Origin of the sequence: Streptococcus timonensis (genome assembly GCF_047460355.1) — a bacterium.
GTDB lineage: Bacteria > Bacillota > Bacilli > Lactobacillales > Streptococcaceae > Streptococcus > Streptococcus timonensis_A.
In genome coordinates this window covers 230,687-288,357 of record NZ_JASHGL010000002.1, presented here as the reverse complement: position 1 = coordinate 288,357, position 57,671 = coordinate 230,687, and the positions used below count along the sequence as shown (strand labels likewise).

Sequence of the window (57,671 nt, the reverse complement as noted above, 5' to 3'; positions counted from 1 at the left end):
AGTTGGATGAGATTCGTGCTGTATCTGACCGTGTTACAGTTATCCGTCGTGGTAAATCTATTGAAACAGTAGAGATTGCTGGTGCAACTAATGCTGACTTAGCTGAGATGATGGTAGGACGTTCTGTTTCCTTTAAAACTGAGAAACAGGAAGCTCAACCTAAAGAAGTTATTCTGTCTATTAAAGACCTAGTAGTAAACGAAAACCGTGGTGTTCCTGCAGTTAAAAATCTCTCACTCGATGTTCGAGCTGGTGAGATTGTCGGAATTGCCGGTATTGATGGAAATGGTCAATCTGAATTAATCCAAGCTATCACTGGTCTTCGTAAGATTGAGTCTGGTAGCGTGGAGTTAAAAGGCCAGTCTATCGTAGGTTTACACCCTCGTCAAATTACAGAAATGAGTGTAGGACACGTTCCAGAAGACCGTCACCGTGATGGTTTGGTTTTGGAAATGATGATCTCTGAAAACATTGCTCTTCAAACCTACTATAAGGAACCTCATAGCAAGAAGGGTATCTTAAATTACAGCAATATCATCGGATATGCTAAGCAATTAATGCAAGAATTCGATGTTCGTGCTGCTAGTGAGATTGTTCCAGCTTCAGCTCTTTCTGGAGGAAATCAACAAAAAGCTATTATCGCTCGAGAAGTTGATCGAAATCCTGATCTCCTTATCGTCAGCCAACCTACTCGTGGTTTGGACGTCGGTGCCATTGAGTACATTCACAAACGCTTGATTCAAGAACGTGATAATGGGAAAGCTGTCCTTGTAGTCAGCTTTGAACTAGATGAGATTCTAAATGTCTCTGATAGAATTGCCGTTATCCACGATGGTAAGATTCAAGGAATTGTAACACCAGAAACAACTAACAAGCAAGAGCTTGGTGTCCTGATGGCTGGTGGTGAATTGGAAAAGGAGAAGAGTGATGTCTAAAAAATTACAACAAATTTCGGTTCCGTTGATTTCTGTTATTCTAGGAATTCTACTCGGAGCCATCGTCATGTGGATTTTTGGCTACGATGCTATCTGGGGCTATGAAGAATTATTCTACACAGCATTTGGTAGTGTTCGTGGAATCGGTGAAATCTTCCGTGCTATGGGACCTTTAATTCTGATTGCCCTTGGATTTGCAGTTGCAAGTCGTGCTGGTTTCTTTAACGTTGGTCTTCCAGGACAAGCTCTCGCAGGTTGGGTTATGAGTGGCTGGTTCGCTCTGTCTTTCCCAGATTTGCCACGACCATTGATGATTCTTGCGACGATTGTAATTGCCTTAGTTGCAGGAGGGATCGTTGGTGCTATTCCTGGTATCTTAAGAGCCTACCTTGGGACATCTGAAGTTATTGTAACCATCATGATGAACTACATTGTTCTTTATGTGGGCAATGCCTTTATTCATCACTTCCCTAAAGAAATCATGCAAAGTACTGACTCATCCATTCGTGTTAGTGCAAATGCAACCTATCAGACACCATGGCTTGCTGAGTTGACTGGAAACTCTCGTATGAACATTGGAATTTTCTTTGCTATCATAGCTGTAGCAGTTATCTGGTTCTTGCTCAAGAAAACAACTCTTGGTTTTGAAATCCGTGCAGTTGGTCTCAATCCAAATGCTTCTGAATACGCAGGTATTTCAGCGAAACGCACCATTATTCTATCAATGATTATTTCTGGTGCCCTTGCAGGACTTGGTGGCGCAGTAGAAGGACTTGGTACCTTCCAAAACGTTTATGTTCAAGGTTCATCATTGGCAATCGGATTTAACGGTATGGCAGTAAGCCTACTTGCTTCAAACTCACCAGTTGGAATTCTATTTGCAGCCTTCCTTTTCAGTGTTCTTCAAGTTGGAGCCCCTGGTATGAATGCTGCACAAGTACCATCTGAGCTTGTAAGTATCGTTACAGCCTCAATTATCTTCTTTGTCAGCGTTCACTACATCATCGAACGCTTTGTCAAACCAAGAAAGCAACTTAAAGGAGGTAAATAAGGATGTCGATTATAACAATGTTAACCCTTATGGTTTCTTCGATGTTGATTTATGCAGCACCACTTATTTTCACAAGTATCGGAGGAGTTTTCTCAGAACGTGGTGGAGTTGTTAACGTTGGTCTTGAAGGAATCATGGTCATGGGTGCCTTTTCTGGAGTTGTTTTTAACCTTGAATTTGCTCAAGATTTGGGAGCGTTAACTCCTTGGTTAGCTCTACTAGTTGGAGGATTAGTCGGAGCTATCTTCTCGCTCATTCACGCAGTGGCTACAGTTCATTTCCGTGCTGACCATGTTGTTAGTGGTACCGTACTTAACTTGATGGCGCCAGCTTTGGCTGTTTTCTTAGTCAAAGTGCTTTATAACAAGGGACAAACGGATAACTTAACTCAAACGTTTGGACGTTTTGATTTCCCTATTTTAGCTAATATCCCTGTTATCGGAGATATCTTCTTCAAGTCAACAAGTTTACTTGGTTACCTTGCAATTGCGTTCTCATTCTTAGCTTGGTTTATCCTCTTTAAGACTCGCTTTGGACTTCGTCTTCGTTCAGTTGGTGAACACCCACAAGCAGCAGACACTTTGGGAATCAATGTTTACAAGATGAGATATCTTGGAGTTGTAATTTCAGGTTTCCTTGGAGGGATCGGTGGAGCTATTTACGCTCAGTCAATCTCTGTTAACTTCTCAGTTACAACCATCGTTGGACCTGGATTTATCGCTCTTGCTGCCATGATCTTCGGTAAATGGAATCCTGTCGGAGCTATGCTTTCAAGTCTCTTCTTTGGACTATCACAAAGTTTGGCAGTTATCGGTTCTCAGCTTCCTTTCTTGCAAGGAGTTCCAGCCGTTTACTTGCAAATCGCACCATATCTCTTGACCATTGTCGTACTAGCAGCCTTCTTTGGTAAAGCTGTTGCGCCGAAGGCGGATGGTATCAACTATATCAAATCTAAATAAACAAAAAAGAGAGTGGGACAGAAATCGGTAATTCGTTAGAATTCGATTTCATTGTCCCACCTCTGCACAGTTGAGTAGGGCTGTAAAAGCTGATGAAATCAGCGTAGTAGAACCCACTCAACCACTGCGTCTTGCTCGACAATCCAAAGAAAATTGAGAGGCTAGGACTTTTGTCCCAGCCTCTTTATTTTTTAGGCTTTTGGTGGGTGAGATTTAGTCCCCAAGGAACTAAGTTCTCAGTCTTGTTTTGAATACGATTGATATTCTCCTTATGGCGAATGATAATTAAACTTGCGAGGGCTAGGATAATCGCTACAAATAATAAATCGTAATTTGGCAGTAGGAAGCCGATAAGTGGAAAGAGAATTACACCAAGAACAGCAGCGATAGCAGCCGTTACACTTGATAACGAAATCATACTTCCTAGATAAAGGATTCCAAAGAAGACCACTGCTAGATAGAGGCAAAATGCAGGAGCAAATCCGAAAATGACTCCAGCACTAGTTGCGACAGCCTTTCCTCCTTTAAAGCCAGCAAATACTGGGAAGGTATGACCAATTACAGCTAAAAGGCCAAAGACTAAAGGGGAGACACCTTGAACATGAAAGATAAGTGGAAGCAGGGTTGCGATAGTTCCTTTGAAAAAGTCAATCACAAATGTTGCCATACCCGCTTTCTTACCTAGAATTCGAAAGGTATTGGTCGTTCCAGTATTACCTGAACCATGCTCTCTTAGATTTATTTTAAAGAAGATTTGCCCAATCCACAGTCCTGAAGGGATTGAACCCAATAAATAAGCCAAAATTAATAATACTATTGTCATCATGCTTCTATTATACCATGAAATTGGAGAGAAACGGAAAGGAATCTTTTCTCAAATTGTGACATCTGATACTTTATGTAAGTAGAAAAATTTTCTCATGAACACTATTGTTCAGAAATTAAGGCTAAAGTTTTAAAAATTCATGAAAATTTCAGAAATATCTTGTGTTTATGTTTATTTATGCTATAATAGGAACAATTATTTTTAGGAGGTGGAATATGTCTTACTTATTTGAGATATTACCTAGTTTATTGAGCGGTGCGACAATGACTTTACAAGTATTTGCACTGGTCTTACTCTTTTCAATTCCTTTAGGTATTTTGGTTGCCTTTTGCTTACAGGTCCATTGGAAACCCCTCCATTACATGATTGATGTTTATATCTGGGTGATGCGCGGGACACCCTTGCTCTTGCAGTTAATCTTTATCTATTATGTTTTGCCAAGTATCGGGATTCGACTTGATCGGGTACCAGCAGCGATTATTGCCTTCACGCTTAATTATGCAGCCTACTTTGCAGAAATATTCCGTGGAGGTATTGCAACGATTCCTCAAGGACAATATGAAGCAGCTAAGGTCTTGAAATTCAAACCTATCGATACCGTCCGCTATATTATCTTGCCACAAGTAACCAAGATTGTTTTACCAAGTGTATTTAATGAGGTTATGAGTTTGGTTAAAGATACTTCTTTGGTCTATGCACTCGGTATTTCAGATTTAATCCTAGCTAGTCGTACAGCAGCCAATCGTGATGCGAGTTTGATTCCAATGTTTCTAGCAGGAGCAATCTATCTGCTTATGATTGGTATCGTTACAATCCTAGCTAAGAAACTTGAGAAAAAGTTTAGCTACTATAGATAGGAGGGTTATCCATGTTAGAGTTAAAAAATATCAGCAAAAAATTTGGAAAAAAAGAAATTTTATCCAATTTCAATTTAACAATTCCTGAAAAGCAGATTTTGGCTATTGTTGGACCTTCTGGTGGTGGGAAGACAACCTTACTTAGAATGTTAGCTGGACTTGAAACTATTGATTCGGGTGAGATTTTTTATAATGGAGAATCCCTACCTTTGGATGAGCTTGAAAAGCGTCACTTATTAGGTTTTGTTTTTCAAGATTTTCAGCTTTTTCCTCACTTATCCGTTATGGAAAACTTGATTTTGTCACCTATTAAGACTATGGGGATGTCTGAAGCAGATGCAAAGAAGAAGGCGGTCGACTTATTAACTCGTCTGGGTCTAGAAGCTCATGCAGATGCTTATCCATACTCATTATCTGGTGGTCAAAAGCAACGGGTTGCCTTAGCACGCGCTATGATGATAGATCCTGAAGTGATTGGGTATGACGAACCAACTTCAGCCCTTGACCCTGAGTTGCGTCTCGAGGTTGAAAAACTGATTCTACAAAATCGAGAATTAGGCATGACTCAAATTGTCGTGATTCACGATCTCCAGTTTGCAGAGAATATTGCTGACCAGATTCTCAAAGTAGAGCCTAAGTAGGAGGTGTCTATGAATCTAAAGAAAATCAGTCTTGTTTTGGCAATCTTTCTTTCTTTTTTCCTGGTAGGATGTACGCAAAAAGCTAGTGATCCAAAAGTTGATAATTGGGATAAATACCAAAAACAAGGAAGTATTACTATTGGATTTGACAATACCTTTGTTCCTATGGGGTTTGAAGAAAAGAATGGGCAATATGCTGGATTTGATATTGATTTAGCTCAAGCTGTCTCTGAGAAACTTGGAATTAAAGTTCAGTTTCAACCAATTGATTGGGATATGAAGGAAACAGAGCTTCAAAATGGGACCATCGATGCTATTTGGAATGGTTATTCTGCGACAGATGAGCGCCGTGAAAAGGTTGCCTTTACCATTCCTTACATGGAAAATCAGCAGGTTCTCGTTTCTAAGAAATCTCAGAATATACAATCAGTGTCTGATATGACAGGCAAGGTTTTGGGTGCCCAGGCAGGATCTTCTGGTTATATAGATTTCGAAGCCCAACCAGAACTCTTAAAGAATATCGTAAAAGATCAAAAAGCCAACCAATATCAGAGTTTTAACGAAGCCTTGATTGACTTGCAAAATGATCGGATTGATGCCCTTTTAATTGACCGTGTTTACGCCAATTATTATCTTGAAACTGAAGGAATTTTAGACCAGTATGAGATTTTTCCTGCTGGTTTTGAGAGTGAGTCTTTTGCAGTTGGAGTAAGACCAGCAGATAAGACCTTGTTAGCAAATTTGAATCAAGCTTTTGTAGAACTCTATCAAGAAGGTAAATTCCAAGAAATTAGCCAAAAATGGTTTGGTGAAGATATAGCAACAAGCCAAGTTAAAGGAAAAGAAAACTGAGACTCGCGTCTTGGTTTCTTTTTTTAGGGTGGAAATGAGTGCTTTTTTTACTAAAAAGTACTTGTGAATAGGCTTTTTAACTTGAAAATTTTGCAAAATCCCTAGAAAACCTGTAAAATAGTAAAGATGAACAAATAGGAGGTTCCTTGTGTCAAAAAAGGAAATCAATATTAACAATTATAATGATGATGCCATTCAGGTGCTAGAAGGGTTGGATGCGGTTCGGAAACGTCCAGGTATGTATATCGGATCGACTGACGGTGCTGGACTACATCATCTTGTTTGGGAAATTGTCGATAATGCGGTCGATGAAGCCCTGTCTGGTTTTGGCGATCGTATTGATGTAACCATTAATAAAGACGGAAGTTTAACGGTTCAAGACCACGGACGTGGAATGCCGACTGGAATGCACGCTATGGGAATTCCAACGGTTGAGGTTATCTTTACCATCCTTCACGCCGGAGGGAAATTCGGTCAGGGTGGTTATAAGACATCAGGAGGTCTCCACGGGGTTGGATCTTCTGTCGTCAATGCCCTCTCTAGTTGGCTCGAAGTAGAAATTACACGTGATGGGGCTGTTTACAAACAACGCTTTGAAAATGGTGGGAAGCCAGTAACAACTCTTGAAAAGGTTGGAACGGCACCTAAGTCTAAAACAGGTACCAAAGTGACCTTCATGCCGGATGCTAGTATCTTTTCCACGACAGACTTTAAGTACCATACCATTTCAGAGCGTCTCAATGAGTCAGCCTTTCTCTTGAAGAATGTAACCTTGTCATTAACGGATAAGCGAACAGACGAAGCAATTGAATTCCATTATGAGAATGGGGTACAAGACTTTGTTTCTTACCTCAATGAAGACAAGGAAACCTTGACGCCTGTCCTATACTTTGAAGGCGAAGACAATGGTTTCCAAGTAGAAGTAGCTCTCCAGTACAATGATGGATTTTCAGATAACATCTTGTCCTTTGTTAATAACGTCCGTACCAAAGACGGTGGAACGCATGAGACAGGACTCAAGTCTGCCATTACCAAAGTCATGAATGACTATGCGCGAAAAACTGGCCTTCTCAAAGAAAAAGATAAAAATCTTGAAGGGTCAGATTACCGTGAAGGATTAGCGGCAGTTCTTTCCATCCTTGTTCCGGAAGAACACCTTCAGTTTGAAGGACAGACTAAGGATAAACTAGGAAGTCCACTTGCTCGTCCCGTTGTAGATGGGATTGTGGCTGATAAGTTAACCTTCTTCCTAATGGAAAATGGAGAATTAGCTTCAAATCTTATTCGCAAGGCTATCAAGGCTCGTGATGCCCGTGAAGCAGCACGTAAAGCGCGTGACGAGAGCCGAAATGGCAAAAAGAATAAGAAAGACAAGGGATTACTTTCTGGTAAATTAACGCCAGCTCAGTCTAAAAATCCAGCTAAGAATGAACTCTACCTAGTCGAGGGGGACTCTGCCGGTGGCTCTGCCAAACAAGGTCGTGACCGCAAGTTTCAGGCTATTTTGCCTCTTCGTGGTAAGGTGATCAATACAGCAAAGGCCAAGATGGCAGATATCCTGAAAAATGAAGAAATCAACACCATGATTTATACCATCGGTGCTGGTGTTGGGGCAGATTTCTCCCTTGAAGATGCTAACTATGACAAGATCATTATCATGACCGATGCAGACACCGATGGTGCCCACATTCAAACCCTTCTCTTAACCTTCTTTTATCGCTACATGCGTCCACTAGTCGAGGCAGGACATGTCTATATCGCCCTTCCGCCTCTTTACAAGATGTCCAAAGGTAAAGGCAAGAAAGAAGAAGTGGCTTATGCTTGGACAGACGGAGAACTGGAAGAACTCCGTAAGCAGTTTGGCAAAGGAGCTACCCTCCAACGCTACAAGGGGCTTGGTGAGATGAATGCCGATCAACTTTGGGAAACAACCATGAACCCAGAAACTCGTACCCTCATCCGTGTTACGATTGAAGACTTAGCACGCGCAGAACGTCGTGTCAATGTCCTCATGGGTGATAAGGTTGAACCACGTCGTAAGTGGATCGAAGATAATGTCAAGTTTACGTTGGAAGAAGCGACTGTGTTTTAAGTAAGTCTTCCTTCTTAATAATCTTAACTCTCTAAAAGAGGTATAAATCATGATAAGTCTATTGTTTCATACTCCTTTTCTTGTGATAGTTTTAGTCATAGGCGCAGTTATGTTTCTAACTGCTAAACAAGGTAAACCTGAGAAAAGTCGCTTTCTTGAATTCTTACTATTAACCATAGTAACCGCCTGTGTCTTTTTATTTGATAATCCTTTAAGATCCAATCCTTATGCAGGCTTGCTATTCTATACTTTTGATATCTTTATTTTCACACCAGCTAGCTTAGCTTTTGGTTTCACAGGCGTTTATAAAAGCACGAAACATCTCAAGCATTATCATAGTAGTTACTCAAAAATTCTTAGACTTAATGCCTGGTTTTTAGCAATATTTTCGGTTATTAATTTCCTATTTTTAATGCTGACTGAAGAAATGGGGATTCTGTTTTTACTACCACTTTTTGGCATCAGTTCGATTATTCAATTTATAATAGGTGAACTTGAAAGAAAAAGGGTTCAGAAGCTTCTTAAGCAAAGAAAAGAAGATGATGTTATTCAGAATCCAGAGGTAACTGAGAGTGAATCACATGAGAACTGAACCCGAAATGCTTGATTTAATTTTACAAACTGCAAAAATTCTAAAAGTCGAGGCTGTGGCTTTATCAGGTTCTAGAACTAATGACCAAGTTCAAAAAGATGAATTTCAAGACTACGATGTGGTTTATGTTGTGGATGATTTAGACACTCTAATAAGAGATCTTGCTTGGTTGAACCAGTTTAGCACACGTAACATTGAGCAACATAATATCCTAGGCAACCGTCGTCTCTACCTCATGCTTTTCGAAGATGAGAATCGCATTGATCTAACCCTCTGTCCTAAAGATCACATCAACGAATGGGTGGATAGTGAGGCAGGATTCAGAGTTTTAGTAGATGAGAAGGGTTTGTTTGAAACCTATCTGCCTAATTCGAAGCGCTACTGGATCGCTCCGCCTCCGAAGAGGAATTTGCAGCATCCTGCAATGAATTTTGGTGGGTATCGACTTATGTCGTCAAGGGCATTCGAAGAAATCAACTGGTCTATGCGACTGACCACCTCAACACTATCCGCAGCCGTTATAAAAAACGCAAACCAGCTAAGAAGGTGAAAGAAGAAGCGACGGAGAGTAACTAGAATATGACTAAATTTGAGATGAAAAATTGTTAGTAGTCGCATCGGATTTGAAAGGAGTAGAAAATGATAATCAGACCTGCAAGCACAAATGATTTTCAAGCTATTTACGCCCTTTATCAAAATGAAAAATGGATGTCTTTTACAGAGGAAAAAGTGACATCACTATTTTCAACAAATCTGTCTCATTACGTGGTAGTTGAAGAGAACCACAAAATTCTTGGTTTTGCCCGCTACTTGACAGATGAAGTCATGACGACCTTTTTAGCTGAGATTATCATTGATAAAGCCTATCGCGGAAAAGGATTGGGACGGCGATTGGTCGCTGAAATTCATCAAAAACATCCTTTGACTCGCATTGAATTAATATCAGAAGCGGATGGATTTTATCAGACAGTAGGTTTTAAACCTGTGGGAACAGGGCTTAGAAAATCTATCTAAATGAAAGGAGCCGTATTTATGACTCTTGACAATAAACTGGGTCTGACGGATTCGCTTGAACCTGCTAAGGTGGAAGAAATAATCAGCAAAAAACGAGCTAAAAGACTTTTTGAAAAGCAGCTTCTGAACGATAAAGCAGCTAGCATCTATGCCACTCTAGCCTTTATTCATGGATTCTTGTTTGAAGAAATCTATGACTTCGCTGGTCAGATTTGGACAGTCAATCTCGCCAAAGGGAATTTTCGCTTTGTGCCTGTCATGTATCTGGCAGCTTCCTTGGAAAATATTGACCGAATGCCTCAGCGGACCTTTAATCAGATTGTCGAAAAGTATGTGGAGCTAAATATTGCCCATCTTTTCCGCGAGGGGAATGGCAGAAGCATGAGGCTTTGGCTGGATCACCTACTCAAGGCTGAGCTGGGGCAAGTCGTGGACTGGTCTCAAGTGGACAAGGAAGATTACCTCCTAGATATGGAGCACACCCCATTCGAGATACAGAAACAAGCATGTCCTCAAGCAAGCCCTCACTAATGATGTTGATAACCGTGACCTCTACATGAAGGGTGTAGACCATAGTTACTACTATGAAGGATATAGTCTATATAAAGCTGAGGAGTTGTGAGATAAGCCAAGTCCCCTTTATAGACATGTCCTATACAGAATCAAGAGTTTTCACTAAAAAGGCAGGTATTCCTATGAGAACTGAACCCGAAATGCTAGATTTAATTTTACAAACCGCAAAAACTCTTAAAGTCGATGCTATCGCCTTGTCTGGTTCACGGACAAATCCAGAGGCTCCAAAAGACGAATTTCAAGATTATGATGTGGTCTATATTGTAGATGATTTGACTAATCTGACGAGCGACCTTGCTTGGTTGGATTCCTTTGGCGCACGTATGATTGAGCAACATAATATCCTTGGCAACCGTCGACTTTATCTGATGCTTTTTGAAGATGGCAATCGCATTGATTTGACTTTATGTCCTAAAGAGTATATCAAGGAGTGGGTAGAAAGCGAAGCGGATTTCACGGTGCTAGAGGACCCTAAGGGCTTGTTTGCACCTTACTCTCCAAATCCTCGGCGCTACTGGACAAGCCCAGCTAGTGCGATAGATTTTGAAAAAGCCTGCAATGAATTTTGGTGGGTGTCAGCCTACGTAGTCAAGGGAATCTGTCGCAAGCAACTACTCTATGCCACTGACCACTTCTACGGTATTTGTCAACAAGAACTCCTGAAGATCTTGGCTTGGCAGGTCGCAAGTGATAGGGGAACAGTCGATATCGGTAAGAACTCTAAGTATCTTTTCCAGTATTTACCTACAGAGAAAAAGAAGGAATTCTCAAATCTGCTTGATTTTTCAAGTATAGAGAAACTTACTCAGTCATTGTTTGCTACGATGCAGCTTTTCCACCACGAAGCTCAATCCCTTGCTAACAAGATGGGCTTTGACTACAAGAAGGACGTGGCTGAGAAGATGATTGACTATGTTGAGGAAAAACTTCAAAACACTAAGTAACTAAAGAACACAAATTAAAACTACTAAACTACAGAAAGGATCGTTTAGTTACTTATAGTAACTGAATTCCTTTTCCACAAAAAATCTACTCTACATTCTTTGAAAGGAGTTTAACACGCCCTAAATACAGTGTGAAAACTCCTGACGCATCTTTTAAAACGTATTTTAAACTACAGAAAGGATAGTTTGGTTACTTACTAGTAACTGAACACGGGACTAATTTCTTAGGAAAAAAGATAAATCTCCTTGGGTTTAACGAACCCTGCATCGATTTCCTATTTTTCTACAGAAATTTTTGGCAAGCCGAAACGTCCCTTTGTATCTTATATGAGTAATATCCAAAATATGTCCTTGGAGGACATCATGGGAGAGCGCTTTGGTCGCTACTCCAAATACATCATTCAAGACCGGGCTTTGCCAGATATTCGTGATGGATTGAAGCCGGTTCAACGCCGTATTCTTTATTCAATGAATAAGGATGGTAATACTTTTGACAAGAGCTACCGTAAGTCTGCCAAGTCTGTCGGTAACATCATGGGGAATTTCCACCCACACGGTGACTCTTCTATCTATGATGCTATGGTTCGTATGTCTCAGGACTGGAAAAATCGTGAGATTCTAGTTGAAATGCACGGTAATAACGGTTCTATGGACGGAGATCCGCCTGCGGCTATGCGTTATACAGAGGCGCGTTTGTCTGAGATTGCAGGCTATCTCCTTCAAGATATCGATAAAAAGACAGTTCCCTTTGCTTGGAACTTTGACGATACCGAGAAAGAGCCGACTGTCTTGCCAGCAGCCTTTCCAAACCTCTTAGTCAATGGTTCAACTGGGATTTCAGCTGGTTATGCCACAGATATTCCACCGCATAATTTGGCTGAGGTCATCGATGCGACAGTCTACATGATTGATCACCCAACTGCCAAGGTAGATAAGTTGATGGAATTCTTGCCTGGACCAGACTTCCCTACAGGAGCCATTATTCAAGGACGAGACGAAATCAAAAAGGCCTATGAAACTGGTAAAGGGCGCGTGGTTGTTCGTTCTAAGACTGAAATCGAGAAACTGAAAGGTGGTAAGGAGCAAATCGTTATCACGGAGATTCCCTATGAGATTAATAAGGCTAACTTGGTCAAGAAAATTGATGAAGTTCGTGTCAATAACAAGGTGGCAGGCATTGCTGAGGTTCGTGACGAGTCTGACCGTGATGGTCTTCGTATCGCTATCGAGCTAAAGAAAGATGCAAACACTGAGCTTGTTCTCAACTATCTTTTCAAGTATACTGACTTGCAAATCAACTACAACTTCAACATGGTGGCGATTGACAATTTCACCCCTCGTCAGGTGGGGATTGTACCAATCTTGTCTAGCTATATTGCCCACCGTCGTGAAGTGATCTTGGCGCGTTCTCGCTTTGACAAGGAAAAGGCTGAAAAACGTCTCCATATAGTGGAAGGTTTGATTCGTGTCATCTCTATCCTGGATGAAGTTATTGCCCTTATCCGTGCTTCTGAGAACAAGGCTGACGCTAAGGAAAACCTCAAGGTCAGCTATGATTTTACAGAAGAACAGGCTGAGGCTATTGTTACCTTGCAATTGTATCGTTTGACCAATACAGACGTGGTTGTCTTGCAGGAAGAAGAAGCAGAACTTCGCGAAAAGATTGCTATGCTGGCAGCCATCATCGGTGACGAACGTACTATGTATAATCTCATGAAGAAAGAACTTCGTGAGGTCAAGAAGAAGTTTGCGACACCTCGTTTGAGTACTTTAGAAGATACAGCAAAAGTGATTGAGATTGATACAGCCAGTCTTATAGCTGAGGAAGATACATACGTCAGCGTGACTAAGGCAGGCTATATCAAACGTACCAGTCCTCGTTCTTTCTCAGCTTCAACCTTAGAGGAAATTGGTAAAAGGGATGATGACCGATTGCTATTTGTCCAATCTGTTAAAACTACCCAGCATCTCTTAATCTTTACAACACTTGGAAATGTCATTTATAGACCAATCCATGAGTTGGCAGATATTCGTTGGAAGGATATCGGAGAGCATCTAAGCCAGTCTATTACAAACTTTGAAACCAATGAAGAAGTTCTATATGTAGATGTCGTGGATCAGTTTGATGATGCGACAACCTACTTTGCAGCAACTCGCCTTGGTCAAATCAAACGGGTTGAACGAAAAGAATTCTCTCCTTGGAGAACCTATCGTTCTAAATCGGTCAAATATGCCAAGTTGAAAGATGATAGTGACCAGATTATAGCTGTTGCACCAATCAAACTTGATGATGTTTTGTTGATTAGTAAAAATGGATATGCCCTTCGCTTCAATATCGAAGAGGTTCCAGTTGTTGGAGCCAAGGCTGCAGGTGTTAAAGCTATGAATCTGAAAGCAGATGATGAGCTTCAAGCTGCCTTTATCTGCAATACTTCATCCTTCTATCTGTTAACGCAGCGTGGAAGCTTGAAACGTGTATCAACAGAGGAAATTCCAGCAACCAGTCGTGCTAAGCGAGGTCTTCAAGTTCTGAGAGAATTGAAGAGCAAACCACATCGTGTCTTCTTGGCCGGTGCTGTCTCAGAACAAGGATTTATCGGAGATCTTTTTAGTACAGAAGTAGAAGATGGCGAACAAACTCTGGTTGTTCAATCAAATAATGGAACGATTTACGAAGCAATTCTGCAAGATTTAAATCTATCAGAGCGCACAAGTAATGGAAGCTTTATCTCAGATACTATTTCAGACGAGGAAGTTTTCGATGCCTACCTCAAAGACGTTTTTAAAGACGACAAGGAAAACTAAGAAAAGGATCAGTCCCAGTGACTGGTTTCTTTTTTGGTAAAATTTTCAGAAAATTACAAATAATACTTGAATTTTTAGGAGAATAGTGTAGAATAGAACACAAAGCCTGATTAGAATAAAGGAGATTATCATGACAGTTATGATCGATTGGGAAAATCTCGGTTTTTCCTATATGAAACTACCTTATCGTTATATCGCTTATTTTAAAGATGGACAATGGACTCAAGGAGAATTAACAGAAGATGCGACCTTGCATATCTCAGAATCATCTCCAAGTCTTCACTATGGACAACAAGCATTTGAAGGATTGAAAGCCTATCGTACAAAGGATGGCAGTATTCAACTCTTCCGTCCAGATGAAAATGCTAAGCGTCTGCAACGCACCTGTGATCGTCTTTTAATGCCTCAAGTTCCAACGGATATGTTTGTAGAGGCTTGTAAGTCAGTAGTTCGAGCTAATGAAGAATACGTACCACCTTACGGAACTGGTGGAACCCTTTATCTTCGTCCACTTTTGATTGGTGTGGGAGATATCATTGGGGTAAAACCAGCAGAAGAGTATATCTTTACCATCTTTGCCATGCCGGTTGGAAATTACTTCAAAGGTGGCTTGGTTCCAACCAACTTCTTGATTCAAGACGAGTATGACCGTGCTGCGCCACATGGAACAGGAGCTGCCAAGGTCGGTGGGAACTATGCAGCTAGTCTTTTGCCAGGAAAAATGGCTAAATCCCGTCATTTCTCAGACGTTATTTATCTTGACCCATCAACCCACACCAAGATAGAAGAGGTCGGGTCAGCAAATTTCTTTGGGATTACAGCTGATAATGAGTTTGTAACGCCATTGAGTCCATCGATCTTGCCATCTATTACCAAGTACTCATTGCTTTACTTGGCAGAGCATCGTTTGGGAATGACACCTGTTGAGGGAGATGTGCCAATTGACAGCCTTGATCGATTTGTAGAAGCAGGTGCCTGTGGAACAGCAGCAGTAATCTCACCTATTGGGGGAATCCAGCACGGAGATAAACTTCATGTCTTTTACAGTGAGACAGAAGTCGGACCAGTAACTCGTAGATTATACGATGAATTGACAGGTATCCAATTTGGTGACGTTGAAGCACCAGAAGGATGGATTGTAAAAGTTGACTAAAAGACTAAAAGTACAAGAAACTCTATAGCAGTTGTAACGGCTGATATGGAGTTTTTTCTTGCTAGTTTGGGGAATTTCTTGTAAAATAGAAACCATGAAAAGAGGTGTAGAATGAGTAAAAAAGATAAAAAAATTGAAATTCAATTATCAGATGCAACGGTATTAGTTGGGAAAGAAAAATATGATGGCTACACGTTAACTATTGGGAAAAAGACTATTGGTGAAATTGCCGAATTAGACAACCAATTTGCCATCATCAAGAATGGGAATGTGGACGCTTTCTACAAGAAACTTGACCAAGCTGTTGAAGTATTGATTGAAAACTACAATTTAGCAAAATAGTGCTTGTTTTTTGTAAATTTTCATGATATAATAAACTTTGTTGATTGTCGGAGAGATAGCGAAGAGGCTAAACGCGGCGGACTGTAAATCCGCTCCTTCGGGTTCGGGGGTTCGAATCCCTCTCTCTCCATATCACTATTGGGGTATAGCCAAGCGGTAAGGCAAGGGACTTTGACTCCCTCATGCGTTGGTTCGAATCCAGCTACCCCAGTTCTTAGGTAATAAATTCAAGATTAAAGGGAAAATATCTTAGGGTATTTTATTTTTATAATTGAAAGACGTGAACGATATAAACATGTCCTTGCGGGTGCTTAGGAAAAAAATTATAAGTATGTCAAGCTCTAGAAAGGCTTGATTGTTGGAGGATTTTTTAGATGAACGAATTTGAAGATTTGCTAAATAGCGTTAGCCAAGTTGAACCTGGTGATGTTGTTAGTGCTGAAGTATTGACAGTAGATGCTACTCAAGCTAACGTTGCAATCTCTGGAACTGGTGTTGAAGGTGTCTTGACTCTTCGCGAATTGACAAACGATCGCGATGCAGATATCAATGACTTTGTAAAAGTAGGTGAAGTATTGGATGTTCTTGTACTTCGTCAAGTAGTTGGTAAAGATACTGATACAGTAACATACCTTGTATCTAAAAAACGCCTTGAAGCTCGCAAAGCATGGGACAAACTTGTAGGACGCGAAGACGAAGTTGTTACAGTTAAAGGAACTCGCGCTGTTAAAGGTGGACTTTCAGTAGAATTTGAAGGTGTACGTGGATTTATCCCAGCTTCAATGTTAGACACTCGTTTCGTACGTAACACTGAGCGTTTTGTAGGCCAAGAATTTGAAGCTAAAATCAAAGAAGTTGATGCTAAAGAAAACCGCTTCATCCTTTCACGTCGTGAAGTTGTTGAAGCAGCTACAGCAGCAGCTCGTGCTGAAGTATTTGGTAAATTAGCTGTTGGTGATGTTGTAACTGGTAAAGTTGCACGTATCACAAGCTTCGGTGCATTTATCGACCTTGGTGGTGTTGATGGATTGGTTCACTTGACTGAATTGTCACATGAACGCAACGTTTCACCAAAATCAGTTGTAACTGTTGGTGAAGAAGTAGAAGTGAAAATCCTCGATCTTAACGAAGAAGAAGGACGTGTGTCACTTTCACTTAAAGCTACAACACCTGGACCATGGGATGGCGTTGAGCAAAAATTGGCTAAAGGTGATGTTGTAGAAGGAACAGTTAAACGTTTGACTGACTTCGGTGCATTTGTTGAAGTATTGCCAGGTATCGATGGACTTGTTCACGTATCACAAATTTCACACAAACGTATTGAAAATCCAAAAGAAGCTCTTACTGTTGGTCAAGAAGTTACTGTTAAAGTCCTTGATGTTAACGCTGATTCAGAACGTGTATCACTTTCTATTAAAGCTCTTGAAGAACGTCCAGCTCAAGAAGAAGGACAAAAAGAAGAAAAACGCGCTCCTCGTCCACGTCGTCCAAAACGTCAAGAAAAACGTGACTTTGAACTTCCTGAAACTCAAACAGGATTCTCAATGGCTGACTTGTTCGGAGACATCGAACTTTAATTCATTCGAATTTAAACAAAATCCTTTGTTTTTAAAACAAGGGATTTTTCTTTTTTCTACTAGTATTTTTTGATATAATGGACTTATGTTATATTCAGAAAAAGAATCACTTTATAAAACCGTCAATGAGCAGCTCTCTTTTCTCTTAGAAGGAGAGCCAAATGTTTTAGCCAATCTATCAAATGCAAGTGCCTTACTAAAATCAACTTTTCCCAATACTGTCTTTGTAGGTTTCTACTTGTTTGATGGGACTGAGTTAATCTTGGGTCCCTTTCAAGGCGGAGTTTCTTGTGTCAGAATCGCTCTTGGAAAAGGTGTCTGTGGAGAATCTGCAGCTAGTCTTCAAACAGTCATTGTTGGGGATGTAAAATCTTACCCTAATTACATTTCCTGTGATAGTAGTGCCAGAAGTGAAATTGTCCTACCAATTGTAAAAAATAACAAGTTGCTAGGAGTTTTAGATTTGGATTCATCAAGAGTGGATGATTATGATGAAATTGACAGAAAATTTCTAGAAGAGTTTCTTGTTATTTTGTTAGAGAAAACTAAATGGGATTTTTCAATGTTTGAGGAGAATGTATAATGTATCAGGCCCTTTATCGAAAATATAGAAGCCAAACCTTTTCACAGTTAGTTGGTCAGGAAGTGGTTGCCAAAACTCTCAAACATGCTGTTGAACAGGAAAAAATAAGCCACGCCTATCTCTTTTCAGGTCCTCGTGGAACTGGTAAGACTAGTGTGGCTAAGATTTTTGCTAAGGCCATGAACTGTCCTAATCAAGTAGCTGGGGAACCATGTAACAACTGTTATATTTGTCAGGCTGTGACTGATGGTAGTTTGGAAGATGTTATTGAAATGGATGCCGCTTCAAATAATGGAGTCGATGAAATTCGTGACATCCGTGATAAGTCAACCTATGCTCCAAGTGTAGCCCACTATAAGGTCTATATCATTGATGAGGTTCACATGCTCTCGACAGGTGCTTTCAATGCCCTTTTAAAAACTTTAGAAGAACCAACTCCAAATGTAGTCTTTATCCTTGCTACGACAGAGCTTCATAAAATTCCTGCTACTATTTTGTCACGGGTTCAACGCTTTGAGTTTAAGTCCATTAAGACTCAAGATATTCGAGATCATATCTTCCAGATTTTAGATAAGGAAGGGATTGATTACGAGAATGAAGCTGTCGAAATTATTGCTAGACGGGCTGAGGGCGGGATGCGAGATGCTTTATCCATCTTAGATCAAGCCTTGAGTTTAACTCAAGAAGGGGCTCTAACAACAGCTGTTTCTGAGGAAATTACGGGGACTATTAGTCTTGCTGCCTTGGATCATTACGTGGCTGCTTTGGCTCAAAAAGATACAACTAGTGCTTTAGATAATCTCAATCTTATCTTTGATAATGGAAAGAGTATGACACGTTTTGTGACAGATTTGTTGCAGTATTTACGTGATATCTTGATTGTCCAAACTGGCGGTGAAAATACCCATTATAGCGAGATTTTCAAGGAAAACTTAAGCCTGTCTCAGGATATGTTGTTTGAGATGATTAGTATTGCGACTAAAAGTTTATCAGATATAAAGGCAAGTTTACAACCCAAGATTTATGCTGAAATGATGACCATTCGCCTAGCAGAACTTGAAGTTAAACCAGCTTTATCAGGTCAAGTAGCTGATGAATTAGCTTCACTAAGGGATGAAGTGGCACGCCTCAAACAGGCTCTTGCAAGTGCTGGGTCTAATCCTAAGCCAACTGCACCTGTGGTAAGTCGTCCTTCGAACAATAAATCCGTTTATCGGGTTGACCGTAACAAGGTTCACTCAATTCTTCAAGAAGCAGTAGAAAATCCAGATTTAGCCCGTCAAAACTTAATTCGTCTTCAGAATGCCTGGGGCGAAGTTATTGAAAGTCTATCGGGACCAGACAAGGCACTTTTAGCTGGTTCAAATCCTGTAGCAGCCAATGAACATCATGCTATTCTCGCCTTTGAATCAAACTTCAATGCCGGCCAAACCATGAAACGAGATAACTTGAATCTAATGTTTGGCAATATTCTTAGTCAAGCAGCTGGCTTTTCTCCAGAAATTTTAGCTATTTCACAGGAAGAATGGCTAGAAGTTCGTGCAGATTTTTCTGCCAAAACTAAATCTTCCCAAGGTCAGGCTGTTAAAGAAGAAGCAGAAGAGTCTATTATGCCTCAAGGATTTGAATTCTTAGCAGATAAAGTGACTATAACAGAAGACTAAAGAGAATGTATCGTTAATATGAACAGACAACAATTTATTATCATGGCCTTTTTTACAGCGGCTGAGACCTATTATTTCAATGAAGCAATCATGTCTCAGCGCTATGTCATGGCCTTTCTCTGGGCTGTTTTAATCCTGAGGAATTTTCGTGTCTCCTACATTATGGGAAAAATTGTAAGTGCCATAGAGGACCATTTTAAAGGGAGGAAGTAAGCCCTAGCTTCTAGACAAAATAAAAGCCTTTCAGGCTTTTTTTTGCTATACTAGTAAGAGTATACATACATTAAGAAAGGAATTAAGATGTCAGTAATTGAGATTAAAGATCTTCATGTTGAAATTGAAGGTAAGGAAATTTTGAAGGGGGTTAATTTAACCCTTAAAACAGGAGAGATTGCAGCTATCATGGGACCAAATGGTACTGGTAAATCAACTCTTTCAGCAGCCATTATGGGAAACCCTAACTATGAAGTTACAAAAGGTGAAGTATTGTTTGATGGCGTAAATATCCTTGAGTTGGAAGTCGATGAACGTGCTCGTATGGGGCTTTTCCTAGCTATGCAATACCCATCAGAAATTCCTGGAATTACCAATGCAGAATTCCTTCGTGCAGCTATGAATGCTGGTAAAGAAGACGATGAAAAGATTTCAGTGCGCGATTTCATCACTAAACTGGATGAGAAAATGGAATTGCTTAACATGAAAGAAGAAATGGCTGAGCGTTACCTCAATGAAGGTTTCTCTGGTGGTGAGAAGAAACGCAACGAAATTCTTCAACTCTTGATGTTAGAACCAACATTTGCCCTTTTGGATGAGATTGACTCCGGTCTTGATATTGATGCCCTTAAAGTTGTCTCTAAAGGTGTGAATGCTATGCGTGGTGAAGGTTTTGGCGCTATGATCATTACTCACTACCAACGTCTTTTGAACTATATCACACCAGACGTGGTACACGTTATGATGGAAGGTCGTGTTGTTCTTTCTGGTGGTCCAGAATTGGCGGCACGTTTGGAACGTGAAGGATACGCAAAATTAGCTGAAGAACTTGGCTATGACTACAAGGAAGAATTGTAATTCCCTCGTATCTTTTAGGAGAAGTAAATGACTAAAGAAACTATTAAACTTTTTTCAGAAATGCACGCTGAACCAAGCTGGTTGTCAGACCTCCGTCTAAAAGCTTTTGATAAAATTGAGAGTTTGGATTTACCAGTCATTGAACGTGTGAAATTTCACCGTTGGAACCTGGGTGATGGAACGATTACGGAGAATGAACCAACAGCAAATGTTCCAGATTTTACAGCTATTGACAATCAGTTGAAATTGGTACAATTAGGTACTCAAACAGTCTTTGAGCAAATTCCAGTTGAGTTGACTGAACAGGGTGTGATCTTTACAGACTTTCATTCAGCTTTAGAAGAAATTCCAGAACTCGTAGAAGAATTTTTCATGTCATCAGTAAAATACGATGATGACAAGTTGGCAGCTTATCACACTGCTTACTTTAACAGTGGAGCTGTTCTCTACATTCCTGATAATGTTGAGATTGCTGAGCCAATTGAAGGGATTTTCTGCCAAGACAGCGATAGTGATGTGCCATTTAACAAGCATATTCTGATAATCGCTGGTAAAAACTCTAAAATCAGCTACCTTGAACGTTTAGAATCACGCGGTGAGAGCAGTGCAAAGGCAACAGCTAATATCACTGTAGAAGTGATTGCCCGTTCTGGTGCTCAAGTGAAATTTGCTGCAATTGATCGTCTTGGTGAGAATGTCACTGCCTACATTAGCCGCCGAGGTAAATTAGGTAACGATGCAAGTATTGACTGGGCTATCGGTGTTATGAACGAAGGAAATGTTGTTGCAGACTTTGATAGTGACCTACTTGGAAATGGTAGCCATGCAGACCTTAAGGTCGTAGCTCTTTCAAGTGGTCGTCAGGTGCAAGGGATTGATACTCGAGTAACTAACTATGGTTGCAACTCTATTGGTAATATCCTTCAACATGGAGTAATTCTTGAAAAAGCAACTTTGACCTTCAATGGTATTGGCCACATCATCAAGGGTGCTAAGGGAGCAGATGCCCAACAAGAAAGCCGTGTTCTTATGCTTTCTGACCAAGCGCGTTCAGATGCTAACCCAATTCTTTTGATTGATGAAAATGATGTCACTGCAGGTCACGCGGCTTCTATTGGACAAGTTGATCCAGAAGACATGTACTACCTCATGAGCCGTGGCTTGGACAAAGCCACTGCAGAACGTTTGGTTGTTCGTGGTTTCCTTGGTTCCGTTATCGTTGAGATCCCTGTCAAGGAAGTTCGTGATGAAATGATTGCGACGATCGAAGAAAAATTGTCAAAACGCTAAGGGGAAGCCTATGTTAGATGCAGAAGTGATTCGCAAGGATTTTCCAATTTTAGATCAGATTGTTAATGACGAACCTCTGGTTTATTTGGATAATGCTGCGACGACACAAAAACCACTAGCTGTTCTGGAAGCCATTAACCGCTACTATGAACAGGATAATGCAAATGTTCACCGAGGGGTTCACACCTTGGCAGAGCGTGCGACAGCATCTTATGAAGCTGCTCGTGAAACCATTGGTAAGTTTATCAACGCAGGTTCGACAAAGGAAGTACTCTTCACTAGAGGAACTACGACTAGTCTCAACTGGGTGGCACGTTTCGCTGAGGAAATCTTGACTGAGGGAGATCAGGTCTTGATTTCAGTCATGGAACACCATTCCAATATTATTCCATGGCAGGAAGCTTGCCGAAAGACTGGGGCAGAGCTTGTTTATGTCTATCTCAAAGATGGAGCTCTGGATATGGGTGACTTGCGTACTAAATTGACTGACAAAGTTAAATTTGTTTCACTAGCTCACGCATCAAACGTTCTTGGAGTGGTTAATCCTATCAAAGAAATCACACAAATGGCTCACCAAGTTGGAGCTATTATGGTGGTGGATGGTGCTCAGTCCACGCCTCATATGAAGATTGATGTACAGGATTTGGATGTGGACTTCTTTGCCTTTTCAGGTCACAAAATGGCTGGTCCAACTGGTATTGGTGTTCTTTACGGTAAAGAAAAATATCTGGAGCAAATGTCGCCTGTTGAGTTCGGTGGCGAGATGATTGATTTCGTCTATGAGCAATCTGCTAGCTGGAAGGAGTTACCTTGGAAATTCGAGGCTGGAACTCCCAATATGGCTGGTGCTATTGGACTTGCAGCTGCCGTGGATTATCTTGAAAAAATTGGCATGGACGTCATCGAAGCCCATGAACAGGAATTGATTGCATACGTCTTTCCAAAATTGCAGGCAATTGAAGGTTTGACCATTTACGGTTCGCAAGATTTGGCTCAACGTTCAGGTGTCATTGCCTTTAACCTAGGTGCCCTTCATCCTCACGACCTAGCGACGGCTCTAGATTATGAAGGAGTAGCAGTTCGTGCTGGTCACCATTGTGCGCAACCCTTGCTTCAGTATTTGGAAGTCCCAGCAACAGCTCGTGCAAGTTTTTATATCTACAACACCAAGGCAGATTGCGAAAAGCTGGTCGATGCTTTACAAAAGACAAAGGAGTTTTTCAATGGCACTTTCTAAACTAGATAGCCTCTATATGGCGGTGGTAGCGGACCATTCAAAAAATCCTCATCATCAAGGGAAGTTAGAAGATGCTGAACAAATCAGTCTCAACAATCCTACCTGTGGTGATGTTATCAATCTCTCTGTCAAGTTTGGTTCTGACGATCGTTTGGAAGATATCGCTTTTCTAAACTCTGGCTGTACCATCTCAACTGCCTCTGCTAGTATGATGACGGATGCAGTTTTAGGTAAGACAAAGCAAGAGATATTAGAATTAGCAACTATTTTTTCAGAAATGGTCCAAGGTCAAAAAGATGACAGACAAGACAGTCTCGGCGACGCAGCATTCTTGTCAGGTGTTGCTAAATTCCCTCAGCGAATCAAGTGTGCAACCCTAGCTTGGAATGCCCTTAAGAAAACAATTGAAAATCAAGAAGATAAATAATAAACATAGAAACATATAATGAAAGAAAGGATATTATGGCTGAAGAAAGAGTAGAACCAAAACCAATCGATCTTGGTGAATATAAATTTGGTTTCCATGATGATGTGGAACCAATCTTATCAACAGGTAAAGGATTGAACGAAGAGGTTATTCGTGAATTATCCGCTGCTAAGGGTGAGCCTGAGTGGATGTTAGAATTCCGTTTGAAATCTTATGAAACCTTCAAAAAAATGCCCATGCAAACTTGGGGAGCAGACTTGTCAGAGATTGACTTTGATGACTTGATCTACTACCAAAAACCATCTGATAAACCAGCCCGTTCTTGGGATGATGTTCCTGAAAAAATCAAAGAAACCTTTGAACGAATCGGGATTCCTGAAGCTGAGCGTGCCTATCTAGCTGGAGCTTCTGCCCAGTATGAGTCAGAAGTGGTTTACCATAACATGAAGGAAGAATTTGAGAAGTTAGGAATTATCTTTACAGATACAGATTCTGCCCTCAAGGAATACCCAGACTTGTTTAAGCAATACTTTGCGAAGTTAGTACCGCCGACAGATAACAAGTTGGCTGCCCTCAACTCAGCAGTATGGTCTGGCGGAACCTTCATTTATGTTCCTAAAGGAGTCAAGGTAGATATTCCACTTCAAACTTATTTCCGTATCAATAACGAAAATACTGGACAGTTTGAACGTACCTTAATCATCGTTGATGAGGGAGCAAGTGTCCACTATGTAGAAGGATGTACAGCGCCAACATATTCAAGCAACAGCTTGCACGCCGCCATTGTAGAAATTTTCGCTTTGGATGGAGCTTATATGCGTTATACAACCATCCAAAACTGGTCTGATAACGTCTATAACTTGGTTACAAAACGTGCTAAGGCTCAAAAAGATGCTACTGTTGAGTGGATTGATGGGAACTTGGGTGCCAAAACGACTATGAAATATCCATCTGTATACTTAGATGGAGAAGGAGCGCGTGGTACCATGCTTTCTATCGCCTTTGCCAATGCTGGACAGCATCAGGACACTGGTGCTAAGATGATTCACAATGCTCCACATACAAGCTCGTCTATCGTGTCTAAGTCTATTGCCAAAGGCGGAGGTAAGGTTGACTACCGTGGACAAGTAACCTTCAACAAGAACTCTAAGAAATCTGTTTCTCACATCGAGTGTGATACCATCATCATGGATGACTTGTCAGCATCAGATACCATTCCATTTAATGAAATCCACAACTCGCAAGTTGCGCTTGAGCACGAAGCCAAGGTGTCTAAGATTTCAGAAGAACAACTCTATTACCTTATGAGTCGTGGTCTGTCAGAATCTGAAGCAACTGAGATGATTGTCATGGGATTTGTAGAGCCCTTCACCAAAGAACTACCAATGGAGTATGCAGTTGAGCTTAACCGTTTGATTAGCTACGAAATGGAAGGGTCAGTTGGCTAGATTATATGAACAAAGACAGAACGAATGTTACATTTGTTCTGTTTTTTTAAAAATTTTAGTTTATAAATATTCACATTTGAAACGATATATGGTAGAATAATACAAAAATCAGTAAATGGGGGATGAATATGAATATTTTTAGGACAAAAGATGTTAGTCTGGGCAAGACTGAAATGCATCGTCATTTGAAATTATGGGATTTAATTCTCTTGGGAATTGGTGCCATGGTTGGTACAGGAATCTTTACCATCACTGGAACTGCAGCAGCAACTCTGGCTGGCCCATCCTTGGTAGTTTCAATAGTAATTTCTGCTCTATGTGTGTCACTTTCAGCTCTCTTTTTTGCTGAGTTTGCATCACGTGTTCCGGCAACTGGTGGAGCTTATAGTTACTTATACGCAATTTTGGGTGAATTTCCAGCTTGGATAGCTGGGTGGCTCACAATTATGGAATTCATGACAGCTGTTTCTGGTGTTGCTTCGGGTTGGGCAGCATATTTTAAAGGCTTGCTAAGTAACTTTGGAATATCAATGCCTCAAGCCTTAAATGGAACCTTTAATCCAGAACAGGGAACTTATATCGATCTCTTGCCCATACTAGTATTGGTATTAGTGACAGGACTTGTACTTTTAAATTCGAAAGCTGCCCTTCGCTTTAATTCTATTTTAGTTATTTTAAAATTCTCTGCCCTTGCTTTATTTATCCTAGTGGGTATCTGGTATATCAAACCTGAGAATTGGAACAATTTTGCCCCCTTTGGTTTTGGTCAAGTATACGGTGGAAGCACAGGAATTATGGCAGGAGCATCACTCATGTTTTTCGGATTTCTGGGGTTTGAATCTATTTCCATGGCAGTTGACGAAATTCAAAATCCACAAAAGAACGTTCCTCGTGGTATTGTTTTATCTCTTACCATTGTAACCATTCTTTATGCTTTAGTAACATTAGTGTTGACTGGTATTGTTCATTATAGCAAACTCAATGTTGACGATGCAGTAGCCTATTCTTTGAGAAGTATCGGTATTGGTTGGGCTGCCAACTATGTGTCACTCGTTGCTATTTTTACATTGATAACTGTATGTATTTCCATGACTTATGCTTTGTCTCGTATGATTTATAGCTTAGCAAGGGATGGCCTCTTGCCTGAGAGTTTCAAGAAAATCAGCCAGAAAAGTCGTATTCCAAAGAATGCTACCATCTTAACAGGTGTAGTTTCAGCGATTGCGGCAGGTATTTTCCCTCTTGCAAGTATTGCAGCTTTCCTTAATATCTGTACTCTAGCTTATCTGATTTTACTTGCTTTTGGTATAATAAAACTTAGAAAAGATAAGGGAATGCCTAAGGAAGGAGAGTTTAAAACACCTCTCGTTCCCCTCTTGCCTATTCTATCTATCCTGATTTGTGTTTCCTTTATGTTGCAATATAGTCGAGAAACTTGGCTGGCATTTGGTGTTGCCTTAATCATTGGTTTGGTCATTTACTTTACGTATGGTTATCAACACTCATCTCTTAAGGAGAAAGAATAAAAAAATCGCGAGAAATCGCGATTTTTCTTTATAATTTTTCGTTAACATATCGAACAAAATTATTCCACCAAATTTTAAGGAAAAAGGCTTTTTCGACATTTTTCTCTGCAACCATATCAAAGGACGGTCTATCTGAAGTAACGTAGCCTTGTCCAACTAGGTCCTTATCATCATAGGTTAAACGGCCAACAACGGTTCCAGCTTCAAGTGGAGCGGCTTGTTGACTATTCGCGGAGTATGTAATGGATGATTGGATACGGCTACCTAGGCGTTGAACAATTTGAATATCTTCTTTTGCGACAGCAGTAACTGTATCTTCCTTCCCATCTTGAACAGGTGCCTTACTATCTTGGTAACTTTCTCCCTGTTTAATAATAGTTTGAAGTGCAAAATTTGAGGAAATATAGTCTAAGAGATTGGAAGTAGCAGTGAAACGAGAGTATGGGTTTCCAGCTTGTGTATTAGCGTTAAGGACAACCGTAATTATTCTCATTCCTTTTTCAACTGTAGTACCAACAAAGGATTCACCAGCTTTATCGGTCGTACCAGTTTTCAGTCCGTCGATACCACCACGGTAAGCAGGCATATCTTCCAACATGTAGTTGGTAGAAGTAATGGTCATTCCTGCAAATGTGGAACTTGGTTTCTTGGTAATTTCCAAGACTTGCGGATATTTGAGAATCAGATTACGGGCAACAATCGCGACATCATAAGCGCTTAGCTTATTCTCATCATCTTTTTTTGATCCGGGATAGATATTGTCACCAAGGGTTTCATTATTAAGGCCTGTAGAGTTAACAAGAGTGGCATCTTGAATTCCCCATTCCTGAAGTTTAGCCTTCATCATGTCAACGAAATCTTTTTCAGAGCCAGCAACCTTTTCAGCAAGAGCAATAGCAGCACTGTTGGCACTAGAAACGAGGGTCGCGTCTAGCAATTCTTCCACAGTGTAGTTACGGGCATCTAGAGGTACATTACTAGCTTCAGAATTAGTTGTTAATTGGTAGGAATAATCTGAGATTTCTACAGGAGTAGTTAGGCTAATTTTTCCTTGCTCAATGGCCTCATATACTAAGTAAACTGTAATCAGTTTACTGATAGAAGCAATTTCCACTGGCTGAGTAGCATCTTTTTCGTATAAAATCTTTCCAGTATTTGCTTCAATGGCAATGACGTGCTTTGCTGCAACATCGAAATCTTGAGCCAATACAGGATTAACAGAACCAAATAAAAATATTGTCAATAAGGTAAAAATTATTTTCTTCATAGTAAACTTATTCTATCATAAAGGAAAAAAATAATCTTGATTTTTTGATGAAGGTTAACAATCTTTTTTGAAATATGGTAAAATAGGGAGAAGAGGAGGTGGCCTATGTTTCGAAGAAATAAATTATTCTTCTGGACTACTGAAATACTACTATTAACCTTAATTTTTTATCTTTGGAGACAAATGGGTGCCATTATCACACCCTTTGTTAGCGTAGTAAATACGATTATGATTCCATTCTTACTAGGTAGTTTTTTGTATTATTTAACAAATCCTATCGTCAATATTTTAGAGAAGAAGTTAAAGCTTAATCGTATCATTGGGGTTTTATTAACTCTATGTGCCTTAATCTGTTTGATTGTGATTGGAATTGTCTATCTCTTGCCTATTTTGATTAATCAGTTGAGTAGTTTGATTAGTTCGAGTCAAGACATCTATAGCCGTATTCAAAATTTAGTCATAGAATTATCTAAATATCCTGCATTTCAAAATCTAGATGTTCAAAAAACCATTCAACAACTGAATTTATCTTATGTTGATATTTTACAGAATATCTTAAATAGTGTGACAAATAGTGTAGGAAGTGTCCTTTCTGCTCTTGTGACAACTGTTTTAATCATTATCATGACACCGGTCTTCCTGGTTTACTTCCTGTTAGACGGCCATAAATTCTTACCAATGTTGGAAAGAAGCATTTTGAAAAATGATAGACTAAACATTACTGGTTTATTGAAAAATTTGAACACCACAATATCACGTTATATTAGCGGTGTTTCGATTGATGCAGTTATTATTGGATGTTTGGCCTTTGTTGGATACAGTGTGATTGGTATAAAATATGCTCTAGTCTTTGCGATTTTCTCTGCTTTTGCAAATTTAATCCCTTATGTTGGACCAAGTATTGGTTTGATTCCTATGATACTGTCAAATCTATTCACAGATCCTCAAAAAATGGTTATTGCAGTGATCTACATGTTGATTATTCAGCAGGTTGATGGGAATATTCTGTATCCACGTATTGTTGGTGGTGTGATGAAGGTTCATCCTATTACTATTTTAGTTTTGTTGCTCCTTTCTAGTAATATCTACGGTGTAATTGGTATGATTGTTGCTGTTCCTACCTACTCGATCTTAAAAGAAATTATCAAATTCTTGGTTCGCCTGTATGAAAATCATAAGGAAGTAAAGGACGTTGAGCACCATAATGTCCAGTAAAGAATCAGTTTAATCTGGTTCTTTTTTTGTTATAATTGACTAGTTTGTTGAATAATTTTAGTTATAGTATAGAGTAGCAGAAGTAAGATTAAGAATAATTAACAAAAACTTTGTAAAACACTTGCAATTTAGCTGAAATTTGATAAAATAGTAAGGAAAGTTAGACTGTATTGCCTACTGTCTATCTATAAAATATATTTTATTGGAGGCTTTTACTCAAATGGCAAAAGAAAAATACGATCGTAGTAAACCGCACGTTAACATTGGTACAATTGGACACGTTGACCACGGTAAAACTACCCTAACTGCAGCAATCACAACTGTTTTGGCACGTCGCTTGCCTTCATCAGTTAACCAACCTAAAGACTATGCGTCTATCGATGCTGCTCCAGAAGAACGCGAACGCGGTATCACTATCAACACTGCGCACGTTGAGTACGAAACTGAAAAACGTCACTATGCCCACATCGACGCTCCAGGACACGCGGACTATGTTAAAAACATGATCACTGGTGCCGCTCAAATGGACGGAGCTATCCTTGTAGTAGCTTCAACTGACGGACCAATGCCACAAACTCGTGAGCACATCCTTCTTTCACGTCAGGTTGGTGTTAAACACTTGATCGTCTTCATGAACAAGATCGACTTGGTTGACGACGAAGAATTGCTTGAATTGGTTGAAATGGAAATCCGTGACCTTCTTTCAGAATACGACTTCCCAGGTGACGATCTTCCAGTTATCCAAGGTTCAGCTCTTAAAGCTCTTGAAGGTGACTCTAAATACGAAGACATCATCATGGAATTGATGAACACTGTTGATGAGTACATCCCAGAACCAGAACGCGACACTGACAAACCATTGCTTCTTCCAGTCGAGGACGTATTCTCAATCACTGGACGTGGTACAGTTGCTTCAGGACGTATCGACCGTGGTACTGTTCGTGTCAACGACGAAATCGAAATCGTTGGTATCAAAGAAGAAACTAAAAAAGCTGTTGTTACTGGTGTTGAAATGTTCCGTAAACAACTTGACGAAGGTCTTGCAGGGGACAACGTAGGTATCCTTCTTCGTGGTGTTCAACGTGACGAAATCGAACGTGGACAAGTTATCGCTAAACCAGGTTCAATCAACCCACACACTAAATTCAAAGGTGAAGTTTATATCCTTACTAAAGAAGAAGGTGGACGTCACACTCCATTCTTCAACAACTACCGCCCACAATTCTACTTCCGTACTACTGACGTTACAGGTTCAATCGAACTTCCAGCAGGTACTGAAATGGTAATGCCAGGTGATAACGTGACAATCGACGTTGAGTTGATCCACCCAATCGCCGTAGAACAAGGTACTACATTCTCTATCCGTGAGGGTGGACGTACTGTTGGTTCAGGTATGGTTACAGAAATCGAAGCTTAATTCGATTTAGTTCCCAGAAGAACAATTATTTAAGTCAGACACTAAAAGAGCCTTGCTATGCAAGGTTCTTTTTTACATTCAATTTGTAAATTGAAGGAAATCGTTTATTATTCATGTAATAAAAAGTTATGGAGAGACTGAAATCTGGTCATTTCACAGATCTTTCTGGTCGATAATTAGAAAAAGCTTTTCACAAATACTTGATTTTTTGATAGAATAGAAGATAGTAAAAGAGAAATGAGTTAGACATGTCAAAAGGATTTTTAGTCTCTCTTGAGGGACCAGAAGGAGCAGGCAAGACTAGTGTTTTAGAAGGCTTGTTACCGAATTTAAAAGAAAAGGGAATCGAGGTACTGACAACTCGGGAACCAGGAGGCATCTTAATTGGTGAGAAGATTCGTGAAGTCATTCTAGATCCTAGTCATACACAGATGGATGCTAAAACAGAGTTACTCCTTTATATTGCCAGTCGAAGACAGCACTTGGTAGAAAAAGTCTTACCAGCGCTTGAAGCTGGGAAAATGGTTATTATGGACCGCTTTATTGATAGTTCTGTTGCTTATCAGGGATACGGCCGTGGCTTGGATATTGATGCGATTAATTGGCTTAACCAGTTCGCAACTGATGGGCTAAAGCCAGATTTAACCCTCTATTTTGATATTGAGGTAGAAAAAGGTCTTGCTCGTATCGCTGCTAACAGTGATCGCGAGGTTAATCGTTTAGATTTAGAAGGTCTTGATCTACATCGAAAAGTTCGCCAGGGCTATCTTTCACTTCTAGAGAAAGAGGGAGAGCGAATCGTGAAAATTGATGCTAGTTTGCCACTCGAACAAGTAATAGATCATACCAAAGAGGTCTTATTTGATAGAATGGGATTGACAAGATGAAACAAGAACAGCTAAAGGCTTTGCAACCTGAGCAATTTGATCGCTTTGTCCATATCCTAGAACAGGGTCAGCTTAATCATGCCTTTTTCTTTTCAGGCTACTTTGGAAGCTATGAGATGGCTCAGTTTATCGCAAAAAGTCTATTCTGTACGGATAAGGTAGGAGTCTTACCTTGTGAAAAGTGCCGTAACTGCAAGTTGATTGAGCAAGAAGAGTTTCCGGATGTTACCATTATTAGACCAATCAATCAATTCATCAAGACTGAACGTATTAGAGAATTAGTAGGTCAGTTTGCCCAGTCAGGTATTGAAAATCCACGTCAGGTTTTTATCATTGAGCAGGCTGATAAGATGCATGTCAATGCAGCCAATTCCCTTTTAAAAGTAATTGAAGAGCCCCAGAGTGAAATCTATATCTTCTTTTTAACCAGTGATGAAGAGATGATGCTCCCGACTATTCGAAGTCGAACTCAGATTTTTCAATTTAAAAAACAAGAAGCTCTTATCAGCTTACAACTTGAAAAACTAGGATTGGTAAAAAAACAAGCCAAACTTCTAGCTCAGTATAGTCAATCACAGTCTGAAGCCGAAAAATTAGCAAGTCAAGCAAGCTTTTGGACCTTGGTTGAGGAAAGTGAACGACTTTTAAGTTGGTTATTAACTAAGAAGAAAGAAAGCTACCTTCAAGTCGCAAAACTAGCTAGCTTAGCTGACGACAAGGAAAAACAGGACCAAGTCTTGCGTATCCTAGAAGTTCTTTGTGGGCAAGAAATCCTACAAGCAAGAGTTCGTGAGATATTAGAAAATTTACTAGAATCTAGAAAAATGTGGCAAGCCAATGTCAGCTTTCAAAATTCTCTAGAATACCTGATTTTAAAAGAAATTTAAGCTTAAAGAATGAATGATACAGAAAGGAAAGGGCTGGTTAATGGACAAAAAAGAATTATTTGATGCCTTAGATGATTTTTCCCAGCAGTTGCTTGCAACTTTAGCTGATGTTGAAGCTATTAAGAAAAATCTAAAGAGCCTAGTAGAGGAAAATACAGCTCTTCGTTTGGAAAACTCTAAGTTGCGAGAACGTATCGGCGAGGTAGAAACTGATACTACAGCTAGAGCAAAGCACGTTCGTGAAAGTGTTCATCGGATCTATAAAGATGGTTTTCACGTTTGTAATGATTTTTATGGACAACGTCGGGATCAGGATGAAGAATGCATGTTCTGTGATGAATTGTTGTATAGGGAGTAAGCATGCAGATTCAAAGAAGTTTTAAGGGTCAATCTCCCTATGGGAAGCTTTACCTAGTTGCTACACCGATTGGTAACTTAGACGATATGACTTTTCGCGCTATTCAGACCTTAAAGGAGGTAGACTGGATTGCGGCGGAGGATACCCGTAATACAGGACTCTTGCTCAAGCATTTTGACATTTCAACCAAACAGATTAGTTTTCATGAGCACAATGCTAATGAAAAAATTCCTGATTTGATTAGCTTTTTGAAAGAGGGACAGAGTATCGCTCAGGTATCGGATGCAGGGTTACCAAGTATCTCGGACCCTGGCCATGATTTGGTTAAGGCTGCCATTATGGAAGATATCCCTGTAGTCACGGTTCCTGGTGCAAGCGCAGGAATTTCTGCCTTGATTGCCAGTGGTTTGGCACCCCAACCTCATATCTTCTATGGATTTTTACCTAGAAAATCAGGCCAGCAGAAGCAGTTTTTTGAGGAAAAAAAAGCTTATCCAGAAACCCAGATTTTTTATGAATCTCCTTATCGTGTAGCAGATACTTTAGAGAATATGCTAACAGTTTACGGAGATCGCTCGGTAGTCTTGGTCAGAGAATTGACTAAAATCTATGAAGAGTATCAACGAGGAAGTATCACTGAACTATTAGAAAACATTGCTGAAACTCCTCTTAAGGGCGAATGCCTTCTGATCATTGAGGGAGCTAGCCAGGAGATAGAGGAAAAGGATGAGAAGGACTTATTCATAGAAATTCAAGACCGTATACTACAAGGAGTTAAGAAAAATCAAGCCATTAAGGAAGTTGCTAAGGCATACCAGTGGAATAAAAGCCAGCTCTACGCTACCTACCACGAATGGGAAGAAAATCAAATTCAAGATTAAACAGGGAAGTTTCTCTTCTTCCCTTTTTTTGTTATACTAGTAGGAGAAAAATTTAGAAAGATTTGTGGGTGTCAACCAGTCCAGTTGCTTGTTTTAATATGGACTTAGATTCCACCCAAAGAGGTATTAGTGTCATGTCTCAATCTTATATCAATGTCATAGGTGCTGGTTTGGCAGGTTCTGAAGCAGCCTATCAAATCGCAGAGCGTGGTATTCCAGTTAAACTCTATGAAATGCGAGGTGTCAAATCAACACCTCAGCATAAAACAGAGAACTTTGCAGAATTAGTGTGTTCCAACTCATTACGAGGGGATGCTCTTACAAATGCTGTCGGGCTCCTTAAGGAAGAAATGCGTCGTCTTGGTTCTGTGATTTTAGAATCAGCAGAAGCTACACGTGTTCCTGCAGGGGGAGCCCTTGCGGTCGACCGAGATGGTTTCTCCCAAATGGTTACTGAAAAAATTGCTAATCACCCCTTCATTGAGGTGGTTCGTGATGAGATTACAGAGTTGCCGACGGATGCCATTACAGTCGTGGCGACTGGACCTTTGACTAGTGATGCCCTTGCAGAAAAAATCCATGCCCTTAATGATGGTGATGGCTTTTATTTCTATGATGCGGCAGCACCAATTATCGATGTCAACACCATTGATATGAATAAGGTCTATCTCAAATCTCGTTATGATAAGGGAGAAGCAGCTTATCTGAATGCTCCGATGACCAAACAAGAATTTATGGATTTCCATGAAGCCTTGGTCAATGCAGAAGAAGCACCTCTTAATTCTTTTGAAAAAGAGAAGTACTTTGAAGGCTGTATGCCGATTGAGGTCATGGCCAAGCGTGGCATTAAAACCATGCTTTATGGCCCTATGAAACCAGTTGGTCTAGAATATCCAGAAGACTATAAAGGACCTCGTGATGGTGACTTTAAAACACCGTATGCAGTTGTTCAGCTTCGTCAGGATAATGCTGCAGGTAGTCTTTATAACATCGTTGGTTTCCAAACTCACCTCAAATGGGGAGAGCAGAAGCGTGTCTTCCAAATGATTCCAGGTCTTGAAAATGCGGAGTTTGTCCGTTATGGTGTCATGCATCGTAATTCCTATATGGATTCGCCAAATCTTCTTGAGCAAACATATCGTTCTAAGAAACAGCCAAATCTTTTCTTTGCTGGTCAGATGACAGGAGTAGAGGGTTACGTTGAGTCAGCTGCTTCAGGATTGGTTGCTGGAATCAACGCTGCTCGTCTTTTTAAAGGAGAAAGTGAGGCTATTTTCCCAGAGACAACAGCTATCGGAAGTTTAGCTCATTATATCACTCATGCTGATAGCAAGCATTTCCAACCCATGAATGTCAACTTCGGGATTATCAAGGAGTTAGAAGGTGAGCGTATTCGTGATAAAAAGGCTCGTTATGAGAAAATTGCAGAACGCGCCTTGTCTGATTTAGAGAAATTTTTATCTGTCTAATTTTTTTGAAAGAATTGCTCATGATACTATAAAAATCCTTGAAATTGTGATAAAATAGGTAGGATGAAAAAAGGAGAGAGAAAATGGTAGAACCTAAGTATAAACGTATCTTAATCAAGCTATCTGGTGAAGCCCTTGCTGGTGAACGTGGTGTCGGTATTGATATCAAAACCGTTCAAGCAATGGCACAAGAAATTCAAGAAGTACACAACCTCGGGATTGAGATTGCCCTCGTAATCGGAGGAGGAAATCTCTGGCGTGGAGAACCTGCAGCAGAAGCTGGCATGGATCGTGTTCAGGCAGATTACACAGGTATGCTCGGAACGGTTATGAATGCTCTTGTAATGGCAGATTCATTGCAACAAGTTGGTGTAGATACTCGTGTGCAAACAGCTATTGCTATGCAACAAGTAGCTGAACCTTATGTTCGTGGTCGTGCCCTTCGTCATCTTGAAAAAGGCCGTATTGTTATCTTTGGTGCAGGTGTTGGTTCACCATACTTCTCAACAGATACAACTGCAGCTCTCCGTGCAGCTGAAATTGAAGCAGACGCTATCTTGATGGCTAAAAACGGTGTTGATGGTGTTTATAATGCCGATCCTAAGAAAGATAAGACAGCTGTTAAATTTGAAGAATTGACTCACCGTGATGTCATCAGTAAAGGTCTCCGTATTATGGATTCGACTGCTTCAACACTTTCAATGGACAACGATATCGATTTGGTTGTCTTTAACATGAACCAACCAGGTAACATCAAACGTGTTGTATTTGGTGAAAATATTGGAACTACAGTTTCTAACAATATTGAAGAAAAGGAATAAAATAAGATTATGGCAAACGCAATTGTTGAAAAAGCAAAAGAGAGAATGACCCAATCTCATCACTCACTTTCTCGTGAATTTGGAAGTATTCGAGCTGGTCGAGCTAATGCAAGCTTGCTTGATCGTATCCACGTAGAATACTATGGTGTAGAAACACCCCTTAACCAAATCGCTTCTATCACTATTCCAGAAGCGCGTGTCTTGTTGGTAACACCATTTGATAAAACATCTTTGAAAGATATTGAGCGTGCTTTGAATGCTTCTGACCTTGGTATTACACCAGCTAACGATGGTTCTGTTATTCGCTTAGTAATTCCAGCTCTTACAGAGGAAACTCGTCGTGACCTTGCTAAAGAAGTGAAAAAAGTTGGTGAAAATGCTAAAGTAGCGATCCGTAATATTCGTCGTGACGCTATGGATGAAGCTAAAAAACAAGAAAAAGCTAAAGAAATCACTGAAGATGAGTTGAAAACACTTGAAAAAGATATTCAAAAAGCGACAGACGATGCTGTTAAACACATCGACGACATGACTGCCAATAAAGAAAAAGAACTATTGGAAGTCTAAGAAATAAACAGAAAAACTCAGTTGGCATTGCTGGCTGAGTTTTATTCGAAAGAAGGAAACATGAATACAAATCTTGCTAGTTTTATCGTCGGTCTGATAACTGATGAAAATGACCGTTTTTACTTTGTCCAAAAGGATGGTCAGACCTATGCTCTTGATAAGGAAGAAGGCCAGCATGCAATAGGTGATACCGTTAAAGGCTTTGCCTACACGGATATGAAGCAAAAACTTCGCTTGACTACCATAGAAGTGACTGCCACTCAGGACCAATTTGGTTGGGGAACCGTAACGGAAGTTCGTAAGGACTTGGGTGTTTTTGTTGATACCGGTCTACCTGATAAAGAAATCGTTGTGTCACTCGATATCCTCCCTGAGATCAAGGAACTCTGGCCTAAGAAAGGTGATAAACTTTACATCCGTCTTGAGGTAGATAAGAAGGACCGTATCTGGGGACTCTTAGCCTACCAAGAGGACTTCCAACGTCTAGCTCGTCCAGCCTACAATAACATGCAGAACCAAAACTGGCCTGCAATCGTTTATCGTCTTAAGTTATCAGGAACTTTTGTCTATCTACCAGAAAACAACATGCTTGGATTTATCCACCCAAGTGAGCGCTATGCAGAGCCACGTTTGGGGCAAGTGTTAGATGTGCGTGTCATTGGTTTCCGTGAAGTTGACCGAACTCTTAATCTATCACTAAAACCTCGCTCTTTTGAGATGTTAGAAAACGATGCACAAATGATTCTGACTTACTTGGAAAGTAATGGTGGATTTATGACCTTAAATGACAAATCATCACCAGATGACATCAAGGCTACCTTTGGTATTTCTAAAGGTCAGTTCAAAAAAGCACTTGGTGGCTTGATGAAGGCTGGGAAAATCAAACAGGATGAGTTTGGTACTGAGTTAATTTAGGGAGTTATATGAGAAAATCATTTTATACTTGGCTTATGACAGAGCGTAATCCTAAAAGTAATAGTCCCAAAGCAATTTTAGCGGATCTTGCCTTTGAGGAGTCAGCCTTCCCGAAACATACGGATGATTTCGATCAGGTGAGTCGATTTTTAGAAGAACATGCTAGTTTTTCCTTTAATATGGGAGACTTCGATCGCATCTGGCAGGAATATTTAGAACATTAAAAAGGCATAGGTGTTAGGGATAGCAATTTCTAAATGCCTTTGCTATAATAAAAAGAAATTAAAGAGTTAGAGAGGTTCTTTGTTTGAAGGAACATTCAATAGACATTCAGTTAAGTCATCCAGATGACCTGTTTCATCTTTTTGGTTCCAATGAACGCCATCTTCGTTTGATGGAGGAAGAGCTAGATGTTATCATCCACGCTCGTACAGAGATTGTACAAGTCTTGGGAGAGGAATCTTCTTGTGAAGAAGCACGGCAAGTAATTCAAGCCTTGATGGTCTTGGTCAATCGTGGCATGACAGTAGGAACTCCGGATGTGGTGACAGCCATTAATATGGTGAGAAATCATGAAATTGATAAGTTTGTTGCCCTCTATGAAGAAGAAATCATCAAAGATAATACTGGTAAACCGATACGTGTAAAGACACTGGGACAAAAACTTTATGTTGATAGTGTTAAGAATCACGACGTTACCTTTGGAATTGGGCCTGCTGGTACGGGTAAGACATTTCTAGCAGTGACTTTGGCAGTGACAGCCCTCAAGCGTGGTCAAGTTAAGCGTATCATCCTGACACGTCCAGCAGTAGAAGCTGGGGAAAGCTTGGGATTTCTACCAGGTGATTTGAAGGAAAAGGTAGACCCTTATCTTCGTCCAGTATACGATGCCTTATATCAGATCTTAGGGAAGGACCAAACAACTCGTCTCATGGAGCGAGAAATTATTGAGATTGCGCCTTTGGCCTACATGCGTGGACGTACCTTGGATGATGCCTTTGTCATTTTGGATGAAGCCCAAAATACAACCATCATGCAGATGAAGATGTTCTTGACTCGTCTTGGATTCAATTCGAAAATGATTGTCAATGGGGATATTAGCCAAATTGACCTACCACGTAATGTTAAATCAGGTCTGATTGATGCCCAGGAAAAACTTAAGAACATTCACCAGATTGACTTCGTTCATTTTTCAGCTAAGGATGTGGTTCGACATCCAGTCGTTGCTCAGATTATCAGAGCCTATGAACCTCGACCTGTCAAAGCTGAAGAGAATCAAGAAGAAACAGAATAAAGAAAAAGAGCAGTTGAAAAACTGCTCTTAATTTTTTTGAATTTCTTATTAGACAAGTTCACTGATAGGTGTGAAGTCACGTTCTAAACCTTCAGCAACTGGTTGACTTGTGAGTTGACCTTGATAAGTTGTTACACCTTCACGTAATCCAGCATCTTCAAGGATTGCTTTCTTAAATCCTTTTCCTGCCAAGGCTTCGATATAAGGAAGGGTCACATTTGTAAGGGCGATAGTAGAAGTACGAGCAACTGCTCCAGGAATGTTAGCTACTGCATAGTGGAGAACACCGTGTTTTTCATATACAGGTTCATCGTGAGTTGTTACTCGGTCAGCTGTAGCGATAACTCCACCTTGGTCAACAGCAACGTCTACGATGACAGAACCAGGTCTCATTTGTTGAACCATGTCATCTGTCACAAGTTTTGGTGCTTTTGCTCCAGGGATTAGAACAGCTCCGATAACTACGTCAGCATCACGAACACTTGCTTCAATGTTAAATGGATTAGACATGAGAGTTTGAATTTGATGACCAAAGACATCTTCAAGGACTGAAAGACGTTTAGCACTGATATCTAAAATAGTAACTTGAGCTCCTAAACCAAGAGCGATACGTGCTGCGTGTGTGCCAACGACACCCCCACCGATAATAGTTACTTTACCTTTAGGAACACCTGGGACACCACCTAAAAGAACTCCAGAACCACCTGCTTGTTTAGTCAAGAAGTGAGCTCCGATTTGGACAGCCATACGACCAGCAACTTCACTCATAGGGACTAACAATGGTAGTTGACCTTGGTTGTCACGAACGGTCTCGTAAGCAACACCAGTTGTTTTTGCTGCTAACATAGCATCCGCTAATTCTGGGGCTGCTGCCATATGCAAGTAGGTGAAGAGAAGTAAATCATCACGTAGGTACTGATATTCAGTATCTAGAGGTTCTTTTACTTTGACAACTAACTCTGCAGCCCAAGCTTCTTTTGCAGTTGCGACAATCTCAGCTCCTTGCTTTTCATAGTCATCATCAGCAAAACCAGATCCAAGTCCCGCATTTGTTTCGATGAGGACTCGGTGACCACGACCAACAAGACTCTGTACACCAGCAGGTGTCAAAGCAACACGATTTTCATTATTTTTAATTTCCTTTGGAATTCCAATTAACATAGAGATTAGCTCCTTATTTAATATCTAGGTTCTTATACGAAATCATCACAGGAAGAACCCAGTCTTTTCTTGTGATGTTCTTATTTTATATAAAACCGCTATAAATTGCAAGAAAAACTTGTAAACCTATTTCTTTTATGTTATTCTTTTAGCAACTTATTTTAGGAGGTGAAATCATGGAATCACTATTTATCAAACTAGCGAAGCATCCCGTTATCGAAACAGAACGCTTAGTGCTTAGACCTGTAACACTTGATGATGCAGAAGCTATGTTTGAGTATGCTTCAAATAAAGAAAATACGCGCTACACTTTTCCAACCAATCAAAGTTTAGAGGAAACCAAGAACAATATTGCTCAATTTTATCTAGCCAATCCATTGGGCCGATGGGGAATTGAATTAAAAAGTACAGGAGAGTTTATCGGAACCATTGACCTGCACAAGATGGATACTGTTCTTAAGAAGGCAGCCATTGGTTACATTATCCATCAAAAATATTGGAATCAAGGTTTGACGACAGAAGCCAATAGAGCTGTAATTGAACTGGCTTTTGAAGAAATCGGAATGAATAAGTTGACGGCTCTTCACGATAAGGATAATCCTGCATCTGGAAAGGTCATGGAGAAATCAGGGATGCGTTTTTCTCACGAAGAACCATATGCCAGAATGGATAATAAAGAACCGGGACGAATTGTAACACGTGTACATTATGTTTTAACCAAGGAAGATTATTTTGCAAATAAGTAAGCAGTTGAAAAGTTTTTTCAGCTGTTTTTTTCTTTCTCTTACGAATAAGCTAAGAGAGGAGAAAATATGGAAGTTCTTATCGAAAAAATCAAAGAGTACAAAATTATCGTTGTCTGTGTTGGACTAGGCTTGGCAGTAGGGGCTTTTTTCTTATTAAAACCAAGCCCAGAAATTCCTGTAAAAGATACAAGTCCACAAACAGAACTTGAAAGTTCTGCCAAAGTCAAGTCTAAAGAAGAAATACCTAAGGATATAGAAGAAACCACAGAAGTGGTAGAGCAAGATCTAATTACTGTTGATGTCAAGGGAGCTGTTAAATCACCTGGCATTTATAACTTACCACTTGGTAGTCGGGTTCATGATGCTGTGCAAAAAGCTGGTGGGATGACTGAAAATGCAGATAGCAAGAATCTCAATCTAGCTCAGAAAGTCAGTGATGAAAGCCTGGTCTATGTCCCAACCAAGGAAGAATCGGCTAACCAAGAGTCTTATTCAAATGCTACTGGAAATAAGGAAAGCAAGAAGGTTAATCTCAATAAAGCCAGTCTTGAAGAGTTAAAACAAGTCAAAGGATTAGGTGCTAAACGCGCTCAGGACATCATCGACCACCGTGAAACAAATGGGAAGTTTAAGTCAGTAGACGAGCTCAAGAAGGTCTCTGGCATTGGTGCCAAAACCATAGAAAAGTTAAAAGACTATGTTACAGTGGATTAGTCGCTTTCCAGTCCCCAAAATATATCTCAGTTTTCTCCTGCTTTGGCTCTACTATGCTATCTTTTCGGCTAGTTTTATTGCCCTTCTTGGTTTTGTATTTCTACTGCTTTGCCTTTTTATCCAGTATCCTTGGAAGATAGTCATCAAAGTTTTCCTGGTATCTAGTCTTTTCGCATCTTGGTTTGTCTATCAAAAATGGCAACAAGAAGAAGCCAGTCACTTTCTCGTTGACTCGGTTGAGACAGTGCGAATATTACCTGATACCATCAAGGTGAACGGAGATAGTCTATCCTTTCGAGGCAAAGCTGACGGAAGAATTTTTCAGGTTTTTTATAAGTTTGAATCAGAAGCCGAGAAAGAACAATTTCAACATCTTACAGACATCTATGAGATTGAACTTGAAGGAAAATTATCAGAACCTCAAGGGCAGAGAATTTTTGGCGGTTTTGATTACCAAGCTTATCTGAAGGTCCAAGGAATTTACCAGATACTCAATATCAAGAGAATCCAGTCACTAAAAAAAATTAGCAGTTTGGACATAGGAGAACACTTGTCTAGTTTACGTCGAAAGGCTGTAGTTTGGATCAAGACTAAGTTTCCAGACCCGATGCGTAACTATATGACAGGCCTATTGCTGGGGCACTTGGATACAGACTTTGAGGAGATGAATGAGCTTTATTCAAGTCTTGGAATTATTCATCTTTTTGCCTTATCTGGTATGCAGGTAGGTTTCTTCATGAATGTCTTTAAGAATGCAGTCTTACGTTTGGGTTTAAGTCAAGAAAAGTTCAGATGGCTGGCCTATCCATTTTCGCTAATCTATGCAGGATTAACAGGTTTTTCAGCCTCAGTCATTCGCAGTCTCCTACAAAAATTATTAGCCCAACATGGATTTAAGGGACTGGATAATTTTGCCCTGACAATTCTGATCTTATTTCTGGTCATGCCCAACTTTTTCTTGTCGACCGGTGGGGTCCTTTCTTGTGCCTATGCCTTTATCCTAACAATGACCAGCAAAGAAGAGCAAGGTGTAAAAGCTATTTTAAGAGAAAGTTTGATTATTTCCTTAGGAATTTTGCCCATCTTAACCTTCTATTTTTCTGAATTTCAACCATGGTCAATCCTTTTGACCTTTGCTTTTTCTTTCTTATTTGACTTGGTCTTATTGCCTCTCTTATCGATTCTATTCTGTCTTTCCTTTATTTATCCGGTCACTCAAGTCAATTTTATTTTTGAAGGACTAGAAAGTATCATTCGTTTTGTAGCTCAGAGTACTAGCAAGCCCATCGTTTTTGGACAACCTAGCCTCTGGGTTTTACTGGCCCTCTTACTTATTTTGGCCTTACTGTATGATTCAAGAAAAAACTGTAAAAGGTTGTCACTATTAGTTTTCATAGTTAGTACACTCTTTATCCTTACTAAATATCCTTTGGAAAATGAAATCACCCTAATCGGTATTGGACAAGGACAGAGTATTTTTCTAAGGGATTTGACTGGAAAAACTATTCTGATTGATGTCGGCAAAGACGAAGAGGATGAAGACAAAGAAGCTTGGCAAGAAAAGACGACTTCTAGTCAAGTTCAAAGAAACTTGATTCCCTATCTTAAAAGTCGAGGAGTCGCCGAGATTGATCAGTTAATTCTAACCAATAGTGATGACAAACAGATTGAAAACCTCTTGGAAGTTAGCAGAGCTTTTGAGATTAAAGAAATTATATTGGAAGAAGAGAGTCTAGCTCAGAAGGACTTGCTTGAAAAACTGAAATTAAACAAGATGATCATTTCGAGTATAAAAACAAAGAAACAAATCTCTATTTTTGGGAGCCAGTTAAACATGATCGACACGAAAAAAAGTAAGGATAAAACTTCTCAAACTTTTCTTCATGGGAAATTGCTAGACCAAACTTTTTTGATAGCTAGAAACTTAAAAGAAAAAGATTTACTCAAGAACTATCCTGATTTACAAGCTGATGTCGTGATTATGGGCCAGCATGATAAAAAGAGTTCATCCAATTCAGAATTGCTTAAAAAACTGAAAAGTAAAATTACCATCATATCTGCTGAAAAGAAAAGAAGAGGCAATGATTCTCAGTCTCAACTTTCATTGGACAGCAGTAAACTATACCGATTGAAACAAGAAGGTTCTCTTCGTTTTAGAGGATGGAATAGTTGGAAACTTGAGACTCCATCCAAAAATTAAAGAGTAATCCTAGATTAAATTGTCTAAACAATGAATCAAGACTTGATTTTGCAAGCTATTTGCTATAAAATGGTAAGGATTAGTGTCAAACTTTTATATTGCAAATAGGAGAAAACATGACAAAAACTTTAAAACGTCCTGAGGTTCTTTCACCTGCAGGAACTCTAGAAAAATTGAAAGTAGCTGTTCAATATGGAGCAGATGCGGTCTTTATCGGTGGTCAGGCCTATGGTCTTCGTAGTCGAGCTGGGAACTTTACTTTTGAGCAAATGGAAGAAGGAGTACAGTTTGCAGCTAAATATGGTGCTAAGGTATATGTAGCAGCTAATATGGTTATGCACGAAGGAAATGAAGAAGGCGCTGGAGAATGGTTCCGTAAACTACGTGATATTGGTATTGCAGCGGTTATCGTATCAGATCCAGCCCTGATCATGATTGCAGCAACAGAAGCACCAGGACTTGAAATCCACCTTTCAACCCAGGCTAGTGCGACTAACTACGAAACCCTAGAATTCTGGAAAGAACTTGGATTGACGCGTGTCGTTTTGGCGCGTGAGGTTTCTATGGAAGAATTGGCGGAAATTCGTAAACGTACAGATGTTGAGATTGAGGCATTTGTACACGGAGCTATGTGTATTTCCTACTCTGGTCGTTGTACACTTTCAAACCACATGAGTATGCGTGATGCCAACCGTGGTGGATGTTCACAATCTTGCCGTTGGAAATATGACCTTTACGACATGCCATTTGGTCAAGAACGTAAGAGTCTTAAGGGAGAAATTCCTGAAGAATTCTCCATGTCAGCTGTTGATATGTCTATGATTGATCATATCCCAGATATGATTGAAAATGGAGTGGACAGTCTTAAGATTGAAGGCCGTATGAAGTCCATTCACTACGTTTCAACAGTAACAAACTGCTATAAGGCTGCAGTTGATGCTTACCTTGAGAGCCCTGAAAAATTTGAGGCCATTAAACAAGATTTGGTAGATGAAATGTGGAAGGTGGCCCAACGTGAATTGGCTACAGGTTTCTACTACGGAACACCATCTGAAAATGAACAACTGTTTGGTGCTCGTCGTAAGATTCCAGAATACAAGTTTGTTGCTGAAGTAGTAGCTTATGATGATGCGACTCAGACAGCAACCATCCGTCAACGTAACGTTATCAACGAAGGCGACCAAGTTGAATTCTACGGACCAGGCTTCCGTCATTTTGAAACTTATATTGAAGACCTTCACGATGCCAAAGGAAATAAAATCGATCGTGCACCAAATCCAATGGAACTTTTGACTATCAAGGTTCCTCAACCAGTAGAAGCTGGTGACATGGTACGTGCTTTGAAAGAAGGCCTCATCAATCTTTACAAAGAAGATGGAACAAGTGTTACTGTTCGTGCCTAGATAAGGAAAAATTAATGGTTCAAGCTCAAGGCTTACTAGTAGATCATGAAAGCAAATGTGTTCATTACCATGGTGATAAGGATATAGTAGCCTTACAGTGCTATGAGTGTCAGAAATACTATGCTTGTTATCAGTGTCATAATGAACTGGAGTCGCACATATTTTCTCCATATCCTTTAAATCTAAAAGAGGATAGACCTATCTTATGTGGATCCTGTGGGAGAACACTAACGTATGAGGAGTATACAGAGACGGGCACTTGTCCATTTTGTAATACTGCATTCAATCCAGCTTGTCAAAATCATTACTCAATTTATTTCAGATAAGAACTGACAAATCCGAGTTGTAAAACTCGGTTTTTTGTTTTCAGAAAACAAGGAAAGGTAGTGAAAGTGATATGAATAGACAATAAAATTTTCTATATAATTGTCTTGAAAATCGTAAAAATAGAAACAAACGATTCGAAACGCTTACAAAGTTAGTAAAAATTTGACAAAAGCTAATTTTAGGTCTAAACTTAAGAGGTAAATTTAAATTATTAAGGAGAATTCATCATGAATTTAACATTTTTAGGTCTTTGTTTTGCCTGTTTTGGTGTATCAGTTGCTGAAGGCTTGATTATTAGTAATCTTTTCAAATCTGCTGCACGTCAACCTGAAATTATTGATCAATTACGTAGCCTTTTGATTCTTGGTATTGCTTTTGTAGAGGGTACCTTCTTTGTAACTTTGGCGATGGCATTCGTCATTAAATAGACCGCTCTATTTAGAAAAGGAGGTGTCAAACCTTGGAAGAAAGTGTGAATCCAACAATAAATATTGGACCAGTATCCTTTGATTTGACCCTACTAGCCATGTCTCTTGTAACTGTTTTGATGGTTTTTGCCTTTGTCTACTGGACAAGTCGCAAAATGTCCATTCGTCCCAAGGGTAAACAAAATGCACTTGAGATGATTTATGATTTTGTGATCAGTTTTTCCAAGGGAAATATTGGAGAGCATTACATCAAGGATTATTCCTTGTTTCTGTTTTCTCTTTTTATGTTTATCTTGGTAGCCAATAATATTGGCTTGATGGCAAAGATACAAACAACCAACGGTTATAACTTGTGGACTTCCCCAACTGCCAACCTCGGATACGATTTATCCCTCTCATTGTTAATCACCTTGATTGCCCATGTAGAAGGAGTTCGTCGTAGAGGTTTTAAAGAATATTTGAAAGCATTCGCTACACCTGGCTTTATGACTCCGATGAACCTTTTAGAAGAGTTCACCAATTTTGCTTCTCTAGCAATTCGGATCTACGGAAATATTTTTGCCGGTGAGGTTTTGGCGGGATTATTATTAGCTCTGGCACAACATGCCTTCTATTGGTATCCTATAGCCTTTATTGGAAACATGCTATGGACAGCATTTTCTATTTTCATTTCATGTATTCAGGCTTATGTGTTTACCATGTTGTCATCTATGTACATTGGTAAGAAAATAAATGAAGGGGAAGAATAAGTAGAGGAGGATTAGAAGATGGATTTAACTATTAGTACCATTATTGGTGACTTTATTCTGATCGCTGGTTCCTTCCTTTTATTAATCTTTTTAGTAAAGAAATATGCTTGGGGAAATATTAGTAGTGTTTTGGATGCTCGTGCTGAAAAAATTGCCAATGATATTGACGGAGCAGAGATAGCCCGTAAGAAGGCTGAGGAACTAGCTAGCAAGCGAGAAGCTGAGTTAGCAGGTAGTCGTAAAGAAGCTAAAACGATTATCGAAAACGCAAAGGAAACAGCTGAGAAAAGTAAAGCTGATATCTTAGCTGAGGCTAAACTTGAAGCAGGTCGTTTAAAAGATAAAGCCAACCAAGAAATTGCTCAAAACAAAGCAGAAGCTTTGCAAAGCGTTAAGGGTGAAGTAGCAGACTTGACTATTAGTCTAGCTGGTAAAATCATCACACAAAACCTTGACAGTCAAGCCCATAAAGAACTCATTGATCAGTATATCGATCAGCTAGGAGAAGCTTAATGGACAAGAAGACTCAAAAGGTAATTGAAAAATACAGCATGCCTTTTGTCCAATTAGTGATTGAAAAAGGAGAAGAAGACTCTATTTTTTCAGACTTGTCTCAAATCAAGCAAGTCGCTGAAGAAACAGGTTTACCTTCTTTTTTAGCGCAAGTGGCAGTTGATGAATCTGACAAGGAAAAAGCGATTGCTTTCTTCCAAGATTCTGTATCACCTTTATTGCAAAACCTGATTCAGGTCCTTTCTTATAATCATAGAAGCAACTTATTTTACGATGTGATTGTGGATTGCTTGAATCGGCTTGAAAAAGAAACCAATCGTTTTGAAGTGACTATTTTGTCTGCACATCCTTTGACTGATGATCAGAAAGAACGTCTACTTCCTCTAATCGAGAAGAAGATGTCTTTAAAAGTTCGTAGCATTAAGGAAAAAATCGACAATAGTCTAATCGGTGGTTTTGTCATTTTTGCTAATCACAAGACAATTGATGCCAGTATTAAACAACAACTTAAAGTTGTTAAAGAAAATTTGAAATAGAAAGTGGTGTTCTTTTGGCAATTAACGCACAAGAAATCAGCGCTTTAATTAAGCAACAAATTGAAAATTTCAAACCCAATTTTGATGTGACTGAAACAGGTGTTGTAACCTATATCGGTGACGGGATTGCGCGTGCTCATGGTCTTGAAAATGCCATGAGTGGTGAGCTGTTGATTTTTGAAAATGGCTCTTATGGTATGGCGCAAAACTTAGAGTCGACTGATGTTGGTATTATCATTCTTGGAGACTTTACAGATATTCGTGAAGGCGATACAATTCGTCGTACGGGTAAGATCATGGAAGTTCCTGTTGGTGATAGCTTAATTGGACGTGTTGTGGATCCGCTAGGTCGTCCAGTGGATGGTTTGGGACCAATTAACACAGACAGGACTCGCCCGGTTGAAGCACCAGCTCCTGGTGTTATGCAACGTAAGTCTGTTTCAGAACCATTGCAAACAGGTTTGAAAGCTATTGATGCCCTTGTTCCAATCGGCCGTGGTCAACGTGAGTTGATTATCGGTGACCGTCAGACAGGGAAAACAACCATTGCTATCGATACTATCTTGAACCAAAAGGGGCAAGATATGATTTGTATCTATGTAGCGATTGGTCAAAAAGAATCAACAGTTCGTACGCAAGTAGAAACACTTCGTCAGTATGGAGCATTGGACTATACTATTGTTGTAACAGCATCAGCATCACAACCTTCTCCCTTGCTCTACCTCGCACCATATGCTGGGGTTGCTATGGCAGAAGAATTCATGTATCAAGGTAAGCATGTGTTGATTGTTTATGATGATCTTTCAAAACAAGCAGTAGCTTATCGTGAACTGTCTCTCTTGCTTCGTCGACCTCCAGGGCGTGAAGCCTTCCCAGGAGATGTCTTCTACCTTCACAGCCGTCTGCTTGAGCGTTCAGCTAAAGTTTCCGATGAGCTTGGTGGTGGATCAATCACAGCCCTACCATTTATCGAGACACAAGCAGGAGATATCTCAGCTTATATCGCGACGAACGTAATCTCTATCACAGATGGACAAATCTTCCTCGGAGATGGCCTCTTTAATGCGGGTATTCGTCCAGCTATCGATGCGGGTTCATCTGTATCGCGTGTTGGTGGATCTGCTCAAATCAAAGCGATGAAGAAAGTTGCCGGTACTCTTCGTATCGACCTTGCCTCATACCGAGAGTTAGAAGCTTTCACTAAGTTTGGTTCTGACTTGGATGCAGCTACTCAGGCTAAATTGAATCGTGGTCGTCGTACTGTTGAGGTCTTGAAACAACCTGTTCACAAGCCATTACCTGTTGAGAAACAAGTAACCATTCTTTATGCCTTGACTCATGGTTTCTTGGATACTGTTCCAGTCGACGATATTGTTCGTTTTGAGGAAGAGTTCCATGCCTTCTTTGATGCACAACATCCAGAGATTTTGGAAACCATTCGTGATACAAAAGACTTGCCAGAAGAAGCAGTCTTGGATGCTGCGATTACAGAGTTTCTCAATCAATCGAGCTTCCAATAAGAATAGAGGTGTCAGATGGCAGTATCTCTAAATGATATTAAAACAAAAATCGCCTCAACAAAAAATACTAGTCAAATCACCAATGCCATGCAAATGGTATCGGCAGCTAAGTTAGGGCGCTCGGAAGAAGCCGCTCGTAATTTTCAGGTCTATGCCCAGAAAGTCCGTAAACTTCTGACGGACATCCTTCATGGAGACGGTGCTGGGGAGTCAACTAATCCAATGTTGATTAGTCGCCCAGTTAAGAAAACTGCCTACATCGTCATTACGTCAGATCGTGGTTTAGTTGGAGGGTATAACTCGTCCATCTTAAAAACGGTCATGGAACTTCAACAGGAATACCATCCATCAGGTGATGATTTTGAAGTTATCTGTATCGGTGGTACTGGGGCAGACTTCTTTAAGGCTCGTGGCATTCAACCAATCTATGAATTACGTGGATTAGCCGACCAGCCTAGTTTTGATGAAGTTCGTAAGATTATTTCAAAAGCTATTGAAATGTATCAAAATGAAGTTTTTGATGAACTCTATGTCTGCTATAACCATCATGTCAACACCTTGACAAGCCAAATGCGTGTGGAACAAATGCTTCCGATTGTGGACTTGGACCCAAATGAAGCAGATGAAAACTATAGCTTATTCTTCGAGTTTGAAACAAGTCGTGAAGAAATTTTGGATCAATTATTGCCTCAGTTTGCTGAAAGTATGATTTATGGAGCTATTATTGATGCCAAGACCGCTGAAAATGCTGCGGGTATGACGGCTATGCAAACAGCGACAGATAATGCTAAAAAAGTTATTAATGATTTGACAATTCAGTATAACCGTGCTAGACAGGCGGCGATTACACAAGAAATTACAGAAATCGTAGCAGGAGCCAGCGCCTTAGAATAAGGTCTTGCCTTGCTGGTCATAAAATGAACTTAGGCCCTAGTAAATCTAGGAACCGACAGTATCTTATACAGAATAGGAGAAGGAGATGAGTTCAGGTAAAATTGCTCAGGTTATTGGACCCGTTGTAGACGTACAGTTTGCAGCAGGTGAAAAACTACCTGAGATTAACAATGCACTTGTCGTCTACAAAAATGACGAAAGAAAAACGAAAATCGTCCTTGAAGTAGCCTTGGAATTGGGAGATGGTATGGTGCGTACCATCGCCATGGAATCAACCGATGGCTTGACCCGCGGATTGGAAGTATTGGACACAGGGCGTCCAATCTCTGTACCAGTTGGGAAAGAAACTTTAGGACGTGTCTTCAACGTTTTGGGAGATACCATTGACTTGGAAGCTCCTTTCGGGGAAGATGCAGAGCGTCAGCCAATCCATAAAAAAGCACCAACTTTTGACGAATTGTCTACGTCTTCTGAAATCTTGGAAACAGGAATTAAGGTTATTGACCTTCTTGCTCCTTACCTTAAAGGTGGTAAGGTCGGACTCTTCGGTGGTGCCGGAGTTGGTAAAACCGTATTGATCCAAGAATTGATTCACAACATTGCCCAAGAACACGGTGGGATCTCAGTATTTACTGGTGTTGGGGAACGTACTCGTGAAGGGAATGACCTTTACTGGGAAATGAAGGAATCAGGCGTTATTGAGAAAACAGCCATGGTATTTGGTCAGATGAATGAGCCACCAGGAGCACGTATGCGTGTTGCCCTTACTGGTTTGACAATCGCTGAGTACTTCCGTGATGTAGAAGGCCAAGACGTTCTTCTTTTCATTGACAACATTTTCCGTTTCACTCAAGCAGGTTCAGAAGTGTCTGCCCTCTTGGGCCGTATGCCTTCAGCCGTTGGTTACCAGCCAACCCTCGCAACAGAAATGGGTCAATTGCAAGAACGTATCACGTCAACCAAGAAGGGTTCTGTAACCTCTATCCAAGCCATCTACGTACCAGCGGATGACTATACTGACCCAGCGCCAGCAACAGCTTTTGCTCACTTGGACTCAACAACTAACTTGGAACGTAAATTGGTTCAATTGGGTATCTACCCAGCCGTTGACCCACTTGCTTCAAGCTCACGTGCCTTGGCACCTGAAATTGTTGGAGAAGAGCACTATGCAGTAGCTGCGGAAGTGAAACGTGTGCTTCAACGTTACCATGAGTTACAAGATATCATCGCCATCCTTGGTATGGATGAACTTTCTGATGAAGAAAAGACTTTGGTTGCTCGTGCACGCCGTATTCAGTTCTTCTTGTCACAAAACTTCAACGTTGCGGAACAATTTACAGGTCAACCAGGATCTTATGTTCCAGTAGCTGAAACTGTTCGTGGCTTCAAGGAAATTCTTGACGGTAAACACGATCATTTGCCAGAAGATGCCTTCCGTGGAGTAGGTTCAATCGAAGACGTTATTGCTAAGGCTGAAAAAATGGGATTTTAAGAGGTGATCTATGGCACATTTAACTGTCCAGATCGTGACACCAGATGGCCTCGTCTATGATCACCATGCCAGCTTTGTATCGGTACGAACTCTGGATGGTGAGATGGGGATCTTGCCACGACATGAAAATATGATTGCGGTTCTAGCAGTTGATGAAGTAAAGGTTAAACGCATCGATGATGATACTCATGTGAACTGGATTGCAGTAAACGGAGGAATCATTGAGATTGCTAATAATGTCATTACCATTATTGCTGACTCAGCTGAACGTGCGCGCGATATTGATGTTAGTCGTGCAGAACGTGCTAAACTTCGTGCAGAACGTGAAATTGAAGAAGCTCAAGACAAACACTTAATCGACCAAGAACGCCGCGCTAAAATTGCATTGCAACGTGCTATTAACCGTATCAATGTCGGAAATAAATTATAAAATAAAAAATGAACTTGATTTAACAAGTTCATTTTTTATTATTTCTTATTTAGTGAAACTTATGCAGACTGCTTCAGGAACATGAAATTCATTAGAGAGTTCTGCCAGTCTTCCAGTTTCAGGATTGCGCTTAAAGACTGTAGCACTATCAGAGTCCTGATGAACAACAATCAGAAATTCTTGGTCAGGTGAGAGATCAAAATCTCGTGGAGTTTTACCATTTGTAGGAACAAATTCAAGCAATTCTAAACTTCCATCTGCAAGAATACTATAAACTGCAATCGAATCATGTCCACGATTGGATGCATAAAGATATTTACCATCTTTTGAGAGACGAATAGCAGCAGTAGCGTTAAATTCATTAAATCCCTCTGGTAGAGTTGAGATGGTCTGCATGCACTCAAATTCACCAACGCCATCGTAAATCAAAACTTCAATAGTGCTATTAAGTTCACAAATCAGATAAGCAATCTTATAGTGATTATGGAATACGATATGACGAGAACCTGCTCCTGGCTGGCTATGGTAGGTAAAGAGCTCACTTAGTCTTCCTTCCTGGTCAATGTCGTAGGTAATGACTTGGTCAGTACCTAAGTCACAAGTAACCAGATATTGGTCAGGAGTCAGGTCAGCAAAGTGAACGTGAGGAGAAGCTTGGTTTTCATGAGGACCATGTCCTTGGTGTTGAACCTTATCAGCTAAGACCAGGCTACCATCTTCTTGGCGTTTGTATACCAAGACTTGCCCCTTGTGATAATTGGCTCCATAGACTAGATTTCTTTTTTCATCTACTGCAACGTAGCAGTGGGGAGCACCCTCTTCAACAACGTGATTCAGCAAGCTACCATCAGTCTGATAAGCGGCAATTCCACCTTGACCATCTTTGCTACCGACTGTGTAGAGGTGGTCCTTCTGATCAAAGGCAAGATAGGTTGGACTTGGCTCTTTAGCAAATAATTCTAGATTAGATAACCGTCCAGTTTTTGTATCAAAATCAGCTTTATATATTCCTTGGGAAACACGACGAGTGTAGGTCCCAAAATAAACAGTTTCTTTCATGTACATACCTCGATATAAAGATGCTACTATTATATCACAAAAACTCATTTGCATGAAAAAGTCTAACTAGATACTTATGTTTAAAGATATTTTAATAAGAAATACACTTTACCTGTTTTCTTTATTTGAAAGCACTTTTAAAAAACATCATTTTTAGTTTTAAATGGTATAATATTAGGATAAGGAAAGGAAATAGATATGGAACAAAAAGAGAAACAGTTTAATTTATCCTGGTTTTTTAAATGGTTTTTAGATAACAAGGCTGTCACATTTTTCTTAGTGACTTTGTTATTAGGCCTTAATATTTTTATTTTGAGTAAAATCAGTTTTCTGTTTTTACCAGTTTTGGATTTTTTATCAGTAGTTATGTTGCCGGTTATCTTATCCGGATTACTTTTCTATCTTTTAAATCCTCTAGTAGATTTAATGGAAAAATACAAAATTAACCGTGTTTTAGCCATTAGCATCATCTTTGTCGTTATTGCAATTCTATTGATTTGGGGCTTAGCAGTAGCTATTCCAAATCTGCAACATCAAGTAGTTACCTTTGCCCGGAACGTTCCAAGTTACTTGAAAGATGCTGACAAGGTTATTAACGATTTGGTGACCAAGCGTTTACCGGATGATTTTCGTCCGCAATTGGAGCAGGTTTTAGCGAATTTTTCAAGCCAAGCGACAAGCTGGGCTAGCGACATCTCTTCAAGGGCAGTAAACTGGTTGAGCGCTCTTATCAGTGCTACATCTCAAGTCATTGTTGCTTTGATTATCATGCCTTTCATGCTCTTTTATTTGCTTCGGGATGGGAAAGGTCTTCGAGATCATATTACTCAATTTTTACCAACCAAATTTAGAGAGCCTGTCGGAAAAATTCTAACAGATGTTAATCAGCAACTTTCTAACTATGTACGAGGTCAAATCACGGTAGCAGTTATTGTTGCTATCATGTTTATCATCTTCTTCAAGATTATCGGTCTACGTTACGCAGTTACTTTAGGGATTTCAGCAGGTGTCTTGAATCTAGTACCTTATCTAGGAAGTTTCTTGGCTATGATTCCTGCTTTAGTTTTAGGTTTGATAGCAGGACCGGTTATGCTCCTAAAAGTTATCATTGTCTTTATCGTAGAGCAAACTATTGAGGGGCGTTTTGTATCACCACTAATTTTAGGAAGCCAGCTCAATATTCATCCTATAACCATTCTCTTTGTCCTTTTAACTTCAGGGTCCATGTTTGGTATTTGGGGTGTCTTACTCGGTATTCCAATCTATGCCTCTGCTAAAGTTGTGATTTCAGCTATTTTTGAATGGTACAAATCAGTATCTGCTCTGTATGATAGAGTTGAGGAGGTTGAGAGTGAACAATAGTCAAAAAATGCTTGAGGCTCTAGACCAGCAAGATTTAGCCAAGGCAGATTCTTATTTTCAAAAAGCAGTAGATGAGGATTCAGATGAGATTCTATTAGAACTGGCTTCTTATCTTGAGGGGATTGGTTTTTATCCTCAAGCTAGACAAATCTATGAAAAATTGGCTCCAGTATTTCCAGAAGTCAATCTTAGCTTGGCCTCAATTGCTAGCGAAGATGGTCAAATCGAAGAAGCTTTTGAATATTTAGAAAAGATTGGTCCTGAGAGTGATTGGTATTTATCAGCTCTTGTATTAAAAGCGGACTTATACCAACTGGAAGGTTTAACAGATGTAGCGCGTGAGAAGCTCTTAGAGGCTCGTAGCTATTCAGATGACCCACTCCTGATATTTGGACTAGCGGAACTTGATAGCGAGCTAGGAAATGATTTGGAAGCCATTAAAGGCTATGCTCAACTCGACAATCGGGACATATATGAGCAGACAGGCATTTCAACTTATCAACGAATTGGACTTGCCTATGCCCGTCTTGGAAAATTTGAGTCAGCTCTTGAGTTTTTGGAAAAAGCTTTAGAGTTAGAATACGATGATCAAACTGCCTATGAACTTGCAAACCTCTACTTTGATCAAGAGGACTATCAAAAAGCAGTTCTATACTTTAAGCAGTTAGATACCATCTCTCCAGACTTTGAGGGCTATGAGTATGGATACAGCCAAGCCCTTCATAAGGAACACCAGACAGAGCAAGCTTTAGAGATTGCAAAGCAGGGGCTGGAAAAAAATCCTTTTGAGACAAGATTGTTACTATTTGCTTCCCAATTATCTTATGAATTGCATGACCCAGAGCAAGCTGAATCTTATTTGTTACAGGCACAAGAGGATGCAGAAGATCAGGAAGAAATCTTATTACGCTTGGCAACTCTCTTCCAAGAGCAAGAACGTTATGATGATATTCTTGCTCTAACAGTGTATGAGCCTGAAAATCTCTTGACTAAGTGGCTCATTGCTCGTAGCCAGCAAGAATTAGAAGACTTAGATGCGAGCTATGAGTCCTATCAGGAACTCGTCCCAGAACTGAAGGACAATCCGGAATTTTTAGAAGAGTATATCTATTTACTTCGAGAGTTAGGGCACATAGAAGAAGCTAAAGAGTATATTCCACATTATTTAAAATTAGTACCAGATGATTTGCAGATGCAAGAGTTCTATAACCAACTTTTTTAAATCAGCTACTATAATCGTCATATAATGGCGGTTATTTTTTGTTAATAGTAAAATCCTTAGAGAAATGCTGAAAATTAAGTGGATAGAGTATGAAATTTTACTCTTTTTTGGTATAATTGAGATAGTTAAATTGAATTAAATTATTTTAAATATGATTTAGAAAGAATAGACATATGACACAAGTTAAAATTGTAACAGATTCTTCTGTTACCATCGAGCCAGAACTAGTCAAAGAGCTAAATATTACAGTAGTACCTCTTTCTGTCATGATTGATAGTGTTCTTTATTCTGATGCTGACTTAAAAGAAGGAGAGTTCCTTCGCTTGATGCAAGAGAGTAAGAATCTTCCAAAGACAAGTCAACCTCCAGTTGGACTCTTTGCTGAGGTCTTTGATGACTTAAGCAAGGATGGTAGTCAGATTTTGGCTATCCATATGTCCCATGCCTTATCAGGAACTGTAGAAGCAGCTCGTCAGGGTGCTAGCTTATCGACAGCAGATGTGACAGTTCTTGATAGTTCCTTTACAGATCAGGCTTTGAAGTTTCAAGTTGTTGAAGCAGCTAGATTGGCTCAAGAAGGAAAAGATTTAGAAACAATCCTAGCTCATATAGAAGAAGTCAAGCAACATACCGAGCTTTACATTGGTGTATCTACTTTAGAAAACCTTGTAAAAGGTGGACGTATTGGGCGTGTTACTGGTCTATTAAGTTCTCTTCTTAACATCAGAGTAGTGATGCAGATGAAAAACCACGAACTTCAACCAATTGTCAAAGGTCGTGGGGCTAAGACTTTTAAAAAATGGCTGGAGGAGTTAATCGCTACTATTTCTAATCGTTCAGTAGCAGAAATTGGTATTTCATATGCTGGTACAAGTGACTGGGCTAATGAGATGAAATCCCTTTTGCAACCATATGTAGAGAAGCCAATTTCAGTTTTAGAAACAGGATCTATTATCCAGACTCATACAGGTGAAAATGCATGGGCTATTTTAATTAGGTATAATCCCTAAAAAATAGAGAAAAATCAAATAAAAGCTATTTTTGACTTGACCTAGAAGGAATTTTAGGTTATGATTATATTTGTTAATCAGAAATAATTTGGAGGATTCATTAACATGGCAAACAAACAAGATTTGATCGCTAAAGTAGCAGAAGCTACAGAATTGACTAAAAAAGATTCAGCAGTAGCAGTTGATGCTGTTTTCAAAGCAGTAACTGAATTCCTTGCTGCTGGTGAAAAAGTTCAATTGATTGGTTTCGGTAACTTTGAAGTTCGTGAACGTGCAGCTCGTAAAGGTCGCAACCCACAAACTGGTAAAGAAATCAAAATCAAAGCTTCTAAAGTTCCAGCATTTAAAGCTGGTAAAGCTCTTAAAGAAGCAGTTAAATAATAATGTTTCAAAAGCCTATTGTATCAAGCTTTATAGCTTGGTCAATAGGCTTTTTTGTTTGCTTTGGGGCATTTTTGGGGCAAAGACTAATACTTTTCCATGACATCTGCAACGGTTGATTTCATTTGTTTGGTAATATGAGTATAGATTTGAGTGGTTGTTTTAGCGTCTGAGTGGCCTACACGATCCATAATAGCCTTGAGTGGTACATTGTTTTCAGCAAGTCGGCTTACAAGCGTGTGACGGAATATGTGACTAGTAAGGTTTTTCTGGATTGGTGTTTCAAGTCTTTCATTAGCTTTTTTTAGAGCCAGGTTAAAAGAGTTTGTTTGCAAAGGCACTCCATTTTTTGTTGTAAAGATGAAGCCCATGTCTTTATAGCGAGGATTGGTATTCTTCTCTAGTTCATTCATGAATTCCATCTCTTCTAAAATTTCTTTTTCACGAGTAGTCATGACGGTTTCACGATAGGATGCCAGGGTTTTGGGCGATGTCTTCTCACCTTTCTGATATCCATTTGTGTGGTCGTAGGTTCCATGAAGTTGCAGGATGTTAGATTCATAATCAACGTTATGCGGTTCAATCCCAACGGCTTCCCCAATACGGCAACCATTTAGACTCATAAATTCAGAAAGCAGTCCAATCCGATAGGTGCTAGGCCTTCGATACAATTCTTTTAGAAGTATTTTGATTTCATCTTCCTCAAGATATTTTTGTTCTACTTTTTTCCAATCTTCCAAAGATTTTTAAACCCTTGGTAGTTTAGCTCTTCTAGCTGGATTGTCCTTGATAATGCCAAGATCCACAGCATAATCAAAAGCAAGATTGAGCATGGACTTGTTCCGTTCTTTTTTATTTCTGGAGCAGTCGAGTTTATCTAGATAATTTTGAACGTATTTTGGATCAATTTTAGAAACTTTTATCCCTACCCCAAAATCAGATTTTATTTCCTTGATATTGCCACTTAAGGAAGCGATAGAAGAACGTTTAATCTCTTGCTGGTAGAATGCCCACCACTGGTCGAAAAGCTCCGTAAAAAGCATTTCTGAGCTTTCCAGGTCTCTTAGAATATTTGCTATCTTGATTT

General features: G+C 39.9%; 56 protein-coding genes, 2 tRNA genes and 3 pseudogenes (2 of these 61 running past the window's edge). 56 read left to right on the top strand and 5 right to left on the bottom strand.

Annotation, left to right across the window (positions count from 1 at the left end; genetic code table 11):
- The 3 genes in view from QM941_RS04835 to QM941_RS04825 are tightly spaced (at most 2 nt apart) and all read left to right on the top strand, a layout consistent with a single transcriptional unit that may run on beyond the window.
- Positions 1–935: the 3' portion of an ABC transporter ATP-binding protein gene (locus QM941_RS04835; protein ID WP_414339357.1), read on the top strand. It extends 601 nt beyond the left edge of the window; 935 of the gene's 1,536 nt are visible here — the last part of the coding sequence; the start codon falls outside the window, past its left edge; the stop codon is at positions 933–935.
- The gene (locus tag QM941_RS04830) at positions 928–1,986 is read left to right on the top strand and encodes an ABC transporter permease (protein ID WP_225750201.1); all 1,059 of its coding nucleotides are present in this window, start codon (positions 928–930) and stop codon (positions 1,984–1,986) included. The genes QM941_RS04835 and QM941_RS04830 overlap by 8 nt, the downstream gene beginning before the upstream one ends.
- A gap of 2 nt (positions 1,987–1,988) precedes the next feature.
- The gene (locus QM941_RS04825; RefSeq protein ID WP_414339355.1) at positions 1,989–2,945 is read left to right on the top strand and encodes an ABC transporter permease; all 957 of its coding nucleotides are present in this window, start codon (positions 1,989–1,991) and stop codon (positions 2,943–2,945) included.
- 184 nt (positions 2,946–3,129) lie between these two features.
- Here QM941_RS04825 and plsY read toward each other — a convergent pair whose 3' ends face one another.
- Positions 3,130–3,771, bottom strand: a complete 642-nt coding sequence (gene plsY, locus QM941_RS04820; RefSeq protein ID WP_414339353.1) for a glycerol-3-phosphate 1-O-acyltransferase PlsY — start codon at positions 3,769–3,771, stop codon at positions 3,130–3,132.
- Between the two features lie 215 nt (positions 3,772–3,986).
- On the opposite strand from plsY, the gene QM941_RS04815 reads away from it, so the two are divergent.
- The 24 genes and pseudogenes from QM941_RS04815 (at position 3,987) to QM941_RS04700 (ending at position 26,459) form a co-directional block, all read left to right on the top strand.
- Positions 3,987–4,628: an amino acid ABC transporter permease gene (locus QM941_RS04815; protein ID WP_006154309.1), complete on the top strand. Its 642-nt coding sequence runs from the start codon at positions 3,987–3,989 to the stop codon at positions 4,626–4,628.
- Positions 4,629–4,639: 11 nt separating this feature from the next.
- Positions 4,640–5,269, top strand: coding sequence for an amino acid ABC transporter ATP-binding protein (locus tag QM941_RS04810; protein ID WP_414339351.1), 630 nt, complete (start codon positions 4,640–4,642; stop codon positions 5,267–5,269).
- 9 nt (positions 5,270–5,278) lie between these two features.
- Entirely contained in the window at positions 5,279–6,121 is an 843-nt protein-coding gene (locus QM941_RS04805; protein WP_414339349.1) for an amino acid ABC transporter substrate-binding protein, read from the top strand.
- 148 nt (positions 6,122–6,269) lie between these two features.
- A complete protein-coding gene (gene parE, locus QM941_RS04800) occupies positions 6,270–8,213 on the top strand; it encodes a DNA topoisomerase IV subunit B (protein WP_414339347.1) in 1,944 nt (647 codons plus the stop codon).
- A gap of 49 nt (positions 8,214–8,262) precedes the next feature.
- Positions 8,263–8,805, top strand: coding sequence for a hypothetical protein (locus tag QM941_RS04795; protein ID WP_414339345.1), 543 nt, complete (start codon positions 8,263–8,265; stop codon positions 8,803–8,805).
- Positions 8,795–9,381 (top strand): annotated as a pseudogene (locus QM941_RS04790) (aminoglycoside 6-adenylyltransferase). Before QM941_RS04795 ends, QM941_RS04790 begins: the two are co-directional and overlap by 11 nt.
- A gap of 63 nt (positions 9,382–9,444) precedes the next feature.
- Positions 9,445–9,819 (top strand): GNAT family N-acetyltransferase, encoded by a 375-nt coding sequence (locus QM941_RS04785; protein ID WP_414339343.1) that lies wholly within the window; start codon positions 9,445–9,447, stop codon positions 9,817–9,819.
- Positions 9,820–9,837: 18 nt separating this feature from the next.
- Positions 9,838–10,441: pseudogene (fic, locus tag QM941_RS04780) on the top strand (protein adenylyltransferase Fic).
- Positions 10,442–10,514: 73 nt separating this feature from the next.
- Positions 10,515–11,336 carry an aminoglycoside 6-adenylyltransferase gene (locus tag QM941_RS04775; RefSeq protein ID WP_414339342.1) on the top strand — a complete coding sequence of 274 codons (822 nt, stop codon included), beginning with the start codon at positions 10,515–10,517 and terminating at the stop codon, positions 11,334–11,336.
- A 327-nt stretch (positions 11,337–11,663) separates the two neighbouring features.
- The gene (gene parC / locus QM941_RS04770) at positions 11,664–14,141 is read left to right on the top strand and encodes a DNA topoisomerase IV subunit A (RefSeq protein ID WP_414339341.1); all 2,478 of its coding nucleotides are present in this window, start codon (positions 11,664–11,666) and stop codon (positions 14,139–14,141) included.
- Positions 14,142–14,271: 130 nt separating this feature from the next.
- Complete coding sequence (locus QM941_RS04765) at positions 14,272–15,294, top strand: branched-chain amino acid aminotransferase (RefSeq protein WP_414339340.1); 1,023 nt, start codon at positions 14,272–14,274, stop codon at positions 15,292–15,294.
- Positions 15,295–15,405: 111 nt separating this feature from the next.
- Positions 15,406–15,636: a DUF2969 domain-containing protein gene (locus QM941_RS04760; protein WP_414339339.1), complete on the top strand. Its 231-nt coding sequence runs from the start codon at positions 15,406–15,408 to the stop codon at positions 15,634–15,636.
- Positions 15,637–15,685: 49 nt separating this feature from the next.
- Positions 15,686–15,766, top strand: a tRNA-Tyr gene (locus QM941_RS04755).
- Positions 15,767–15,775: 9 nt separating this feature from the next.
- A tRNA-Gln gene (locus QM941_RS04750) sits at positions 15,776–15,847 on the top strand.
- 163 nt (positions 15,848–16,010) lie between these two features.
- Positions 16,011–17,213, top strand: coding sequence for a 30S ribosomal protein S1 (gene rpsA / locus QM941_RS04745; RefSeq protein WP_414339338.1), 1,203 nt, complete (start codon positions 16,011–16,013; stop codon positions 17,211–17,213).
- A gap of 85 nt (positions 17,214–17,298) precedes the next feature.
- A complete protein-coding gene (locus tag QM941_RS04740; protein ID WP_414339337.1) occupies positions 17,299–17,796 on the top strand; it encodes a GAF domain-containing protein in 498 nt (165 codons plus the stop codon).
- Positions 17,796–19,460, top strand: a complete 1,665-nt coding sequence (gene dnaX / locus QM941_RS04735) for a DNA polymerase III subunit gamma/tau (protein WP_414339335.1) — start codon at positions 17,796–17,798, stop codon at positions 19,458–19,460. Before QM941_RS04740 ends, dnaX begins: the two co-directional genes overlap by 1 nt.
- An 18-nt stretch (positions 19,461–19,478) precedes the next feature.
- A complete protein-coding gene (locus QM941_RS04730; RefSeq protein WP_414339333.1) occupies positions 19,479–19,673 on the top strand; it encodes a DUF3272 family protein in 195 nt (64 codons plus the stop codon).
- Positions 19,674–19,760: 87 nt separating this feature from the next.
- Positions 19,761–20,531, top strand: a complete 771-nt coding sequence (gene sufC, locus QM941_RS04725) for a Fe-S cluster assembly ATPase SufC (RefSeq protein ID WP_414339332.1) — start codon at positions 19,761–19,763, stop codon at positions 20,529–20,531.
- 27 nt (positions 20,532–20,558) lie between these two features.
- Positions 20,559–21,821: a Fe-S cluster assembly protein SufD gene (gene sufD, locus QM941_RS04720; RefSeq protein WP_414339330.1), complete on the top strand. Its 1,263-nt coding sequence runs from the start codon at positions 20,559–20,561 to the stop codon at positions 21,819–21,821.
- A gap of 10 nt (positions 21,822–21,831) precedes the next feature.
- On the top strand, positions 21,832–23,058 hold the full coding sequence (locus QM941_RS04715; protein WP_414339328.1) for a cysteine desulfurase: 1,227 nt from the start codon (positions 21,832–21,834) through the stop codon (positions 23,056–23,058).
- Entirely contained in the window at positions 23,045–23,485 is a 441-nt protein-coding gene (gene sufU, locus QM941_RS04710) for a Fe-S cluster assembly sulfur transfer protein SufU (RefSeq protein WP_414339326.1), read from the top strand. The genes QM941_RS04715 and sufU overlap by 14 nt, the downstream gene beginning before the upstream one ends.
- A gap of 35 nt (positions 23,486–23,520) precedes the next feature.
- Entirely contained in the window at positions 23,521–24,933 is a 1,413-nt protein-coding gene (gene sufB / locus QM941_RS04705; protein ID WP_414339324.1) for a Fe-S cluster assembly protein SufB, read from the top strand.
- A gap of 128 nt (positions 24,934–25,061) precedes the next feature.
- Entirely contained in the window at positions 25,062–26,459 is a 1,398-nt protein-coding gene (locus tag QM941_RS04700) for an APC family permease (RefSeq protein ID WP_414339323.1), read from the top strand.
- Positions 26,460–26,487: 28 nt separating this feature from the next.
- Here the strand turns inward: QM941_RS04700 and pbp3 are convergent, their stop codons facing one another.
- On the bottom strand, positions 26,488–27,726 hold the full coding sequence (pbp3, locus tag QM941_RS04695; protein ID WP_414339321.1) for a D-alanyl-D-alanine carboxypeptidase PBP3: 1,239 nt from the start codon (positions 27,724–27,726) through the stop codon (positions 26,488–26,490).
- 105 nt (positions 27,727–27,831) lie between these two features.
- Here pbp3 and QM941_RS04690 point away from each other — a divergent pair, with 105 nt between their 5' ends.
- The 12 genes from QM941_RS04690 to QM941_RS04635 all read left to right on the top strand — a co-directional run bounded on the left by QM941_RS04690 (position 27,832) and on the right by QM941_RS04635 (position 38,437).
- Complete coding sequence (locus tag QM941_RS04690; RefSeq protein ID WP_414339320.1) at positions 27,832–28,941, top strand: AI-2E family transporter; 1,110 nt, start codon at positions 27,832–27,834, stop codon at positions 28,939–28,941.
- Between the two features lie 220 nt (positions 28,942–29,161).
- The gene (gene tuf, locus QM941_RS04685; RefSeq protein ID WP_075567734.1) at positions 29,162–30,358 is read left to right on the top strand and encodes an elongation factor Tu; all 1,197 of its coding nucleotides are present in this window, start codon (positions 29,162–29,164) and stop codon (positions 30,356–30,358) included.
- A 248-nt stretch (positions 30,359–30,606) separates the two neighbouring features.
- A complete protein-coding gene (gene tmk, locus QM941_RS04680) occupies positions 30,607–31,245 on the top strand; it encodes a dTMP kinase (RefSeq protein ID WP_414339317.1) in 639 nt (212 codons plus the stop codon).
- Complete coding sequence (locus QM941_RS04675) at positions 31,242–32,132, top strand: DNA polymerase III subunit delta' (protein WP_414339315.1); 891 nt, start codon at positions 31,242–31,244, stop codon at positions 32,130–32,132. The genes tmk and QM941_RS04675 overlap by 4 nt, the downstream gene beginning before the upstream one ends.
- A 40-nt stretch (positions 32,133–32,172) precedes the next feature.
- Complete coding sequence (yabA, locus tag QM941_RS04670; RefSeq protein WP_414339314.1) at positions 32,173–32,490, top strand: DNA replication initiation control protein YabA; 318 nt, start codon at positions 32,173–32,175, stop codon at positions 32,488–32,490.
- 2 nt (positions 32,491–32,492) lie between these two features.
- Entirely contained in the window at positions 32,493–33,371 is an 879-nt protein-coding gene (gene rsmI, locus QM941_RS04665) for a 16S rRNA (cytidine(1402)-2'-O)-methyltransferase (RefSeq protein WP_414339312.1), read from the top strand.
- Between the two features lie 134 nt (positions 33,372–33,505).
- Complete coding sequence (trmFO, locus tag QM941_RS04660) at positions 33,506–34,840, top strand: methylenetetrahydrofolate--tRNA-(uracil(54)-C(5))-methyltransferase (FADH(2)-oxidizing) TrmFO (RefSeq protein ID WP_414339310.1); 1,335 nt, start codon at positions 33,506–33,508, stop codon at positions 34,838–34,840.
- An 83-nt stretch (positions 34,841–34,923) separates the two neighbouring features.
- Positions 34,924–35,661: a UMP kinase gene (gene pyrH, locus QM941_RS04655; RefSeq protein WP_006148673.1), complete on the top strand. Its 738-nt coding sequence runs from the start codon at positions 34,924–34,926 to the stop codon at positions 35,659–35,661.
- 9 nt (positions 35,662–35,670) lie between these two features.
- Positions 35,671–36,228 (top strand): ribosome recycling factor, encoded by a 558-nt coding sequence (frr, locus tag QM941_RS04650; RefSeq protein WP_006148672.1) that lies wholly within the window; start codon positions 35,671–35,673, stop codon positions 36,226–36,228.
- A gap of 60 nt (positions 36,229–36,288) precedes the next feature.
- Positions 36,289–37,143 (top strand): RNA-binding virulence regulatory protein CvfB, encoded by an 855-nt coding sequence (cvfB, locus tag QM941_RS04645; RefSeq protein ID WP_414339308.1) that lies wholly within the window; start codon positions 36,289–36,291, stop codon positions 37,141–37,143.
- 8 nt (positions 37,144–37,151) lie between these two features.
- The gene (locus tag QM941_RS04640) at positions 37,152–37,367 is read left to right on the top strand and encodes a YozE family protein (RefSeq protein ID WP_001232087.1); all 216 of its coding nucleotides are present in this window, start codon (positions 37,152–37,154) and stop codon (positions 37,365–37,367) included.
- 83 nt (positions 37,368–37,450) lie between these two features.
- Positions 37,451–38,437, top strand: a complete 987-nt coding sequence (locus QM941_RS04635; RefSeq protein WP_414339306.1) for a PhoH family protein — start codon at positions 37,451–37,453, stop codon at positions 38,435–38,437.
- A gap of 48 nt (positions 38,438–38,485) precedes the next feature.
- Here the strand turns inward: QM941_RS04635 and ald are convergent, their stop codons facing one another.
- Positions 38,486–39,598 carry an alanine dehydrogenase gene (ald, locus tag QM941_RS04630; RefSeq protein WP_414339303.1) on the bottom strand — a complete coding sequence of 371 codons (1,113 nt, stop codon included), beginning with the start codon at positions 39,596–39,598 and terminating at the stop codon, positions 38,486–38,488.
- 176 nt (positions 39,599–39,774) lie between these two features.
- On the opposite strand from ald, the gene QM941_RS04625 reads away from it, so the two are divergent.
- The 13 genes from QM941_RS04625 (at position 39,775) to QM941_RS04565 (ending at position 51,550) form a co-directional block, all read left to right on the top strand.
- Positions 39,775–40,344 carry a GNAT family N-acetyltransferase gene (locus QM941_RS04625; protein WP_414339301.1) on the top strand — a complete coding sequence of 190 codons (570 nt, stop codon included), beginning with the start codon at positions 39,775–39,777 and terminating at the stop codon, positions 40,342–40,344.
- Between the two features lie 66 nt (positions 40,345–40,410).
- Positions 40,411–41,058 (top strand): helix-hairpin-helix domain-containing protein, encoded by a 648-nt coding sequence (locus QM941_RS04620; protein ID WP_414339300.1) that lies wholly within the window; start codon positions 40,411–40,413, stop codon positions 41,056–41,058.
- Positions 41,042–43,258, top strand: a complete 2,217-nt coding sequence (locus QM941_RS04615; protein WP_414339299.1) for a ComEC/Rec2 family competence protein — start codon at positions 41,042–41,044, stop codon at positions 43,256–43,258. Before QM941_RS04620 ends, QM941_RS04615 begins: the two co-directional genes overlap by 17 nt.
- Positions 43,259–43,374: 116 nt before the next feature.
- Positions 43,375–44,661: a peptidase U32 family protein gene (locus QM941_RS04610; RefSeq protein WP_414339297.1), complete on the top strand. Its 1,287-nt coding sequence runs from the start codon at positions 43,375–43,377 to the stop codon at positions 44,659–44,661.
- A gap of 14 nt (positions 44,662–44,675) precedes the next feature.
- Entirely contained in the window at positions 44,676–44,987 is a 312-nt protein-coding gene (locus QM941_RS04605) for a CHY zinc finger protein (RefSeq protein WP_414339296.1), read from the top strand.
- A gap of 228 nt (positions 44,988–45,215) precedes the next feature.
- Positions 45,216–45,416 carry a F0F1 ATP synthase subunit C gene (locus QM941_RS04600; protein ID WP_414339294.1) on the top strand — a complete coding sequence of 67 codons (201 nt, stop codon included), beginning with the start codon at positions 45,216–45,218 and terminating at the stop codon, positions 45,414–45,416.
- 32 nt (positions 45,417–45,448) lie between these two features.
- Positions 45,449–46,165 (top strand): F0F1 ATP synthase subunit A, encoded by a 717-nt coding sequence (gene atpB / locus QM941_RS04595; RefSeq protein WP_414339292.1) that lies wholly within the window; start codon positions 45,449–45,451, stop codon positions 46,163–46,165.
- Positions 46,166–46,183: 18 nt separating this feature from the next.
- Positions 46,184–46,678, top strand: coding sequence for a F0F1 ATP synthase subunit B (atpF, locus tag QM941_RS04590; RefSeq protein ID WP_414339291.1), 495 nt, complete (start codon positions 46,184–46,186; stop codon positions 46,676–46,678).
- On the top strand, positions 46,678–47,214 hold the full coding sequence (locus tag QM941_RS04585) for a F0F1 ATP synthase subunit delta (RefSeq protein ID WP_414339289.1): 537 nt from the start codon (positions 46,678–46,680) through the stop codon (positions 47,212–47,214). Before atpF ends, QM941_RS04585 begins: the two co-directional genes overlap by 1 nt.
- A 14-nt stretch (positions 47,215–47,228) precedes the next feature.
- On the top strand, positions 47,229–48,734 hold the full coding sequence (gene atpA / locus QM941_RS04580; RefSeq protein WP_414339288.1) for a F0F1 ATP synthase subunit alpha: 1,506 nt from the start codon (positions 47,229–47,231) through the stop codon (positions 48,732–48,734).
- Positions 48,735–48,749: 15 nt separating this feature from the next.
- Positions 48,750–49,628, top strand: coding sequence for a F0F1 ATP synthase subunit gamma (locus QM941_RS04575; protein ID WP_414339287.1), 879 nt, complete (start codon positions 48,750–48,752; stop codon positions 49,626–49,628).
- Positions 49,629–49,713: 85 nt separating this feature from the next.
- Entirely contained in the window at positions 49,714–51,120 is a 1,407-nt protein-coding gene (atpD, locus tag QM941_RS04570; RefSeq protein WP_414339285.1) for a F0F1 ATP synthase subunit beta, read from the top strand.
- 10 nt (positions 51,121–51,130) lie between these two features.
- Positions 51,131–51,550 carry a F0F1 ATP synthase subunit epsilon gene (locus QM941_RS04565; protein WP_006148659.1) on the top strand — a complete coding sequence of 140 codons (420 nt, stop codon included), beginning with the start codon at positions 51,131–51,133 and terminating at the stop codon, positions 51,548–51,550.
- A gap of 45 nt (positions 51,551–51,595) precedes the next feature.
- Here QM941_RS04565 and QM941_RS04560 read toward each other — a convergent pair whose 3' ends face one another.
- Positions 51,596–52,609 (bottom strand): lactonase family protein, encoded by a 1,014-nt coding sequence (locus QM941_RS04560; RefSeq protein ID WP_414339284.1) that lies wholly within the window; start codon positions 52,607–52,609, stop codon positions 51,596–51,598.
- 198 nt (positions 52,610–52,807) lie between these two features.
- On the opposite strand from QM941_RS04560, the gene QM941_RS04555 reads away from it, so the two are divergent.
- From QM941_RS04555 to QM941_RS04540, 4 genes are all read left to right on the top strand, one after another.
- Positions 52,808–53,971, top strand: a complete 1,164-nt coding sequence (locus QM941_RS04555) for an AI-2E family transporter (protein ID WP_414339283.1) — start codon at positions 52,808–52,810, stop codon at positions 53,969–53,971.
- On the top strand, positions 53,961–55,193 hold the full coding sequence (locus QM941_RS04550; RefSeq protein WP_414339282.1) for a tetratricopeptide repeat protein: 1,233 nt from the start codon (positions 53,961–53,963) through the stop codon (positions 55,191–55,193). The genes QM941_RS04555 and QM941_RS04550 overlap by 11 nt, the downstream gene beginning before the upstream one ends.
- 173 nt (positions 55,194–55,366) lie before the next feature.
- On the top strand, positions 55,367–56,203 hold the full coding sequence (locus QM941_RS04545) for a DegV family protein (protein ID WP_414339281.1): 837 nt from the start codon (positions 55,367–55,369) through the stop codon (positions 56,201–56,203).
- Positions 56,204–56,308: 105 nt separating this feature from the next.
- Positions 56,309–56,584, top strand: coding sequence for an HU family DNA-binding protein (locus QM941_RS04540; protein WP_414339280.1), 276 nt, complete (start codon positions 56,309–56,311; stop codon positions 56,582–56,584).
- An 86-nt stretch (positions 56,585–56,670) separates the two neighbouring features.
- On the opposite strand, the pseudogene QM941_RS04535 reads toward QM941_RS04540, so the two are convergent.
- Positions 56,671–57,671 (bottom strand): annotated as a pseudogene (locus tag QM941_RS04535) (tyrosine-type recombinase/integrase); it runs 142 nt beyond the window's last position.

Coding starts and splice junctions, on each gene's coding strand:
- QM941_RS04830 (WP_225750201.1), top strand. CDS start 928: ATGTCTAAAAAATTACAACAAATTTCGGTTCCGTTGATTTCTGTTATT.
- QM941_RS04825 (WP_414339355.1), top strand. CDS start 1,989: ATGTCGATTATAACAATGTTAACCCTTATGGTTTCTTCGATGTTGATT.
- plsY (WP_414339353.1), bottom strand. CDS start 3,771: ATGATGACAATAGTATTATTAATTTTGGCTTATTTATTGGGTTCAATC.
- QM941_RS04815 (WP_006154309.1), top strand. CDS start 3,987: ATGTCTTACTTATTTGAGATATTACCTAGTTTATTGAGCGGTGCGACA.
- QM941_RS04810 (WP_414339351.1), top strand. CDS start 4,640: ATGTTAGAGTTAAAAAATATCAGCAAAAAATTTGGAAAAAAAGAAATT.
- QM941_RS04805 (WP_414339349.1), top strand. CDS start 5,279: ATGAATCTAAAGAAAATCAGTCTTGTTTTGGCAATCTTTCTTTCTTTT.
- QM941_RS04795 (WP_414339345.1), top strand. CDS start 8,263: ATGATAAGTCTATTGTTTCATACTCCTTTTCTTGTGATAGTTTTAGTC.
- QM941_RS04785 (WP_414339343.1), top strand. CDS start 9,445: ATGATAATCAGACCTGCAAGCACAAATGATTTTCAAGCTATTTACGCC.
- QM941_RS04775 (WP_414339342.1), top strand. CDS start 10,515: ATGAGAACTGAACCCGAAATGCTAGATTTAATTTTACAAACCGCAAAA.
- parC (WP_414339341.1), top strand. CDS start 11,664: ATGAGTAATATCCAAAATATGTCCTTGGAGGACATCATGGGAGAGCGC.
- QM941_RS04765 (WP_414339340.1), top strand. CDS start 14,272: ATGACAGTTATGATCGATTGGGAAAATCTCGGTTTTTCCTATATGAAA.
- QM941_RS04760 (WP_414339339.1), top strand. CDS start 15,406: ATGAGTAAAAAAGATAAAAAAATTGAAATTCAATTATCAGATGCAACG.
- rpsA (WP_414339338.1), top strand. CDS start 16,011: ATGAACGAATTTGAAGATTTGCTAAATAGCGTTAGCCAAGTTGAACCT.
- QM941_RS04740 (WP_414339337.1), top strand. CDS start 17,299: ATGTTATATTCAGAAAAAGAATCACTTTATAAAACCGTCAATGAGCAG.
- dnaX (WP_414339335.1), top strand. CDS start 17,796: ATGTATCAGGCCCTTTATCGAAAATATAGAAGCCAAACCTTTTCACAG.
- QM941_RS04730 (WP_414339333.1), top strand. CDS start 19,479: ATGAACAGACAACAATTTATTATCATGGCCTTTTTTACAGCGGCTGAG.
- sufC (WP_414339332.1), top strand. CDS start 19,761: ATGTCAGTAATTGAGATTAAAGATCTTCATGTTGAAATTGAAGGTAAG.
- sufD (WP_414339330.1), top strand. CDS start 20,559: ATGACTAAAGAAACTATTAAACTTTTTTCAGAAATGCACGCTGAACCA.
- QM941_RS04715 (WP_414339328.1), top strand. CDS start 21,832: ATGTTAGATGCAGAAGTGATTCGCAAGGATTTTCCAATTTTAGATCAG.
- sufU (WP_414339326.1), top strand. CDS start 23,045: ATGGCACTTTCTAAACTAGATAGCCTCTATATGGCGGTGGTAGCGGAC.
- sufB (WP_414339324.1), top strand. CDS start 23,521: ATGGCTGAAGAAAGAGTAGAACCAAAACCAATCGATCTTGGTGAATAT.
- QM941_RS04700 (WP_414339323.1), top strand. CDS start 25,062: ATGAATATTTTTAGGACAAAAGATGTTAGTCTGGGCAAGACTGAAATG.
- pbp3 (WP_414339321.1), bottom strand. CDS start 27,726: ATGAAGAAAATAATTTTTACCTTATTGACAATATTTTTATTTGGTTCT.
- QM941_RS04690 (WP_414339320.1), top strand. CDS start 27,832: ATGTTTCGAAGAAATAAATTATTCTTCTGGACTACTGAAATACTACTA.
- tuf (WP_075567734.1), top strand. CDS start 29,162: ATGGCAAAAGAAAAATACGATCGTAGTAAACCGCACGTTAACATTGGT.
- tmk (WP_414339317.1), top strand. CDS start 30,607: ATGTCAAAAGGATTTTTAGTCTCTCTTGAGGGACCAGAAGGAGCAGGC.
- QM941_RS04675 (WP_414339315.1), top strand. CDS start 31,242: ATGAAACAAGAACAGCTAAAGGCTTTGCAACCTGAGCAATTTGATCGC.
- yabA (WP_414339314.1), top strand. CDS start 32,173: ATGGACAAAAAAGAATTATTTGATGCCTTAGATGATTTTTCCCAGCAG.
- rsmI (WP_414339312.1), top strand. CDS start 32,493: ATGCAGATTCAAAGAAGTTTTAAGGGTCAATCTCCCTATGGGAAGCTT.
- trmFO (WP_414339310.1), top strand. CDS start 33,506: ATGTCTCAATCTTATATCAATGTCATAGGTGCTGGTTTGGCAGGTTCT.
- pyrH (WP_006148673.1), top strand. CDS start 34,924: ATGGTAGAACCTAAGTATAAACGTATCTTAATCAAGCTATCTGGTGAA.
- frr (WP_006148672.1), top strand. CDS start 35,671: ATGGCAAACGCAATTGTTGAAAAAGCAAAAGAGAGAATGACCCAATCT.
- cvfB (WP_414339308.1), top strand. CDS start 36,289: ATGAATACAAATCTTGCTAGTTTTATCGTCGGTCTGATAACTGATGAA.
- QM941_RS04640 (WP_001232087.1), top strand. CDS start 37,152: ATGAGAAAATCATTTTATACTTGGCTTATGACAGAGCGTAATCCTAAA.
- ald (WP_414339303.1), bottom strand. CDS start 39,598: ATGTTAATTGGAATTCCAAAGGAAATTAAAAATAATGAAAATCGTGTT.
- QM941_RS04625 (WP_414339301.1), top strand. CDS start 39,775: ATGGAATCACTATTTATCAAACTAGCGAAGCATCCCGTTATCGAAACA.
- QM941_RS04620 (WP_414339300.1), top strand. CDS start 40,411: ATGGAAGTTCTTATCGAAAAAATCAAAGAGTACAAAATTATCGTTGTC.
- QM941_RS04615 (WP_414339299.1), top strand. CDS start 41,042: ATGTTACAGTGGATTAGTCGCTTTCCAGTCCCCAAAATATATCTCAGT.
- QM941_RS04610 (WP_414339297.1), top strand. CDS start 43,375: ATGACAAAAACTTTAAAACGTCCTGAGGTTCTTTCACCTGCAGGAACT.
- QM941_RS04605 (WP_414339296.1), top strand. CDS start 44,676: ATGGTTCAAGCTCAAGGCTTACTAGTAGATCATGAAAGCAAATGTGTT.
- QM941_RS04600 (WP_414339294.1), top strand. CDS start 45,216: ATGAATTTAACATTTTTAGGTCTTTGTTTTGCCTGTTTTGGTGTATCA.
- atpF (WP_414339291.1), top strand. CDS start 46,184: ATGGATTTAACTATTAGTACCATTATTGGTGACTTTATTCTGATCGCT.
- QM941_RS04585 (WP_414339289.1), top strand. CDS start 46,678: ATGGACAAGAAGACTCAAAAGGTAATTGAAAAATACAGCATGCCTTTT.
- QM941_RS04575 (WP_414339287.1), top strand. CDS start 48,750: ATGGCAGTATCTCTAAATGATATTAAAACAAAAATCGCCTCAACAAAA.
- atpD (WP_414339285.1), top strand. CDS start 49,714: ATGAGTTCAGGTAAAATTGCTCAGGTTATTGGACCCGTTGTAGACGTA.
- QM941_RS04565 (WP_006148659.1), top strand. CDS start 51,131: ATGGCACATTTAACTGTCCAGATCGTGACACCAGATGGCCTCGTCTAT.
- QM941_RS04560 (WP_414339284.1), bottom strand. CDS start 52,609: ATGAAAGAAACTGTTTATTTTGGGACCTACACTCGTCGTGTTTCCCAA.
- QM941_RS04555 (WP_414339283.1), top strand. CDS start 52,808: ATGGAACAAAAAGAGAAACAGTTTAATTTATCCTGGTTTTTTAAATGG.
- QM941_RS04545 (WP_414339281.1), top strand. CDS start 55,367: ATGACACAAGTTAAAATTGTAACAGATTCTTCTGTTACCATCGAGCCA.
- QM941_RS04540 (WP_414339280.1), top strand. CDS start 56,309: ATGGCAAACAAACAAGATTTGATCGCTAAAGTAGCAGAAGCTACAGAA.